Annotated in this window: 48 protein-coding genes and 7 pseudogenes (2 of these 55 cut by a window edge); 52 read left to right on the forward strand and 3 right to left on the reverse strand. The window is 41.9% G+C overall.

Translation table 11 applies throughout. The features are described 5' to 3' along the window. The 23 genes and pseudogenes from LC065_RS08245 to LC065_RS08360 form a co-directional block, all read left to right on the forward strand. Positions 1–436, forward strand: partial view of an acyltransferase gene (locus tag LC065_RS08245; RefSeq protein ID WP_226592307.1) — the 3' portion only. It extends 185 nt beyond the left edge of the window; 436 of the gene's 621 nt are visible here — the last part of the coding sequence; its start codon lies off the left edge, out of view; it ends in the stop codon at positions 434–436. Next, entirely contained in the window at positions 433–1668 is a 1236-nt protein-coding gene (locus LC065_RS08250; protein ID WP_226592305.1) for a glycosyltransferase, read from the forward strand. Before LC065_RS08245 ends, LC065_RS08250 begins: the two co-directional genes overlap by 4 nt. 18 nt (positions 1669–1686) lie before the next feature. Next, complete coding sequence (locus tag LC065_RS08255) at positions 1687–2718, forward strand: glycosyltransferase family 2 protein (RefSeq protein WP_226592303.1); 1032 nt, start codon at positions 1687–1689, stop codon at positions 2716–2718. Between the two features lie 11 nt (positions 2719–2729). After that, entirely contained in the window at positions 2730–3896 is a 1167-nt protein-coding gene (locus LC065_RS08260) for a polysaccharide pyruvyl transferase family protein (RefSeq protein ID WP_226592301.1), read from the forward strand. A 10-nt stretch (positions 3897–3906) separates the two neighbouring features. Beyond that, positions 3907–5100: a glycosyltransferase gene (locus LC065_RS08265; RefSeq protein ID WP_226592299.1), complete on the forward strand. Its 1194-nt coding sequence runs from the start codon at positions 3907–3909 to the stop codon at positions 5098–5100. Between the two features lie 8 nt (positions 5101–5108). Next, positions 5109–6305 (forward strand): glycosyltransferase, encoded by a 1197-nt coding sequence (locus tag LC065_RS08270; RefSeq protein ID WP_226592297.1) that lies wholly within the window; start codon positions 5109–5111, stop codon positions 6303–6305. A 59-nt stretch (positions 6306–6364) separates the two neighbouring features. Continuing rightward, positions 6365–7567: a glycoside hydrolase family 88 protein gene (locus LC065_RS08275; protein ID WP_226592295.1), complete on the forward strand. Its 1203-nt coding sequence runs from the start codon at positions 6365–6367 to the stop codon at positions 7565–7567. 203 nt (positions 7568–7770) lie between these two features. Next, entirely contained in the window at positions 7771–9318 is a 1548-nt protein-coding gene (locus tag LC065_RS20660; RefSeq protein WP_226592293.1) for a lipopolysaccharide biosynthesis protein, read from the forward strand. 210 nt (positions 9319–9528) lie between these two features. Then, a pseudogene (locus LC065_RS20465) lies at positions 9529–11473 on the forward strand (asparagine synthase-related protein). A 15-nt stretch (positions 11474–11488) separates the two neighbouring features. Next, on the forward strand, positions 11489–11632 hold the full coding sequence (locus tag LC065_RS08295; protein ID WP_226592289.1) for a paeninodin family lasso peptide: 144 nt from the start codon (positions 11489–11491) through the stop codon (positions 11630–11632). A gap of 91 nt (positions 11633–11723) precedes the next feature. Next, positions 11724–12656 carry an aldolase gene (locus LC065_RS08300; protein WP_226592287.1) on the forward strand — a complete coding sequence of 311 codons (933 nt, stop codon included), beginning with the start codon at positions 11724–11726 and terminating at the stop codon, positions 12654–12656. Next, the gene (locus LC065_RS08305; protein ID WP_264187839.1) at positions 12653–12940 is read left to right on the forward strand and encodes a lasso peptide biosynthesis PqqD family chaperone; all 288 of its coding nucleotides are present in this window, start codon (positions 12653–12655) and stop codon (positions 12938–12940) included. Before LC065_RS08300 ends, LC065_RS08305 begins: the two co-directional genes overlap by 4 nt. Positions 12941–12967: 27 nt before the next feature. Beyond that, on the forward strand, positions 12968–13468 hold the full coding sequence (locus LC065_RS08310) for a lasso peptide biosynthesis B2 protein (protein ID WP_226592814.1): 501 nt from the start codon (positions 12968–12970) through the stop codon (positions 13466–13468). Beyond that, on the forward strand, positions 13428–14606 hold the full coding sequence (locus tag LC065_RS08315) for a nucleotidyltransferase domain-containing protein (protein ID WP_226592286.1): 1179 nt from the start codon (positions 13428–13430) through the stop codon (positions 14604–14606). The genes LC065_RS08310 and LC065_RS08315 overlap by 41 nt, the downstream gene beginning before the upstream one ends. 14 nt (positions 14607–14620) lie before the next feature. Beyond that, positions 14621–16411, forward strand: coding sequence for an ABC transporter ATP-binding protein (locus LC065_RS08320; protein WP_226592284.1), 1791 nt, complete (start codon positions 14621–14623; stop codon positions 16409–16411). Positions 16412–16461: 50 nt separating this feature from the next. Beyond that, entirely contained in the window at positions 16462–16635 is a 174-nt protein-coding gene (locus LC065_RS08325; RefSeq protein WP_226592282.1) for a hypothetical protein, read from the forward strand. An 18-nt stretch (positions 16636–16653) separates the two neighbouring features. Continuing rightward, positions 16654–17418 carry a hypothetical protein gene (locus LC065_RS08330; RefSeq protein WP_226592280.1) on the forward strand — a complete coding sequence of 255 codons (765 nt, stop codon included), beginning with the start codon at positions 16654–16656 and terminating at the stop codon, positions 17416–17418. Beyond that, positions 17415–17684, forward strand: a complete 270-nt coding sequence (locus LC065_RS08335; protein WP_226592278.1) for a PqqD family protein — start codon at positions 17415–17417, stop codon at positions 17682–17684. The genes LC065_RS08330 and LC065_RS08335 overlap by 4 nt, the downstream gene beginning before the upstream one ends. After that, positions 17674–18120: a signal peptidase I gene (locus tag LC065_RS08340; RefSeq protein WP_226592812.1), complete on the forward strand. Its 447-nt coding sequence runs from the start codon at positions 17674–17676 to the stop codon at positions 18118–18120. Before LC065_RS08335 ends, LC065_RS08340 begins: the two co-directional genes overlap by 11 nt. A 130-nt stretch (positions 18121–18250) precedes the next feature. After that, positions 18251–19927, forward strand: a complete 1677-nt coding sequence (locus LC065_RS08345; protein ID WP_226592810.1) for an ABC transporter ATP-binding protein — start codon at positions 18251–18253, stop codon at positions 19925–19927. A gap of 14 nt (positions 19928–19941) precedes the next feature. After that, positions 19942–20583 carry a nucleotidyltransferase family protein gene (locus LC065_RS08350; protein WP_306163886.1) on the forward strand — a complete coding sequence of 214 codons (642 nt, stop codon included), beginning with the start codon at positions 19942–19944 and terminating at the stop codon, positions 20581–20583. 455 nt (positions 20584–21038) lie between these two features. Further along, positions 21039–22007, forward strand: coding sequence for a metallophosphoesterase (locus tag LC065_RS08355; RefSeq protein ID WP_226592808.1), 969 nt, complete (start codon positions 21039–21041; stop codon positions 22005–22007). A 63-nt stretch (positions 22008–22070) separates the two neighbouring features. Then, the gene (locus tag LC065_RS08360) at positions 22071–23012 is read left to right on the forward strand and encodes an LCP family glycopolymer transferase (RefSeq protein WP_226592273.1); all 942 of its coding nucleotides are present in this window, start codon (positions 22071–22073) and stop codon (positions 23010–23012) included. 344 nt (positions 23013–23356) lie between these two features. Here the strand turns inward: LC065_RS08360 and LC065_RS08365 are convergent, their stop codons facing one another. The 3 genes from LC065_RS08365 to LC065_RS08375 all read right to left on the reverse strand — a co-directional run bounded on the left by LC065_RS08365 (position 23357) and on the right by LC065_RS08375 (position 27027). Further along, positions 23357–24715, reverse strand: coding sequence for a GntP family permease (locus LC065_RS08365; protein ID WP_226592272.1), 1359 nt, complete (start codon positions 24713–24715; stop codon positions 23357–23359). A gap of 17 nt (positions 24716–24732) precedes the next feature. Continuing rightward, on the reverse strand, positions 24733–25857 hold the full coding sequence (locus tag LC065_RS08370) for a glycerate kinase (RefSeq protein WP_306163887.1): 1125 nt from the start codon (positions 25855–25857) through the stop codon (positions 24733–24735). A 123-nt stretch (positions 25858–25980) separates the two neighbouring features. Further along, positions 25981–27027, reverse strand: a complete 1047-nt coding sequence (locus tag LC065_RS08375) for a CdaR family transcriptional regulator (protein WP_226592268.1) — start codon at positions 27025–27027, stop codon at positions 25981–25983. Positions 27028–27345: 318 nt separating this feature from the next. On the opposite strand from LC065_RS08375, the pseudogene LC065_RS08380 reads away from it, so the two are divergent. From LC065_RS08380 to LC065_RS08525, 29 genes and pseudogenes are all read left to right on the forward strand, one after another. Then, positions 27346–28516: pseudogene (locus LC065_RS08380) on the forward strand (acyl-CoA dehydrogenase family protein). A 19-nt stretch (positions 28517–28535) separates the two neighbouring features. After that, a complete protein-coding gene (gene fabG / locus LC065_RS08385; protein ID WP_226592264.1) occupies positions 28536–29300 on the forward strand; it encodes a 3-oxoacyl-ACP reductase FabG in 765 nt (254 codons plus the stop codon). Positions 29301–29318: 18 nt separating this feature from the next. Then, positions 29319–29753: a MaoC family dehydratase N-terminal domain-containing protein gene (locus LC065_RS08390; RefSeq protein ID WP_226592261.1), complete on the forward strand. Its 435-nt coding sequence runs from the start codon at positions 29319–29321 to the stop codon at positions 29751–29753. Between the two features lie 7 nt (positions 29754–29760). Beyond that, positions 29761–30169, forward strand: a pseudogene (locus tag LC065_RS08395) (MaoC/PaaZ C-terminal domain-containing protein). Positions 30170–30184: 15 nt separating this feature from the next. Next, positions 30185–31414, forward strand: coding sequence for an acyl-CoA dehydrogenase family protein (locus LC065_RS08400; RefSeq protein WP_226592257.1), 1230 nt, complete (start codon positions 30185–30187; stop codon positions 31412–31414). Next, a complete protein-coding gene (locus LC065_RS08405; RefSeq protein ID WP_226592255.1) occupies positions 31404–32177 on the forward strand; it encodes an SDR family oxidoreductase in 774 nt (257 codons plus the stop codon). The genes LC065_RS08400 and LC065_RS08405 overlap by 11 nt, the downstream gene beginning before the upstream one ends. Before the next feature lie 21 nt (positions 32178–32198). Beyond that, positions 32199–33371, forward strand: coding sequence for a thiolase family protein (locus tag LC065_RS08410; RefSeq protein ID WP_306163888.1), 1173 nt, complete (start codon positions 32199–32201; stop codon positions 33369–33371). A gap of 74 nt (positions 33372–33445) precedes the next feature. Next, positions 33446–34015 (forward strand): TetR/AcrR family transcriptional regulator, encoded by a 570-nt coding sequence (locus LC065_RS08415; RefSeq protein WP_226592251.1) that lies wholly within the window; start codon positions 33446–33448, stop codon positions 34013–34015. A gap of 69 nt (positions 34016–34084) precedes the next feature. Then, a pseudogene (locus tag LC065_RS20470) lies at positions 34085–34507 on the forward strand (acyl-CoA thioesterase). A 1-nt stretch (position 34508) separates the two neighbouring features. Continuing rightward, a complete protein-coding gene (locus tag LC065_RS08430) occupies positions 34509–35276 on the forward strand; it encodes an SDR family NAD(P)-dependent oxidoreductase (protein WP_226592246.1) in 768 nt (255 codons plus the stop codon). Positions 35277–35334: 58 nt separating this feature from the next. After that, a pseudogene (locus LC065_RS08435) lies at positions 35335–37014 on the forward strand (long-chain fatty acid--CoA ligase). 66 nt (positions 37015–37080) lie between these two features. After that, positions 37081–37944, forward strand: a complete 864-nt coding sequence (locus LC065_RS08440) for a branched-chain amino acid ABC transporter permease (RefSeq protein WP_226592242.1) — start codon at positions 37081–37083, stop codon at positions 37942–37944. Beyond that, positions 37945–38973 carry a branched-chain amino acid ABC transporter permease gene (locus LC065_RS08445; protein ID WP_226592240.1) on the forward strand — a complete coding sequence of 343 codons (1029 nt, stop codon included), beginning with the start codon at positions 37945–37947 and terminating at the stop codon, positions 38971–38973. Next, positions 38970–39741 (forward strand): annotated as a pseudogene (locus LC065_RS08450) (ABC transporter ATP-binding protein). The gene LC065_RS08445 and the pseudogene LC065_RS08450 overlap by 4 nt, the downstream one beginning before the upstream one ends. Further along, positions 39734–40441, forward strand: coding sequence for an ABC transporter ATP-binding protein (locus tag LC065_RS08455; RefSeq protein WP_226592236.1), 708 nt, complete (start codon positions 39734–39736; stop codon positions 40439–40441). Before LC065_RS08450 ends, LC065_RS08455 begins: the two are co-directional and overlap by 8 nt. Positions 40442–40492: 51 nt before the next feature. Next, on the forward strand, positions 40493–41716 hold the full coding sequence (locus LC065_RS08460; RefSeq protein WP_226592234.1) for an ABC transporter substrate-binding protein: 1224 nt from the start codon (positions 40493–40495) through the stop codon (positions 41714–41716). A 355-nt stretch (positions 41717–42071) separates the two neighbouring features. After that, the gene (locus tag LC065_RS08465; protein ID WP_226592232.1) at positions 42072–43280 is read left to right on the forward strand and encodes an acyl-CoA dehydrogenase family protein; all 1209 of its coding nucleotides are present in this window, start codon (positions 42072–42074) and stop codon (positions 43278–43280) included. A 159-nt stretch (positions 43281–43439) separates the two neighbouring features. Next, positions 43440–44675 (forward strand): hypothetical protein, encoded by a 1236-nt coding sequence (locus LC065_RS08470; RefSeq protein WP_306163891.1) that lies wholly within the window; start codon positions 43440–43442, stop codon positions 44673–44675. Between the two features lie 26 nt (positions 44676–44701). After that, positions 44702–46378 carry a sigma-54 interaction domain-containing protein gene (locus tag LC065_RS08475; RefSeq protein ID WP_226592228.1) on the forward strand — a complete coding sequence of 559 codons (1677 nt, stop codon included), beginning with the start codon at positions 44702–44704 and terminating at the stop codon, positions 46376–46378. 2 nt (positions 46379–46380) lie between these two features. Then, the gene (locus LC065_RS08480) at positions 46381–47289 is read left to right on the forward strand and encodes a ketopantoate reductase family protein (RefSeq protein ID WP_226592226.1); all 909 of its coding nucleotides are present in this window, start codon (positions 46381–46383) and stop codon (positions 47287–47289) included. Positions 47290–47604: 315 nt separating this feature from the next. Continuing rightward, positions 47605–48753 carry an acyl-CoA dehydrogenase family protein gene (locus LC065_RS08485; protein ID WP_226592224.1) on the forward strand — a complete coding sequence of 383 codons (1149 nt, stop codon included), beginning with the start codon at positions 47605–47607 and terminating at the stop codon, positions 48751–48753. Positions 48754–48801: 48 nt separating this feature from the next. Continuing rightward, complete coding sequence (locus tag LC065_RS08490) at positions 48802–50766, forward strand: TRAP transporter permease (protein ID WP_226592223.1); 1965 nt, start codon at positions 48802–48804, stop codon at positions 50764–50766. Between the two features lie 21 nt (positions 50767–50787). Then, a complete protein-coding gene (locus LC065_RS08495) occupies positions 50788–51795 on the forward strand; it encodes a TAXI family TRAP transporter solute-binding subunit (RefSeq protein ID WP_226592221.1) in 1008 nt (335 codons plus the stop codon). A gap of 19 nt (positions 51796–51814) precedes the next feature. Continuing rightward, positions 51815–53458, forward strand: coding sequence for a long-chain-fatty-acid--CoA ligase (locus tag LC065_RS08500; protein WP_226592219.1), 1644 nt, complete (start codon positions 51815–51817; stop codon positions 53456–53458). Continuing rightward, positions 53433–54299, forward strand: a complete 867-nt coding sequence (locus LC065_RS08505) for a 3-hydroxyacyl-CoA dehydrogenase family protein (RefSeq protein ID WP_226592217.1) — start codon at positions 53433–53435, stop codon at positions 54297–54299. The genes LC065_RS08500 and LC065_RS08505 overlap by 26 nt, the downstream gene beginning before the upstream one ends. 14 nt (positions 54300–54313) lie before the next feature. Beyond that, the gene (locus tag LC065_RS08510) at positions 54314–55576 is read left to right on the forward strand and encodes an adenine nucleotide alpha hydrolase family protein (RefSeq protein ID WP_226592215.1); all 1263 of its coding nucleotides are present in this window, start codon (positions 54314–54316) and stop codon (positions 55574–55576) included. 5 nt (positions 55577–55581) lie between these two features. Continuing rightward, a complete protein-coding gene (locus LC065_RS08515) occupies positions 55582–56427 on the forward strand; it encodes a 3-hydroxyacyl-CoA dehydrogenase family protein (RefSeq protein WP_226592806.1) in 846 nt (281 codons plus the stop codon). A 17-nt stretch (positions 56428–56444) separates the two neighbouring features. Continuing rightward, a complete protein-coding gene (locus LC065_RS08520; RefSeq protein WP_226592213.1) occupies positions 56445–57596 on the forward strand; it encodes an acyl-CoA dehydrogenase family protein in 1152 nt (383 codons plus the stop codon). Positions 57597–57607: 11 nt separating this feature from the next. Beyond that, positions 57608–57671 (forward strand): annotated as a pseudogene (locus LC065_RS08525) (thiolase family protein); it runs 1122 nt beyond the window's last position.

The raw sequence follows: 57671 nt of genomic DNA on the forward strand, positions 1-57671 counted from the left end.
TAACAAAAAAGCTAAAATACAAATAGGGAAATTCGTTTTTATAAGGAAAAATGCAAGTTTACGTGTAGACCAAAAGGGTGAGTTATCTATAGGAGACAAAGTATTTCTCAATGATAATTGTAATATTAATTGTGTAAATAAAATAACCATTGGCGAAAAAACAAAAATAGCTTCCGGTGTTTCAATTAATGATCATGACCATAACTTTAAAACGGAAGGTAACCATCTTTTGGTTGGCGAAGTGCATATTGGAAAGAATGTCTGGATTGGTTCGAATGTTGTTATTTTAAAGGATACTTTCATTGGAGATCATTCAGTTATAGCGGCTGGGAGTGTTGTGAAAGGTCATGTTCCAGAAAATACGGTTTTTATAAATAAAAGAGAAAATGAATATAAAAATATTCATAAGTCAACAGGTATGCGTGACGCTTTATGAAAAAGAGTATATTGATTTCTGTGTACAATATGGAGATAGGTGGAATTGAACGTAGTCTGATTAATTTATTGGAAAGTTTCGACTATAATCGCTTTGAAGTTGATTTATTGGTATTTGAACATACTGGGGAATTTATGGATCTAATTCCAGAACAGGTTCGTATATTGCCTGAAATCAAGAGTTATTCCGTCTTTCGTAGACCGATAAAGGACTGTGTGATAGAAGGTCATTTGATCACGTCATTCATTAGGGTGGTAAGTAAGTTTCAGGCTTTTATAAAGGCTAGAAGAATGAAGTTAATTGAGGGATCAGGATACATTCAAATGCAGCTTGCAATAAAGAATGCTGTTCATTTTCTGCCTAAACTAAAGGCGAAATATGATGTAGCTATTAGTTACGCTTGGCCGCATGAAATTGTGGCAGAAAGGGTTCCAGCTGATTTGAAAATTGCCTGGATCCATACAGATTACAGCAAGTTGGAAATTGACCATAAACTTGATTTATTACAGTGGGCTAAATTTGATCACATCATATCCATATCTGAAGATGTGACAAGAACTTTTATAGATCAATATCCCAGTTTAGAAAAAAGAGTTCACTTGATGGAGAATATTTCATCCCCATCCTTTATCATGAAAAGAGCTGAGGCCACCATAAATGAATGGGACTCAGGTAATTTTAGTGTTCTATCAGTAGGAAGATTATCATTCGTGAAAGGCTACGATCGAGCAGTGAAAGCCTTGAAAATACTTCACGACAGAGGTTACACAACAATTAAATGGTATGTTGTTGGCTATGGAGGATATCGGAAAGAACTGGTGAACCTTATAAAGAAACATAACCTAGAAGATCATTTTGTTTTGTTAGATAAAAAAATAAACCCTTATCCTTATATGAAACTTTGCGATTTATACGTTCAACCATCCAGATACGAAGGGAAAGCAGTAACGGTTACGGAAGCTATGATTTTGCAAAAACCTATCCTCCTTACTAATTATCCTACAGCCACCAGTCAAGTAAGAGATGGTTACAATGGAATCATTTGCGGTCAAAATCCTGAAGAAATTGCATATAACATACAACTTTTATTCGAAAATGACCAATTAAGAATGAGGTTAAAGAATAATATAGATCCTATTAATTTGGGAAATACCAATGAAGTTGAAAAGTTGTACTCAATTATAGAAGGTAAAGCTTTAAATCGACACGATTTATTGACGATGAAATGTTAAAATAAGGCAGGTGATAAAATGACTGTTAAGGTGAGTGTAGTAATTCCCGTTTATAATTCGGAAAATTATATTGAACGCTGTATCCAATCCCTGCTGAATCAACAACTTAATCATTGCGAATTTATCTTTATTAACGATGGGTCAACCGACAGAAGTAAACAAATAATAGAGAGATATAAGAAACTGGATTCGAGAATATTATTGATTAACCAAAGCAATAAGGGGGTAAGTGCAGCAAGAAACGCAGGCTTATCCTTATGTAGAGGTGATTATATTGGGTTTGTAGACGCTGATGACGAAGTTAAAGGTAGCATGTTTGAAATTCTATATAATAAAGCTGCGGCTGGAGACATTGATTTACTAATATCAAATTTTGAAAGTGGGAAAAATCTAAGCAATCCAACGAAATACGTGAAATATGCATTTCCTGAGTCCGTTCCGTTAAGTAAAAATATGATTGTTTCCTATTTATTGGAAAAAGAAGATTGCAACTCTGTGTGTAACAAATTATATAAACGTAGCCTCCTCAAAAAATACAATATCAAATTCCCAAGTCATCTTTCACACGGAGAAGATGGCTTTTTTAATTTGAATGTTTCCCTCAATTCTGTGGCTATTGAATATATAAACTTTTCTGGATACCTTTACAGAGATGTTCCAGGAAGTGCAACGAGAAACATGGTTCACAATGATTATTTCAAGAAAGCATTATCCATATATCACCATGCGGTCCCAGAGAAGTGTTTTCATACCATTAGTAAATCACAGGTAGAATTACTTCAATCGAAAAAGTTGATTAAAAACGTAATTTCCTATACTTATCTCTATTATTCTTTCTTTAAGACTGATGGATTTAAACAGAAAAATAGGTATGTATATCAAATGATTACCCATCCAGAGGTTAGAAAAGCATTAGCGACGAGCTTTCCTTCCTATTTTAAAGAAGTCAGTAAATATGAAAAAGCATTACTAATAATGATTAAAATTAAATCAATAATAGGGATTTACGTATTAATGACCTATAGCCTAAAGAAAAACAACCAAATGTAGGAGGATTACTTATGAAATGTTTACTTTTTTTTCATGGAGGAAGTCGTAATCGCGGTTGTGAAGCAATCGTCAGAACGACAAAAGACATCATTAAAGATACGATTCATGATGCATCGGTTTATCTTGTATCGAAAGAACCTGAGACAGACAAGGTAATTGAGGGATTGGATGCTATATATGATGGATCCAATCGTTTGATAAATAAATATTCTTATAAATGGTTTATTTCTTCTTTTAAAGTGAAGTTAATGAATGATGAATCCTATGCCTATCAAAAAATTCATGGCAATATTATTAAGCATATCAAAGATGTCGATGTCTGCTTATCCATCGGGGGAGATAATTATTGCTATGGTGAACAACCGGGAATTTATGAAGTGGATAAAGTTATTAAATCTGAAGGAAAGAAACTCGTTCTTTGGGGATGTTCCATTGGTGAAGAAGACTTATCAGAAGAAAAACTGCAAGATTTAGAGAGATTCGATTTGATCCTGGCAAGGGAATCTATCACTTATGATCTTTTGAGGAAGCAAGGGTTGGAGAACGTAGAAATGTGCGCAGATCCTGCTTTTACTTTAGAGAAGAAAAAGTTGCCTTTACCTGAAGGTTGGAAAATTGGTGATACGATTGGATTGAATTTTAGTCCTTTGGTGTTAGGGAGGAATAAGGATTCTATGAGTTCAATTCATGAACTCGTTTCTCATATTTTAAGAACTACAGATAGCTCCATTGCACTTACTCCCCATGTAATCGCGAATGGAAACAATGACTATGAAGTATTAAAAGAGATTTATAATACATTTCAAGATACTGGAAGGGTTCTGCTGCTCCCCGACAACTTGAATGCTACGGAATATAAAGGGTATATCTCCAGAATGAGATTTTTTATTGGGGCTAGAACACATGCAACCATTGCTGCCTATTCCAGTAAAGTTCCCACAATGGTACTGGGTTACAGCGTGAAATCAAAGGGGATATCAAAAGACATCTTTGGAAATCAAGATTTCATTATGGATATACAAGATTTATCTAACTCAGCTAAATTAAAAAGCACATTCGATCATTTGGTAGAACAGGAGTATTGGATTACAAGTACACTTAACCAAAGAATTCCAGAAGTGAAAAAAATGTCATATCAAGCGGCAGAACATTTGAAAAATATGTTCGCTCTAGTTTAGGTGGGATAAAATGAAGAAACGCTTACTTTTTATTATGCCAAGTTTAGCTGCTGGAGGCGGAGAAAAAAGCTTAATTAATTTATTGTCCCAAATGGATTATGAAAAATATGAGATAGATTTATTTTTGTTCAACCATGAGGGGATTTTTCTTGAACTTGTCCCAGAAAAAGTTAACATTTTGCCAATCAATGATACGTTGGAAAAATTCAGCCTACCTTTGTTTCAATCGCTAAGTACTTTAAGTATTAACAAGAATTACTCTTTATTGTACAACAGATTTAAATATGCCTTAAAGAACAGAGGTCACAAGAACACTTCTGTGAAAGAGCAAATGAATTGGAGACATCTATCAGAATCCATCCCTGTCTTGGATAAAGAGTATGATGTAGCCATAGGTTTTTTGGAAAAGACTTCCACATATTTTTGTGTGGATAAAGTAAAGTCAAAGAAAAAGATAGGTTGGATTCATATCGATTATGACCATTTAGGAATGGATCCTGATTTTGATAAGGGTTATTTTGATAGTTTAGATCATATTGTTACAGTCTCAGAAGAATGTGCTGCTATTTTAAAGAGAAGGTTTCCTACTCATAAAAGTAAAATCGAAGTTATATATAATATCGTTTCCCCAAACCTTATTACTAAAATGGCGGACATGGAACAGGATGTAATAGAAAAGGGAAGGTCTAAACAAATGAACATCTTGTCTGTAGGGCGGCTACATTATCAAAAAGGGTTTGATTTATCTATAAAAGCCTGCAGGATATTAGTGGACAAAGGTTATCCAATCATTTGGCACATAATTGGAGAGGGGGAAGAAAGAGCAAGATTAACGGATTTAATACATGAAAATAATTTAGAAGATCACTTCAAGTTGTTAGGACTGAAACCCAATCCATACCCTTATATGAAGCAAGCGGATATTTATGTTCAAACATCTATGTTTGAGGGGAAGTCAATAGCGATAGATGAAGCAAAGATCTTAAATAAACCGATTTTAGTAACTGATTTCAGTACTGCCAAGGATCAAATTGAAAATGGTGTGACTGGAATAATCGTTCCCAAAAAACCTGTAGATATTTCAAGCGGAATTGAAAAACTTTTGACTAATGAAGAGCTGACCAGAAGATTGCGATATAATTTATCAAATGAAAGCCTTGGGACCGAATCGGAAATAAATAAAATTTATGCCATATGTGATTAGGTGATAAAATGAAAAGTAAACTATTGTTTGTCATGCCATCAATGCATTGTGGTGGAGCAGAAAAGTCATTAATTTCATTGTTGGAAAGTCTGGATTACTCAAGGTATGATGTGGATTTACTATTATTTAAACGTGAAGGGATCTTTTTAAGTAAGGTACCTAGCGAAATAAATATATTGGAAGCACCACAAGATTACACCTATTTTGATATGCCAATAAAAAGAGCGTTACAAAGTTTCTTGAAGGAGAATAAATTCCACCTTATATTTCCTAGAATCCAAGCGGGATACTTGTTTAAAACAGAGAAAAATCGTGCTAGATGTGACCAGAAAGTTTGGCCCCACTTATCAAAGGCTTTAGGTACATTGGATAAAGAGTATGATGCAGCTATTGGTTATTTAGAACGTTCACCTATTTATTTTATTATTGAAAAGGTGAAGGCTCATAAAAAAATTGGGTGGATCCATACCCATTATTCTAATTCTGGAATGGATGAAATGATTGATCGTCCGTACTTCAAGGAATTAGACCAAATTGTCACTGTTTCCGATGAGTGCAAGAATTCATTAGCTTTACAGTTTAATCCATTATTATCTAAGATAACCGTTATTAACAACATTGTTTCCCCGGATATTATAAAAAAGATGGCAAGCGGATCATTTAAGGATTTGCAAATTAATAAATCAGCTCTAAATATAGTGACTGTAGCAAGACTTTGTCATGTTAAGGGTATTGATTTAGCTATAGATGCTTGTAAACGGTTAGTGGAAAAGGGGATCAGTGTCAAGTGGCACGTTATCGGTATAGGGTCTACTGAGGAAAATGAAGAGTATGAAAAGATGGTAAAGGATTTGAGTCTTGAGGACTCCTTTGTTTTTTTAGGAATAAAAGAAAATCCGTATCCATACTTAAGAATGGCTGATATTTATGTTCAACCTTCAAGGTATGAAGGGAAATCTATTGCTATTGAGGAAGCTAAAATATTAGCAAAGCCTATTATTATAACCAATTTTAACTCTTCCAGAGACCAAATTAAAAATGGTTATAATGGGATGGTGGTGGATATGACAGGAAATGACATCGCTCAGGGGATATATAAATTGTTCAAAGATGAACAGTTAAGAGAAGAGTATATCAAGAATCTTAAAAAAGAGAGTTTAGGTAACGAACGAGAAGTTGATAAATTATATCGAATATTAGCATGAGGGAAGGGCTTAAATATTTATTAAGCCTTTCCCTTTTCTTTTACAGAAAGGAGTTTTATATGATTGTTCAATATGTAATGGCTTCATTTATGTTATTGATTATCACAATTGTTTTTATTGACATAATTCCAAAGTGTAGTGACTGGTATAAAAGGATTCATATGGGGCGATGTGAAACACAAGTTCAGTGGAACCAATTAATTATCCGTAAAAGTCTTCATTGGATGAAAAAGACACCAAAAATCAAAGTTACGGACAATACTAGATTGATTTTCTTGGATATGCTTAGAGGGAATTATTCAAAGGATAATATTCAATATTGGCAGGAGGCTTCTCTTTTATTAGGTGTAGGTGAGTATATAAAAAATAGCAATGATCAAATTGCGAAAAAGAGTGTGGAAGATTTCCTAAAGTATAAATTTGATGATCAGGGACAATGGAGGAAAAAACCACAAAATATTGATGCAGCTATTTTGGCATACGCTCTCATGAAGTTAGACTTTATTGATTTTACACAATATAAGTCTGCTCTGGACTATATCGATAGCTTAATTAAACATCATATTGGTGAAGACGGAACAGTGAAATACAGAAAGAATATGGAGCAGTACCGGTACGTGGATACGTTAGGTTTTATTTGTCCTTTCCTCGTAAAGTATGGAGCAGAATTTAATAAACCTGAATGTATTGAACTTTCTATAAAGCAGATTGAACATTACGAACAATATGGAATGCTTCATAAAACCATGATTCCATTTCATGCCTATAACATAAAAACGAAGTTACCACTGGGTTTATGGGGCTGGGGAAGAGGAGCAGGGTGGTTTGCAATTGGTGTCATTGATACTTGGGCTGAATTACCAAAGGGAAATGAATACAAATCGAGTTTAGAAGAAATTATCCTAAGGTTCGCTGATTCAATCTTACATTATCAACAAAACAATGGGAGCTGGAAGTGGTCTTTATTAAGAAGTGAAGCCACATCAGATTCTTCAACAACCGCTACCCTTGCTTGGTTTTTGAAGAGTGCCTCAAATATTAACGGGGCTTCCGTAGATTATGTACGTGCAGCGAATAAGGCCATGAAATATTTAAAGTTAGTAACCAGAAGAAATGGGGAGATCGACTTTTCTCAAGGGGATACAAAGGATTTGGGAGTCTATTCTAATCAATTTAATATCCTTCCCTTCACCCAAGGTTTCTGTGTTAGAACTTTGAATAAAGAAAAAGAGGTGAATGTTCATGTTGAAAAAGCTATATAACTTTTCTGTCCCAAGGTTAAGAAAAGCTCTTTTTCAAGAACTCTGGTTGGAAGGTTATAAAAAATGGGGTTGAAGGTAGGTGAGAATGTGAAAGGTACTATAAGAGTTCATAAAGCTGCAAGTTTACTGGGAATTAAATCCCTTACCTTGTTACTAGCAGTTGGGATCTTTCAAACTAAAAACTATGTTTTGGCGAGGATAAAATGAGAATAAAACATTCACTTCTCAATATAGGGGCTGGAATAGGGAACCAATTTATTATCACACTATTGAGCTTTGTTTCTAGAACCGTTTTTATCACATACCTTGGGGTCGAGTATTTAGGCTTAAATGGTTTATTCACTAGTATCTTGGCTATGCTCTCACTAGCAGAAGCGGGCATTGGTGCCAGTATCATGTATAGCTTATATAAACCTGTCGCTGAAGATGACAAAAATAAAATGAATGCCCTAATGAGGTTGTACCGTAATGCCTATCTAATCATAGCCGGAGTAGTAATGGTATTAGGTTTGTCATTATTACCTTTTCTTCCATTTATTGTTAGTGATACAAGTATAGATCATGTGCACATCATCTACCTTATTTTCCTGCTAAATACAGTTGCTCCATACCTTTATATGCACAAGAATTCATTTTTAAACGTTTGTCAAAAAGGATATATAGTAACCGGGATTTATTCTGTATCTTCTATATTAACAACAATATTGAAAATTGCTATTTTATATTACACTCAAAACTTTATTCTTTATTTACTCATTGAAAGCAGTATTACAATCATTACCAGCATTGTATTAGCGTTAGTTGTTAATAAAATGTATCCATTTTTAAAAGATAAACCCGATACAGATCTTGATCCTGAAACGAAAAAAGGTATTTTCAAAAATGTGAAAGCGATTGTTCTACAGAATATTGGTGCCTACTTAGTTTTAGGGACTGATAATATTATTATTTCGTCATTTATAGGTCTTGTAGCTGTTGGCATTTACTCTAATTATAAAATGCTGATAGATATTAGCCGGACTTTTATAAACCAAATTTTTAACAATATCTATCATAGTGTAGGAAATTTAGTAGCCAATGAAAATAAAGAAAAAATTTACTCGATTTACAAAGTGTACAGACTCATTAATTTCTGGATTTATTCTACATTCACAATCGCCATTTATATTATGTTGGAACCATTTATCACTCTTTGGATAGGGAGTGATTTCATTATGGATAAATCCGTTTTGCTTTTATTAATGTTATTGTTTTACGAGAAAGGGATAAGAAATGCGATTACAACGGTAAAGACAACCTCAGGTATATTTCATCCGGATCGTTATGCTCCACTAATTCAAGCCGCTATAAATTTGACGTTGTCTATTACATTTGTTCAATTTTTGGGTATTGCCGGTGTGTTTCTGGGAACCTTAATAAGTTCTCTAGCCGTTCCTTTTTGGACAACCCCTTATTTGGTCTATAAGAAAGTTTTCAATCTTCATATCCTTAAATATTATTATGTGTATGGACTGTATATTCTTATTGGTACAGGAGTCTACTTTATAACAAAATATTCTACAAGTCCTATTTTAGCTGATAGTTACTTCTCGTTATTACTTAAAGGGTTACTTTGTATTATTATACCGAGCCTAATTTACACGGTGATTTTTTATAGGTCTGATGAGTTTAAGTATATATTTTCTATAAGTAAAAGGGTTTTCTATAAATTTAGAACAATTAAAGTTTCTCATACTACAAACCGTTTATGATAAGAAATTCCTTGAGATAAAAACTCAAATATCTACAAATAGTACAAACGAATCTTCTTAAAATTATAAAATATCCTTGCAATAAGTAGATAAATGTAGTACGTTCTATATAGAGAACGAAACGGGCAGGAAAAAATAAAATTTAAGGATAGTTATATTTTTTATCCTTTTGTTCTTTATTAAGAATATAAGTGGGGCGGGGTGATAACCATAAGTGCTATAGCAGGGATTTATCAACTGGATAGTTATCATGATGAACAAACACACTTTACTAATATGATGAAGAGTTTTGAAAAGTACCCGGCTGATGACATCGGTGTCTGGAAGAATACTAATGTTTTATTGGGTACTCACGCGCAGTGGATCACACCTGAATCAATAAATGAACCTTTACCTTTTTATGACTCTGAAAAGCAACTTACCATAACTGCTGATGCGATTATTGATAACCGGAAAGAACTTTTTGATCAATTACAAGTAGCAAAGAAAAATAGAAAAGGTATTCCAGATAGTCAGTTGATTCTGATGGCTTATAGTAAATGGGGAGAAGAATCCCCGAAGTATTTAGTCGGTGAATTTGCTTATATGGTATGGGATGAGAGAAATAATAAGTTATTTGGGGCTCGAGATTTTTCAGGAAGCCGCACTCTTTATTACTATAAGAACCATTGTATATTTTCCTTCTCTACAACTATACAGTCTCTTCTAACCTTACCTTATGTAGAAAGAAGATTAGATGAGAAATGGCTGGCTGAATACTTAGCGATACCAGGAATGAATGAGGCTGTGGATATGTCAATCACCCCATTTCATGAAATCTGTCAACTTCCTCCATCTCATAAGGTTTCAGTCTCAAAAAATAAAGTGAAAACAACTAGATATTGTACGATAACACCAGGCAGAACCATTAATTATAAATCTGATCAAGATTATATAGAAGCATTCCAAAGTGTATTTGAGAGGGCTGTGAACGATCGTTTAAGAACCCATAAAAATATTGGAGCTCACTTAAGTGGAGGATTAGATTCAGGGGCCGTGGCAAGTTTTGCCTCTCACTCTTTGAAAAAAAAAGTCTAGTAAGTTGTACACCTTCAGTCATGTACCTCCTAAGGACTTTGAAGATTGGACACCTATAAACAGAGTGGCAGATGAGAGGCCTTACATTCAATCGACTGTAAACCATCTTGGAAATGTTTCTGATTACTACTTAGATTTTGGTAGTGTCTCTCCGCTTGATGAAATTGATGAATGGTTAGACATAATGGAAATGCCTTACAAATTTTTCGGAACCTCCAATTGGATTAAAGGGATATATGAAGAAGCTCACTCAAGAGATATAGGAATCTTATTAAACGGTGGAAGAGGCAATTTAAGCGTTTCATGGGGGACAACCATTAATTATTACGCCTCATTATTAAGAAAAATGAAGTTATTAAAATTACTTTCAGAGTTGGATGCTTACAGTAAAATTACACATGGAAATAGAATGAGATTGTTACCATTATTAAGTCGAATAGCTTTTCCGGCTATAAATAAAGTTTTCTATTCAGAACAACCATATAACTTCCCTCAATTAATAAGTCCTGATTTAGCCAGAAAAACAAGTGTCTATCAAACTTTAAATAAACATGGTATTAAAACAACAAAAAGCAAATACGACTTGACAGACCTGAAAGTGAGAAACCGACATTTTAAGGAAATATTCCCTTGGAATGCTACAGGTACTTTGGGTACTAAACTTTCTCTTCGGCATTCGCTTTGGAAAAGAGATCCTACAAATGACTTACGCGTAATCGAATTTTGCTTATCGTTGCCGGAAGATCAATATGTGAGAAATGGTATGGATAGGTCCTTAATTAGAAATGGTACAAAACATTATTTACCAGATAAGGTAAGGTTGAATAATCGTGTTAGAGGAGCACAAGGGGTAGAGTTTATTCATAGAATCCAACCTCATTGGGATTCTTTTCTCGAAGAGATTACAAAAATCTCAAGAGACTCTCTATCACCCTCTTTTTTTAATATTCCACAACTGGAAGAATCAATTCTATCCATTAAAAATCAAGGACCAAAACCTGAATTAGCTTTAGATCCTGATTTCTGGATTCTAATGAGGAGTATCATATCTTATAGATTTATCAAGAATTTCAATTGAAAGGGGGTGAATCATATGAAGAAGGAATGGAGTACACCAGAGTTGTTAACTTTGGATGTTCATCAAACAATGGCTAGTGGTGCATTTGGTGAGTTTGATGAAGGTTACAACGATGACTTACCGCACGATGGTCAGACTGGCTATCATCACGTCTCCTAATAAAGTACTTAGAAAGAGTCTAAAATTCCTTGTTTAGGAATTTTAGACTCTAATATATTCTAAGATTCATTCACTGGTGAAGAGGTGGAGTATGAGAAAAACACTCAAAAAAGGTTACCATGTTTTTGGCTTACATGTAAGTAGTGAGATGTCATTACCTGAAGTTCCTCAAGCAAACTTGTCTAATACTTATGCTGATGTAACTATTAGACAAATAAACTTAGAAGATCAATGGGAAAAGGTATCTGGCAATGGCAAGTCCTTTTATATAGAAGAGAATTTATGCATGTTTAAAGTTACAGAAGTGTGTGTTTGCCTCATTAGAAATGGCAATGAAATATTATTCACTCCTCTTCCGGGTTCTGTTAGAAGCCATGTTCGGTTGTATATTTTAGGAAGTTGCATGGGCATCATCCTTATGCAAAGGAAAATCCTCCCCTTACACGGCAGCGCCATTTCCATCGACGGAAATGCCTATGCCATCGTTGGAGACTCAGGAGCAGGAAAATCAACCTTAGCCTCAGCATTCCTAAAGCGCGGATATAAATTATTAAGCGATGATGTCATCCCCGTCTCATTTTCCGATGAACGAGTTCCGATGGTTACACCAGCCTATCCGCAACAAAAGTTATGGCAGGAAAGTATGGATCATTTTGGTTTTGAATCCGGAGAATATGAGCCGATTATCGATCGTGAAACAAAATTCAAAGTTCCAGTCGGCGATCAATTCGAAGAACGTCAGTTACCTTTAGCGGGCATCATTGAATTAACAAAAACAGATGACGAACAGGTTCATATCGAACCAATACAGGATTTATATCGTTTCAGCACTTTATTCAAGCATACGTATCGGAATTTTATTATTCGACGTGCCGGGCTGATGGATTGGCATTTTAATACTTCAACAAAGATCTTGCCCCATGTGGATATGTTTCACATGAGGAGACCAGTTTCACAATTTACAGCTAATGAATTAGTAGACAAGGTTCTACAGGCCATTGGTAAGGAGGAATCTGTAGTATGAGTCAATCGGTAGCTTTAGTACAAATGGTTCAGCAAAAAGAAGGAAATATTGTGAGTGATATGGATGGGGAGCGTGTGATGCTCAGTATTGAAAATGGGAAGTATTACAATTTAGGAGAGCTTGGCGGGGAGATATGGGATAAGATCGAAAACCCGAAACCTGTAAGTGAATTGATTGATGAGTTGCTTGAGGTCTATGAAGTGGAACGGGGTGTTTGTGAAGAGCAAGTTCAAGCGTTTCTTAAGCACCTTCGTGATGAGAATTTAATAGAAGTGAAGAAATAGACTTCAAAAGAACAGTCTTGGAAAGGAATTAAGCTCATGAGGAAGTTGATGACTTTTTTGACCTTGAGTAGGGAATCGAAAAGATTGTTGTTGGAGTCTTTTTTTTATTTGGGTTGGGCGAGAATCCAAAAGCGCCGTCCTTTTTCTAATTTAGCTCCTTCATTAGGGAAACATATGCAGGAAACAGGGATGGACGATGAGTGTACAGATCGTAGAACACTAGCGAAAGTTTCTCAAGCTATTCAAATCATGAGTAAATACACTTTTTGGGAAAGTCGTTGCCTTGTCCAAGCTCTTGCTGCAAAGAAGATGCTTGAAAAACGAGGTGTCGGAAATACTCTTTACTTGGGGACGGCAAAAGAAGACAACGGAGAGATGGTTGCTCATGCCTGGTTGAGAAGCGGTCCTTATATTGTCACAGGAGCGAAGGGAATGGAGCGGTTTACTATTGTCAGTACCTTTGCGGGTCCTGTAGGAGGTGAATCACATGAGCAAAGCTACAAACCTTCAATTAGCGAACGTACCTAAAGAGGTTCACTTGATTCTTCAGTTGCTGAAGTCAGATAAACAACAAGATATTGATGCACTTTCAAGAAGTTCGTTTGAGGACATCGACTGGAATTTGTTTATCAAACAATCGTTACATCACCGTGTTTACCCGTTACTCTACTCCAAAGTAAAAATGGTTGAAAGCGGACGTATACCAGAGTTTGTCGAAGAAAAACTTTGCTTTGAATATAAGCGTAATACCTTTCAAATGTTGCAATTGAGTGGAGAGATGGAACGGATGAGTCGTTTGTTTTCCTCTAATGAAATTCGGTTGCTTTTTTTGAAAGGCCCTATGCTATCACATGAACTATACGGGGATGTTTCATTGAGAACTTCGGGTGATTTGGATGTGATGATTTCGATTGAAGATCTTCAGAAAGCTGAACATCTACTAGCAAGTCACGGATATCAAAAAGATGATTACATCGAAACCGTGTTAGAAGATTGGAAGTGGAGGCATCATCATGTGACCTACTATCATCCCCGGAAGAAAGTGAAAATCGAGCTGCATTGGCGTTTGAATCCCGGTCCGTGCAAAGAGCCAGGATTTGAACACTTATGGAAGCGAAAAGAGGTTAGCTCGATTTCAAAAACCCCTATCTACATTCTGGGGAAAGAGGAATTATTTTTGTTCTTAGCTGCACATGGAGCGAGGCACGGGTGGTCCAGGTTACGGTGGTTGGTAGATATAGACCGTTTGGTGGATCAGTCCATTGATTGGAAGAACCTTAAGCGATTATTGATTCACAATCACTTCCACCTCGCTGGAGCTCAAGCTCTTTACTTATCTTCCGTCCTTTTGGAAACTCCTGTTCCATTGGAAATGCCAGTTAATAAAAGGTCACGTGTTTTGGCACAACAAGCGATATTCTATTTAGAGTCTATGATCAACCTCCACTCAGAGCCTTTGCCGCAGGAGGTTGCAGACTATCATAAGCGTCATTTATTTTCTCTAATGTCATGGAATCAAAAGTTCTTTTTTATCCTGAGCTTTTTGTATCCTTATCCCGAGGATGCCGAGCTTTTGCCATTGCCTAAAAGACTTCACTTTTTATATTTTCCTCTACGCCCTTTTCTGTGGGGGTGGAGAAAGACTAGAAAGCACGCAATCACATAGGGGGACGCGAAATTATGAAGCATGTCCTTTATTTTTTGAATGAGATTCATAGTTATTCAGGAAAAGTCTTGTATATCAATTTGTTTGCTATGACCGTAATCGGGCTCCTGGAAGGCATCGGAATCCTATTGCTTGTCCCTTTGATTAGCTTAAGTGGAATCGTGGATTTAGGCACCCAGGGTTTACCTTTTATGGAAGCTTTTCAGTTTGTGGAGAAAATTCCGCCTGAAATCGGGCTTCCAACAATTCTTCTATTTTATGTAGGAATTGTTATTACTCAAAATTTACTTCAACGGAGGATTACTGTAAGAAATGCAGTGATTCATCAGGGATTTATGAGGCATTTACGAATGAAAACGTATGATTCACTCCTTCATGCGAAGTGGCAGTTTTATTTGAACAAGAGAAAGTCAGATTTAGTAAATATTATGACTGGGGAAATTGCCCGTGCAGCCAGCGGTACACAGTCTTTCTTACAGTTTGCAGCATCATTAGTGTTCACTTTGATCCAGATTTGTCTCGCTTTTGCTCTATCACCAAACATTACGACCTTCGTCATTACATGCGGATTTATTCTCATCCTTTTTAACCGGAAGTTCTTAAAGAGGTCGCTTGAGTTAGGCAATCGCAGTTATAGTCTGAATCGACGGTATCTTTCTGGGGTAACGGATCAGATGAATGGAATGAAAGACTTAAAAAGCAATACACTGGAAGAATCCAGAGGCCATTGGCATGCCACGATTACAAAAGGGATGCAGGATGAGCAGGTTGAATACACAAAATTGAAAGCTACATCAAGGCTCTATTACAAAATTGCTTCGTCAATTCTGATTGCTGCTTTTATATTCATTGCCATTCAGTTATTCAATGCTCAATCAGGTCAATTGATGCTGGTCATTGTCATCTTTTCTCGGTTGTGGCCGCGAGTGACAGGCATTCAAGCGTCTATGGAACAAATTGCAAAAGTAATACCTTCTTTAGAGGCTGTGAACAGAGTAAGGCATGAAAGTGAACAGGATCGTGAGTTTATGGAGGAAAGTCAACGGAATGAGCCCTTGAAGGTTAATGAAGCCATCGAATGTCGGAATCTTTCTTTTCAATATAAAAAGGAAAGTCGTTATGCTCTGAAGAATATTAATATTACTATTCCTTCTCAGCAGATGACGGCTGTTGTCGGTCGCTCCGGGGCAGGGAAGAGTACATTGATTGATATGTTAATGGGATTAAATTATCCAGACCAGGGAGAAGTTCTTGTTGATGGTGATTCCATATCCGACGAGAAGATTAGGTCTCTGCGTAAAGCGATCAGTTATGTTCCTCAAGATCCTTTTCTTTTCAATGAGAGCATTCGTGACAATTTAATGTTAGTGGATCCTGAAGCGAATGAAGAAGCAATTTGGGAAGCCTTGGAATTTTCATCGGCAGCAGAATTTGTTCGAGAGCTCCCTCAAGGACTTGATACGCTTATTGGTGACCGGGGAATTAAGTTATCTGGAGGAGAAAGGCAGCGTTTAGTGTTAGCCCGCGCCATCTTAAGGAAACCTCCCATTCTCATCTTGGATGAAGCTACGAGTGCGTTGGATTCAGAAAATGAGAAAAAAATACAAGAAGCGATTGAGCAGTTGAAAGGTAGAATGACCATTATAGTCATTGCGCACCGGTTGTCGACGATTCGAAATGCGGATCAGGTTATTGTTTTGGAAGAAGGAGAAGTGGTTCAAAAAGGGGATTTTCATCAACTGGCTAATGATAAGAAAAATGTCTTCAGCCATTTGTTGAGCCACCAGATGAAAGTTGTTCGTTAAAAAATTTTTACACTCATGTTCTCTATTAAGAATTATAAGGAGGAAGAAAAATGAAAAAAGTCTATGAAGCACCGGAAGTTCTTGATCACCGTCCGATTAAATTTGAAACATCTCAAAGTTGGAACAAAGGACATGGTCCTGTATCCGGAGATGACGGCAACAGTAATGGCCAAAACTACCCCCATGATCCATATCAACCTAAAAAGCCACACACGCATAAGTGAGAGATATGGATGGAGAGTATGCTTACTAAGGTTGGCGAACATACATTTGAATTCTATGGAGATATGGAGACGGTAGAAAAGCTATATGGGGCGTTCATCCATAAAAAATCACAAACAAGAGACATGGGTGTTTTTTTAGAGTCTGGTTTTGGTAAATCCTTTGATAGTTATGAAGTCACCCATTTCATGGGAAATGGGTGGAATTATCTTAAGCGGACAGATTTTCTCATAGAGTTCAGTCTGAAGTTAAAAACAGCTAAAATTCAATACTTCGATGAATTAGCTTTGAAGCATGCTTTTATGACATTATACAGCACATTTATAACAGAAATAGAATGGGGATTATTGGTTCATTCTTCGTGTATGACGGAGGGGGAGGTGGCTCACTTATTTGCAGGGGAGTCGGGGGCAGGGAAATCAACGGTTGCTCATTTATCATCTCCCAGAGTACTGCTTTCAGATGAAGCTGCGATTCTAAAGGTAGAGGATACAGGAATCAAAGTCTTTGATTCACCGTTCAGAAGTGATCAGGCATCGTTTGGTGTGGACAAATCTTTCCCATTAGCAAGTATTGATTTTTTGAATCAGGCTCAATTGAATCAAAGGGAACCACTCAAAGATAGAGAGTCATTAATAGAAATGATGGATAAGGTTTTTTCATGGTATCCTGGTCCATTATATACTTTGAAGTTGATCAAACTTATCAAGTTAACTGTAAAGCAAGTCCCAGTGTACAATCTTTACTTTAAAAAAGATCCTACGTTTTGGGAGTTGATCTCATGAGACCTTTATTAAAACGAAAAAAACAGCATGAAATAGTGGAAATGGACAAAGAGTGGATGGTTTTAGATTTAGAAGCATATACCATTACGACTCTAAATGAAGTAGGAAGCTTTTGTTGGTCTATACTCCATGAGGATAAATCATTAGAAGATATTGTGAATATTGTTGCCGATGAGTATCAGATGGAACCAAGAGATGTAGAACATGATGTAACCCTCTTTATATACAAAATGGAGGATGTTGGATTGATTGAACATGTCTGTTGATTCTCCAAGCCGATTAGTTATTGCGAAGGTGCTTATATCAAAAGGAAGGATCGATCTGCCTGCTACGGGTACCAGCATGTATCCGTTAATCCGTGAAGGGGATATATGCCGTTTTGTCTCCTTGGATTATGAAAATCTTAAGAAAGGAGATATTCTGCTGTATCAATCGGATCACGGGCAGTTGATTGCTCATCGCTTGATTTATAAGTCAGGAGATTCTTATCTTTGTAAAGGAGATTCTAACCTTGGCAATGATGATTGGGTGTATTCAGATCAGCTTATAGGAAAAATGTTGTACGTCAGTAAAAATCATAAGATCTTTTACCTCAACGGTCTATTAGGAAAAACATGGACTTGGTCTATCCTTACGTTTCCTTCGGTTTCTAAACTATGGAGAAGGTTCTTAGCATTCCAAGAGAGTCAAATCAGATCATGAAGCGGTGAGTATATTGAATTTTACGGATTGTAAAAACTACTTTTCATTATATGAAATCAAGCGGACGTTTTCCTTATTAGCTCCTTATATTAAAAGGCATAAAATTCCTTATCTGGGGTTATTTATTTTGATGTTTGTAGACATTGCGCTTGTCATTGCATTCGCCTGGTTCTTCGGGAATATCATAGACGCTGCGGTTCAGAGTGATTTTGATCGCCTTCAAAAAATGATTGTAGCGGGGATTGGAATATCAGTAGTAAGTATGAGTGTGAACTTTATCGATACTTTATTGGAAACGAAAGCCTTGAATGCTGTGAAAAGAGATTTGAATGTGGATCTTTACAGCCATGTCTTGAAAATAAATGGAAAGGACTTTTCTCATTATCATTCGGGTGAGTTAATGTCTCATTTTACGAATGACCTTCACCAGATTGACGGTGTTATAGGGAGGGGGTTAATCAATTTAGTTCGACTCCCTTTAATTGCCTGTGCTGCTCTTATATATCTTATTCATATTAACTGGACCCTATCTCTGCTCGTTCTTTTAGTAGCGCCTTTGGCTGTCATAGGAGGTGCTTTATTCGGCTTCTTATTAAAAAATAACAGCCGCAAAATCCATGAATTAATTGGTGGAATCACAAAAAACTTGAACGAAACGTTTCAAGGAATCACGGTTATTCGCTCGTTTACTTTGGAACAACTCTTTTTGAAAAATTATAAGAAAAAGAATGATGATTTGTATGAGCTTGAAATGAAAGATGCAAAATTACGAGGGTGGTTTTATACGGGAGGAGAAGCTGTAGGGACCATTACATTCTTGATCAGCGTACTTGTAGGGGCTTTTTTTGTGACGGATCAAGTCTTGACGGTGGGTGCATTGCTCACATTCATCAATTTGGTGAACCATTTAGTTTATCCGTTGACAGGGCTTGCCGGCCAGTGGGCTGGTTATCAACGCTCTGCTTCAGCATTGGAACGAATCCTTCACCTGCTTGATCGGGCACAAGAAACTTCAGGAACGGCCATACCTTTCATAAACCATTCAACCCAATATCCTATTTCTTTTCATAACGTTAACTTCAGTTATGACGGGAAGTCGAACGTAATTAGAGATATGGATCTTGATTTACCTACAGGAAAAATGACGGCGATTGTCGGACCAAGCGGAGCGGGTAAGTCCACGATGTTTCAGCTTCTACAAGGATTTTATCAACCGACTTCAGGGTCCATAATTTTCAACGGACAACCGATTGATCAAATGAATTTATCAGAATGGAGACAAATGATCGCCTATGTTCCCCAGGAATCTTTCCTATTTAGTGGTTCTTTAAAGAAGAATCTAATATATGCCCGTCCCGATGTAACACAAACGGAAATGATCCAGGCGGCTAAAAATGCGAATATCCATGATTTTATAGAGTCATTACCCGATGGTTATGATACAGAAATAGGAGAGCGGGGAATTAAACTCTCTGGTGGACAAAAACAGAGAGTAGCCATTGCCCGAGCTTTCTTGAAGGATTCCCCTATTCTTCTGTTAGATGAAGCTACTTCGTCCTTGGACCATGAAACAGAGTTTATGGTTAAAGAAGCTCTTGATCGTTTAATGGTCGGGAGAACAACTTTAGTCATTGCCCACCGATTGTCTACGATAAGACATGCTGATCATATGGTTGTTTTGGACAAAGGAGAAATCGTACAGCAGGGAAATCATGAGCACTTGATTGCAAAAGACGGGTTGTATAAGGATTTGTATCAGAAACAGTATTTCATTAAAGAGGGACATGCATGGAAGGCTCATGCATAAGGAGGAACAGGGGTATGATTCACACATTTATCAATCATCTTTATTCAAAGGATTCTCTTAGTGTGTTGAATTATCAAACCTTGATTGAAGAGGTAGAGAAGGACGGAGTAGCTCCGCAAATTTATGGGATATTGGTTCACCAGGGGAGGCTGGAAGAGACCCCACTTTTCTTTCAAGTGCGTTTACTGGAGAAGGTGAATCATAACAGGTATTCATCTGTTTTTATTAAATGTGAAACAGACCGAATCCTTAACCACTGTGAAAAACTTCAATATGAGCTTATTCCATTGAAGGGTGTTTATTTCGCGGAAGAATATTTTGGCAATTTCACACACCGAACCACCAGTGATATTGACATTTTGGTAAGAAAAGAAAGGGTGGATGATCTCATTCAGTTAGTGAAAGAGTTAGGATTTGTAGAGGAAGAATCCTATATAGCCGGTCATTTCCATCGCTCTTTCAGTAAACCTTTGCCCCATTCAGATATACCTTTGACGGTAGAAATCCACTGGGAACTGATGAGACCTGATACTTCTTCTGTCGATACAGAGCTTTTATGGTCTCACGCTGTACCATTTAAAAACTACGCCAGTATAAAAAAAGCTCTCTCCTACACACACTTTTTATTTTATGTGCCTTCATGCCTGGAGACATAATCTTGACTCAATAAAACATGACCTGGATGTTATTCAGACTATGAACCATATGCCGGTGAATGTAGCAGAGGTATTACATCTAGCCAGACGTCATCAGACCTATAAACGCATAACCCGGACGTTAGCCATTTTATATGAACGATATCCTATACTTCGTGAAAAATATCCTTCTCCCCAGGTTAAAGGTCTTTGGTTCAATAAAATTGAAAAATTCAGTTGGAGTAAACCAGTGATTTTTTTTTGATTATCAAGTGTTGAGTTATGATACGTGTAAACATCGAGTGAAAGAAACAGGAAGGTTGTTTCTCTCACCTGAAAGCAATCAATATGTTCAATGGAAACTAAAAGTCATCAAGAATAGATTGTTCGATCTATATGTATGGCATAAGCAGCAGGTACTCAATATGATTAAGATCATTAAGTTATAGTTTCGGAGGGAATGACGGGTGAAAAAAATGATCCTCTTATTTATGATAGCCACTACTCTTTTAATCATTTTAGTCATTCCTTATACCATTTGGGATAACAAGAGGGTAAAAATAGTTAATGAAGCAATCGCTGTAGAAGGATTACCAGATGCGCTTCAGGGTTTTAAAATATTACAGGTGTCTGACCTTCACGAGAAGACCTTTGGTAAGAATCAGGAAAAACTAATTAGTACAATAAATTCTTTGGATTATGATCTGATCCTCTTTACTGGAGACATGATGGATGGGGTAAACAGTGAAAACACAGCGCCTTTTTTTAATCTGATCGATGGAATTAATAATAAACAACATGCCTACTATGTCGCTGGTAATACAGACCCGGCCAATTATGATATAGAGGAAGGCACTTTGGTTAAAAGTCATTTTATTCAGGAAACAGAAAAACGAGGGGTGAAACTCCTTGAATCTATTGAAGTCATTGAGCACCAAGGGGAACAACTTAACCTCCTTGACTTCGAACTTTCTATTCTGAAACCTGAGAATGGATTTGTTGTTGCAAATGGGAGAGTGAAACCCAAGTATTCTAAAACAGAGCCTTATATCCAATACCATAATCAATTATTGCAAGAAATAAATCAAATGAATGATGAAGGGATTACAATAGCGCTCAATCACTATCCCGTTTCTGATCCACGAATCGATCAAATCAATAAGACTTCTTATTATAATTTTGGGGAATACGATTTAATTATTGCTGGCCACTATCATGGCGGGCAAATCCGCTTACCTTTTTTGGGTGCGCTTTTTATTCCGGAGCCTTTTTATGAGAATGGAGGGTTTATGCCCCCTAGAAATCGTGTGAAAGGACTTTGGGAATACAGAGGAACAAAACAATATGTAAGTGCGGGCTTAGGAAGTAGTGATGCTATAAATCTCCTGAACTTTCGTCTGTTAAACACTCCAGAAATCAATAGGATTACCTTGAAAAAAGATTAGTAATCTAAGTTTCAAAATTATATAATAGGTATAGATTGCTATAAAGATGGAGTGAATTGGAAGATGAGTCGTTCTAAAAAACACGAGAAGAAAAAAGGTCGATGGTGGAAGGTATCCCTTGTTTTATTAGTGTTGTTGTTATTACCAGTAGGTGTTTATGCTTACTCTGTATATAGCGGGGCTAAAAATACGGTGGATTCGAAAATGCATCAACAAGTTGCATCCATTGATCATGAATTGACAGAGAAAAAGCGAAAAGAAAAAGAACCGCTCAACATTTTGCTGATGGGCGTTGATGAAAGAGCTGGAGATTCCGGGCGTTCTGACGCTTTAATGGTGTTGTCTGTTGATCCAAACGAGAATCGCAGCCAAATCATCAGTATCCCTCGTGATACACGCACGGAGATGGTCGGCGATTCTTCTCAAGCGGGAAATCTAGATAAAATCAATCATGCTTACGCTTTCGGTGGAGCAGATATGGCCATTCAAACGGTTGAGAATTTTCTTGATATCGATCTCGACTACTATGTTCAAGTGAACATGGAAGGTTTGGAAGAAATGGTGGATGCTGTTGGTGGAATTACCATCCAGAACGATATTGAATGGTATGGGAAGGATAACTTCCATTATAAAAAAGGTGAACTGACCATGGATGGGGAAGAAGCTTTAGGCTATGTTCGTATGCGTTATGACGATCCTAAGGGTGACCTTGGGCGTAACGAACGCCAACGTAAAGTCATCCAAGGAATTGTAGATAAAGGGATGAATGTCGGATCCATTAATAAAATTGGTAATGTCATGGACGTTCTTGGTAAGAATGTTGCTACCAATATGGATTTTAGTACGATGCAGGATTTGATGAAGAACTATAGTGGGGCGAGAGAAAATCTTTCCACTTATCAGATGACGGGGACAGGCACTAAGATTAATGGAATTTATTATTTGGAAGTTCCGAATCAGGAAGTAGAAGATGTACGAGAAATGATACTTGATTTTAATTCGTAAGCTACTCTTTTATAGGGGAGCTTTTTTTTTGCGGAATTTGATGGGAAGTGGCGAGATTGTATTATTACCTGGGAAATATACGTCGGATTTTGTGAAATAATTTAAGGTAAGTTCATCTATGGAAATGTCCATACTGTTTGCTAAAGGGGTGATGGTATGGAGGAACATGAAGGTAACTTTTTCAAAGGACTTTTATGGGCTAGTCTTCTTTCTCTTCCAATTTGGGGAATCATTGTTATAGTTGCTTATTTCATTTGGTAAAAGAAACCTCTCCAATTAAACTTCACAAGAGCAATCATAAGATAAAAAAGGGGAAACCTCCAATATGAAGGCCTCCCTTAGATTTATACCAGTATAAACCATAGAAATGAAGTGACAATGATCGCCGTAAGTCCTTGAAGCAACGTTCCCATCGTTTGAGCTTTGTAGGCTTGCGTGATGGACATTCCGCTGAATTCTTTTACGACCCAGAAATAGCTGTCGTTGACGTGGGAGACGACCATAGCGCCTGCACCGACGGCCATGACGACGAGTGCCAGCGGGACAGCTCCTTCGATTCCGATTTGCGGAAGAAGGGGAGCAATTAATGTTGATGTGATGACAATGGCTGCTGTAGACGATCCTTGAGCACTCTTCAAGGCGGCTGCGATGATGAATGGAATGAAGATGAATACAGCTCCAACCGCTACTTCATTCCCAGCGATTCCTTTAATGAGATCAGCGATGCTTGTGGAGCTGATGACAGACCCAAACGCTCCACCTGCTCCTGTAATCAACAGGATAGGAGCGGCCTCTTTAATCCCGATTCCGACCCATTGGGTCAGCGTTTCTTCATCATATTTTGGAAGAAGAGCGAAGGCGAATAACACACCAACGAGAAGAGCGACAACAGGCGAACCTAGGAATAGGAAGAATGAAAATAGCGGACTTTCCCATCCAGCGAAAGTGATGACAGAGCTGAATCCGATCAAAAGAATCGGAACTAAAATAGGAGCGAATGATTTAGTGGCTGAAGGCATATCGCCAAAACTGCTGACGACCTCGTCGTAATCATAGAGAGCGTCCTCTTCACTTTGGTCAATATGAATTTTAGTGCCGGCTTTGACCGCCCAAAGGTATCCAACCAGGATAGCAGGAATGGCAACGATGATACCGAATAAAATGACCGTTCCTAAATAATTTTGGGCACCGATATTTCCTGCGGCTGCGATAGGTCCAGGAGTAGGTGGCACTAAGGTGTGCGTGGCGAACAGACCTGTGGATAAGGCAATCGCCATAGAGGCGACTGTAACTTTTGTTTTATTTGCAAGCGCTTTCTTTAATGAGGATAAAATAACATACCCTGAATCACAGAAAACGGGGATACTGACGATACTTCCGATGGCGCTCATCGCGAGCTGTGGTCTTTTTTCCCCGACGATTCTTAAGACGACTTCAGCCATACGTAAGGCAGCGCCTGATTTTTCTAAAATGACACCGATGATTGTACCGAATACGATGACGAGTCCTATACCTCCCATCAATCCTCCGAACCCGCTATTGACAGCCTCTACGACATCTCCAAGTGGCATACCAGATAATATTCCGATAGCAAAAGCAGAAATCAAAAGGGAAAGGAAAGGGTGGAGGTTGAATTTTGCCGTGGCTAAAATGACGAATAAAACACCGAGTAAAATAATAAGTACAAGTCCGAAACCTTCCATATACTTCTCACTCCTTTTTATTGTTTGGTGATGATTAACCTTGCGATTTGTCTTGTTGTCTCAAATAAATATTCTTCTGCGTTCTTCAGGCAGTTCTCCAACGACACAGGACCTGGAGCTATGGAGTAACAACTCGTGAATCTCTCATTTAATGCTCCATAGTTTGTACCTAAACTCCCTGATAGGAGAATGACGGGCGTATGGTTATCTTTTGCCAGTTCAGCTACATACCCTGGCGCTTTTCCATAAAGAGTCTGTTCATCACTTTGTCCTTCTCCAGTAATGACATAATCAGCATCACGGATGGCGTCGTGGAGCTTGATGGCTTCGCCAACTAACTTTGCACCTGATTCAAGAAGCGCACCAATGGTAAGAAAAGCAAAACCAAGGCCGCCGGCTGCGCCAGCGCCCGGCGTGTTCATGATGTTCTTGCCAAGCACTTCTTCAATGAGTTTTCCATAATGGTCTAAAGCATGATCATAAGCATATACTTGCTGCTCGGTCGCTCTTTTTTGTGGGCCATAGATATGACTTGCTCCACGGTTCCCAGTCAGTGGATTGTCTACATCAGAAGCAACACGGATGGTAACGTCTTTGAGACGAGAGTCCAGTTTAGAAAAGTCCACCCGTTTCACGGCATGCAGGTCCTTTCCGTACATCCCTGTCTCCTGGTTATTTTCATCATAGGTCTTCATCCCAAGTGCCTGTAACATTCCGAGCCCACCATCATTCGTTGAGCTTCCCCCAATAGCTACGATCAAGTTCGTGCATCCCTCGTCTAACGCATGATGGATGGCCTGCCCGATGCCATAGCTTGTTGTGTGATCAGGATTGCGTTTTTCTGTTGGGACCAGTGGTAAGCCGGCAATCTCTGCTCCTTCAATCACCGCCAGACCATCCTCCAGTTTTACATACCAGCTTTCCCGCTCTTCCCCTAACGGCCCTTTGCATGAAAAATGAACTTTTTCGTGCGGCACAGAAGTAGAAAATACTTCTAACGTGCCTTCTCCACCATCGGCCATTGGTTTCATGATATTTTCTGAATCCGGGATGACTGAATGCCAAGCCTTTTTCATGATTTCAGCGACTTGAATGGAAGACAAACTCCCTTTGTAAGAATCAGGGGCAAAAACGACCTTCATCATTCCCCCTCCTTTTCTAAAAGTGGTTACTTTCTATTCAACAGGAAATAAGAAGCGATAACAATTGATGAGATATACAAAATATCAGAAAACTGTAAGCGTATTCTTGTGCAGTTGCACAAATCAATGGTTTATTAGAATGGCTTGCAGGATGATCGCATCTTTGAAATTCCGTGCATCCAGTCCTACTTTTTTATGGACTTGATCCAGCCGGTAATGAAGCGTATTTCGATGGACATGCAAATCATCAGCTGTCCGACTCATTTTCAAATCGTTATTGAAAAAAGTATGGAGCGTTTCCAAATAGGGTGTTTCTAATCGATCCAGACGGATGGCATAAGGTTCTGTGATTTCTATGTACGTGTCCTTTGTAATGCTTGAAAGAAGCCGTTCCACCTTAAGTGTCCCACTGTGAATGATTTCTCCGGCTTTTCCTGCAATGTCGATCGTCTGCGCTGCTTGTTGGAAAGATGTATAAATCCCTTTTGCACTATACCCTGGTTCACCAACAGCGGCAGGTCCATCTGTTTTGATTGGTGGGGTCTGCTCTTGAAATGGAAGAGGCATGACCACTAAATTCTCGTGAAAAGGAAGAATGAAAAGCGGTTTGAGTTGCAGCTGTTCTGACTGTGTGCGCAGTCGCTCGACGAAATCAAAAGGTGCGTTTGTTTGGAAAACGAAGACCTGCCATGCCTTCTTAAGGTCTGCACGTAAAGAATAGCGGGCTTCTTTCTCCAGGTCTTCGGTTTCTTCGTCTGAAATGAGCCGATGAAACCAGTGGTTCCACTGTCTTTCCTGATAAAAACTCTGCTTCTGGATATAGAGTTGTTCGAGCGCAATTTCGACCGATCCTTGAGTCATACCTGCTGCTTGATACACTTGATCTGGGTCTCCTGTTAAACCGACGACACCTGCGAGTTCGCCTTTATGAAAAATGGGAAGGTTGACTCCGGGTTTGGTGTTTGAAAATTGGTCCACCATTTTGCTTGTAATTTGTTGGGCTTTCAGTGTTTTTATCACCTGTTGAGCTCCACCGTGTGTTTGGTAAATGCGCTCGGGATCGGTGCTGGCGACAATTTTTCCGGTAGGGTCCATGAGGTTGATCGGCACGTCGATGTATTGAGAGAGACGGTAAATAATTTCCTTTCCTAACTGAGCGGTGAGTTCCACGGGTATCCATTCCTCCTTTTTGTATTATTTTATCAAATTCTGACTTAGTAGAAATTAAATGATTGGTGATAGATATAAGACCACTTCATTTTCTTCGAGGGCCAACGTGAGAGCCGTTGAGGTGCGGAGTTAATAAAACCATTTCCTATCAAACGGACGAATTCTTCCTCCTTATTCAAAGGAAGATCTTTTTCTTTTCCTTAAATTATCCAATAATTTATCAAAAAGTGTTGTATTTTTTGAATATTTAAAATAATATAAAATAAAACATACCTACCGGTTGGTATGTTGATATAATACAGAAATGAGGATGATTGTATGCACTTGCGTTTGACCGATGAACAGGAAATGGTAAGAAAAACGATTCGGAAATTCGTTGAGAAAGAATTGATTCCTCTTGAAAATGAGGTCTTGCGTAATGAAAGGGAGGGAAGGCCGAGTCTCCCCGAAGGAAAGATGGAAGAACTTCAGCAGAAGGCGAAAGACGCAGGCTTTTGGGGCATCAATACACCGGAAGAATACGGCGGAGCGGATCTTGGGCAAATGATGCTTGCCATCGTCCAAATGGAAGTGGCTCGTACCTTTGTCCCCTTCAAATTTGGAGGATCAGCTGACAATATTTTGTATTACGGAAATGAGGAGCAAAAGGAAAAATACCTATTGCCGACCATTAATGGCGAAAAGAAATCGTGTTTTTGCTATGACAGAACCTGGGGCTGGTTCTGATACGAGGAACTTGAAAATGACAGCAGTCAAGGATGGCAATGACTGGGTGCTCAACGGGGAGAAGACGTTCATCACCGGTGGAAACGAAGCCGATTTTGTGATGGTCATTGCCATTACTGACAGAGAGCTTCATCAATCTTCTAGTGGCAGAAAAGGAGTCACATGCTTTATCGCCGATCGTTCTATGGGATGGAAGTCTGAATACATCCACACCATGGGAGAGTGGGGACCAGCGGCTCTCATATTCGATAACGTCCGCGTGCCGGAAGAAAACATTCTCGGGGAAATCAATCATGGATATGATTTAGGGCTTGAATGGATTGGTTTTGCTCGTTGGATTGTCGGGGCTCGTGCTGTAGGAGCAGCTGAGAGGCTGCTGAATATGGCGATCGATTACGCAAATGAACGGGAAACCTTTGGAAAGCCAATTGCGACCCGTCAAGCTATTCAGTGGCAGATCGCTGATTCAGCCGTAGAGATTGAAGCAGCGAAGTGGCTTGTTCTTAATGCTGCTTTTACGCTCGATCATGGGGAAGATAACCGCCACTATGCATCCATGGCGAAGTTGTATGGGGCGAACATGGGTAATAACGTCATCGACCGTGTTCTGCAAATTCATGGTGGCATGGGATATACGAAAGAGTTACCTATCGAGCGCTGGTACCGTGAGGCAAGACTTTGGAGAATCTATGATGGAACCGATGAAATTCAGCGCTTGATTATTTCCCGTAATCTATTAAAAGGGCATGTGAAAATCGGTTAGGACAAGAGGAGGAATGGAAATGAGTGGTAGATTTGAAAACCGATCCGCTTTTGTAACAGGCGGAAGTCGTGGAATAGGAAAAGGAATTGCGCTGCGTTTGGCAGATGAGGGCGCCAAAATCGGCATCATTGATGTCAATGAAGAGGCCCTCAAGGAAGTGGAATCAGAATTCAGGGAAAAAGGGTATGAAATCTTCTGTCAGGTGGCGGATGTCGTCGATTATGAACAAGTGGATACAGCCATGCAGGAGGCCTTCAACCGATTCGGATCTCTGGATATTCTCGTCAACAATGCAGGAGTCATCCGTGATAATATGCTGTTCAAGATGACGGATGAAGACTGGGATACCGTCATGAATGTTCATCTGAAGGGTTCATTTAATGCCGCCCGTGCTGCGCAACGAATCATGGTTGAGAATAAATACGGGCGTATCATTAACATCTCTTCCACATCTGCGTTAGGGAACCGTGGTCAAGCGAATTATGCCACGGCGAAAGCAGGGCTGCAGGGCTTTACCAAGACGCTGGCCATCGAGTTAGGGAAATTTGGAATCACTGCCAATGCGGTCGCACCGGGCTTTATCGAAACGGAAATGACGAAAGAAACGGCAGCACGCATCGGCATATCATTCGAAGACCTTGTCGAGGCAAGCATCAATAAAATCCCTGTCGGCAGGAGTGGGAAGCCGGAAGACATCGCCAATGCCGTCGCATTTTTTGCAGATGAACGTTCTTCTTTTGTAAATGGTCAGGTGATTTATGTCGCAGGTGGTCCTAAAAATTGACGATAAAGGAGCGGCTATATGTTTGAACAATCGATTGGAAAAAGATCAAAAACAGTGAAGAACATGGTCGAGCGGGGAGCCGTGAAAAAGTTTGCAGAAGCGATTGGTGATCCTCATCCCATATTCATTGATAATGAATCGTACTCCCGTAACATGGCTCCTCCCACTTTTCCCAGAGTGTTCGATTATGGAGTCATCGAGGGACTCGATCTTCCTAAAAAAGGGTTGATCCATGGAGAGCAAAACTATCATTATGAACGCCCTCTATACGTTGGAGAAGAAATTCTCTGCTATGCGGAAGTGGAAGATTATTACGAAAGAAGTGGAAAAAGCGGCGACATGGGATTTCTCAAGGTGAAGCGTTACGGGGAAGACCTGGAAGGGCAGCTGATTTTCTCTGAAGAACAAGTCGTTATTATTACGGAAGCTGTAAGAAGGGGGATGCGTGTATGAGTCCTTTATATGGTGTTCAGCCGGCGATAAATTAAAAGCGGTTACTTTATCCCCGGTAACCAGACTGGATTTGATTAAGTACGCAGGTGCCTCTGGGGATTACAATCCTATTCATACGATTGACGAAGAAGCGGAAAAAGCAGGTCTGCCTGGAGTTATTGCTCATGGGATGTGGACGATGGGGAACTTGGCCAAATTATTTACCCCGTTTTATGAAGAAGGGTTTATCCAGAATTACTCGATTCGATTCCGAGGGATGGTATTTCTGGAGGATGTCATCACTCTTCATGCGGAAGTGGAAGGGGAAAGATCAAGAAACCATCACTTTCAATGTCCATGCTAAAAACCAGAATGAAGAAGATGTCATTAAAGGGCAAGTGGTGTTCCGGAAGACAGAAACAAGAATTGCTACATAAATAGGGAGGAACTTTATGCACTTTGAACATTCTCAAAAAGTGAAAGATCTGCAGGATCAATTGACGAGGTTCATGGAGGAGCATATCTACCCGAATGAAGATTTGTATGAAGAACAATTGAATGAAGAGAACCGTTTTGCAGACATCCCGCCGATTATGGATGAGTTGAAAAACAAAGCGAAAGATGCGGGACTGTGGAATTTATTCCTTCCTGACAGTGCGTATGGCGCAGGGCTTACGAACATGGAATACGCCCCCTTGTGTGAAATCATGGGGCGATCGTTCATTGCGCCGGAAGTTTTCAATTGTGCAGCCCCCGATACGGGGAACATGGAGGTCCTCGTCCGGTATGGATCCGAAGAGCAAAAAAAGCAATGGCTGGAGCCGCTGCTTAAAGGCGAAATTCGTTCCTGCTTTTCAATGACAGAACCCGATGTCGCGTCTTCCGATGCTACAAATATCCAAACGAGTATTACGAGAATCGGCGATGAGTATGTCATCAACGGGACGAAGTGGTGGTCTTCCGGGGCTGGAGATCCAAGGTGTAAGATCAGCATCGTCATGGGGAAAAATGATCCGGATGCAGCGAGACATGAGCAGCAGTCGATGATTCTCGTACCGCTGGATACGAAAGGGGTAACCATCAAACGGCTGCTGCCTGTATTCGGCTATGACCATGCCCCTCATGGGCATGCGGAAATTGAGTTCAACGATGTTCGTGTACCTGCCTCCCACTTGATCTGGGATGAGGGGAAAGGATTCGCCATCGCTCAAGGGCGTTTAGGACCGGGGCGGATTCATCACTGTATGCGAACGATCGGGGCAGCGGAACGGGCACTTGAAGATATGTGCGCAAGGGTTAACGACAGACAGGCGTTTGGTAAAAAGCTCGCCGATCAGGGAGTGATCCGCGAATGGATTGCTGACTCCCGTATCGAAATTGAGCAGGCACGCCTCCTCACGTTGAAAGCCGCTTATATGATGGATACCGTTGGCAACAAAGAAGCGAAATCTGAAATTGCTATGATTAAAGTGGTCGCGCCGAATATGGCATTAAAAGTGATTGACCGGGCCATTCAAGCTTTTGGAGCATCCGGGGTCAGTGATGATCAACGATTAGCTGCAAAGTGGGCGAATATAAGAACTTTACGTTTAGCGGACGGACCCGATGAGGTACACCGCCGGGCGATTGCGAAATATGAACTGGCCAAAGTCTCGGAAAGGAGCGGAATGTATGCACGCTAAAGATCTCTTTCGTTTAGAAGATCAAGTGGCGGTTGTTACGGGAGGCGGCAGAGGTCTTGGCAAACAGATTGCAGAAGGGCTGGCCGAATGCGGGGCTCATGTCGTGGTGTGTTCAAGGAAGCTGGAGGCCTGCGCGGAAGTGAGCGAGCAGCTGGGAAATCTTGGCGTTGATTCTCTCGCTTTTGAATGTGATGTCACAAACCCGGACTCGATGCAAAAAGTGGTGGATCAGACCGTCGATCATTTTGGACGCATTGACATTCTCGTCAATAATAGTGGCGCTACATGGGGAGCTCCGGTAGAAGATATGCCTCTTGAGGCCTGGCAGAAAGTTTTCAATGTAAACGTCACTGGAACGTTCCTCATGTCTCAAATGGCAGGAAAAGTCATGCTTGAGCAAGGTTCAGGAAAAATCATCAATATTTCTTCGGTGGCTGGGATGAAGGGATCGGATCCCAAGTATATGGATACCATCGGATACAATTCGAGTAAAGGGGCGGTACTCACTTTTACAAAGGACTTAGCGGTGAAGTGGGGACCGAGAGGCATACGCGTGAATGCGATTGCCCCTGGATTTTTCCCGACGAAGATGTCGAAGGTTTTAATGGATAAAGGGGAAGAGGCTTTCCTGCACAGTACTCCGTTACGGAAATTCGGAGGAGAAGATGATTTGAAGGGGGCAGTGATTTTCTTAAGTTCTAAGGCCTCTGATCATATTACAGGTGATGTAATCATCGTCGATGGCGGCACACATGCCACGTAATCATAGAAAAGGAGTGAAAGGATGTCACATAGAGATGCGGTTATAGTATCCGCTGTCCGAACAGCGATCGGTAAACAAGGCGGGACGCTTGCCGGGGTTCCAGCCCATGTGTTGGGATCTGCAGTCATTAAAGAAGCGGTCCAGCGTGCGGGGATCGAACCTGATGCAATTGAAGATGTGATTTTTGGAAATGTGTTGAGTGGTGGGGGAAATGTCGCTCGTTTATCTGCCTTAGAGACAGGGCTTTCTCTCAAGCTTCATGGTATGACGGTGGATCGTCAATGCGGGTCAGGCTTGAATGCCATCCACTTAGCTGCTCAGGCGATTCAAGCAGGGAATGGAGAGGTGTATGTAGCGGGAGGAACGGAAAGTATGAGTCGCGCTCCTTATTTGATGGACCGGCCAGATCGCTCCTACAGTCCAGTCCCGCCTAAGTTCAGAAAATCCCAGCTGTCACCAAAAGAAATCGGAGATCCCCCAATGGGAATAACGGCAGAAAACTTAGCAGAAAAATACCAGATCTCAAGAGAAGAACAGGATCGTTTTGCTCAGAACAGTCAAGAGAGAATGGCTCAGGCTATGGAAGAAGGGCGTTTTGAGGAACAAATCGTACCTTTGAATATTCCGGTAAGAAAAAGGGATCCAATCATTTTCAAAACCGATGAACATCCACGTCCTTCTTCTACGATGGAAGGGATGGCAAAACTTCCTCCTGCTTTTCTCGAAAATGGGACGGTGACAGCGGCAAACAGCTCAGGGTTAAATGATGCTGCTTCAGCCCTGACTCTGATGTCGCGTGAGAAAGCGGAAGCACTCGGGGTGGAACCGTTGGCCAAGGTTGTGGCCTGTACGGTCGCAGGTGTGGACCCAAACATTATGGGCATCGGACCTGTACCAGCTGTACATAAGGTTCTGGAGCAGACAAGGCTATCATTGGATGACATGGATCTGATCGAAATCAATGAGGCCTTCGCCGCTCAAGTGCTTGCCTGTCAGGCTGAGTTGAATATGGACATGGATAAGGTGAATGTAAACGGAGGTGCCATCGCTCATGGCCATCCGCTGGGAGCAACAGGTGCCATTCTTGCTACCAAAGCGATCTATGAACTTAAGCATAGGGAAGGCAGGTATGCACTGATTACCGCCTGTATCGGCGGAGGTCAGGGGATAGCAATGATTCTTGAGCGCGGCTGATCTTACGGACTCTTTCGCAGATTTTAGGGATGTTATAATGGGATATCATCCTTAAAAGAGAGGACCATGTATCTATGAAACAAGAAATCATCCAAACAAGTATTCATTTAATTGATAAAAAGGGATTCACAGAAACATCTCTACAAGAAATTGTAGAAGAACTAGGAGTAACGAAAGGGACCTTTTATTATTATTTTAAAAACAAGCAGGAGCTTCTGACTGTTATCCATTTGGAATTCATTGAGTTTCTGCTTCACAATCAGCGGGAGATTTTGAATGATCATTCCAAAGACAGTAAAGAGAAGCTTCGTTCCATGATTTATATGGTCATTCACAGCATTAAAGACCGAAAGAAAAGTGCGAGGATATTCTTTAGGGAAATGCGGAACCTTGGCCCCGATTACCTGGAACAGACTGTTCAAAAGAGAGACCAGTTCCGTGTTCATGTCCAGGCCGTCGTCGAAGAAGGCATCGAGAATGGAGAGTTCCAAACCGATTTGGATCCTAATATGGTGACAAGAGGGATTCTTGGAATGACGAACTGGAGCTACTATTGGTTTGATCCTGAGGGAGATGTCTCAGCAGAAGAACTCACATCCATTTATTTGAACATCATTTTAAACGGAATCAACTCCAAAGATTAAACCTCACCAGCCTTTCCTGATAAAGGCTTTGTCCACAACATACTGACTGGTTGGAATGGAGGGTATGGCATGAAACATGAAAGCAGACTAAGAGTCAGGTTTTGCGAGACAGATATGGCAGGGCACATCAATAATACGAGCTATTTCATTTACTTGGAAGAAGCGAGGGGGAAGTTTTTTCAAGAAGTCCTGCCAGCACATGTGAATTCTGTCGGACGTTTTATTATTGCATCAACTACATGTGATTTTGTAAGCTAGGCATACTTTGGAAACCCTTTGATCATTCGTTCCTGGATTTCACGCATAGGTCGCAGCAGTGTTACTTTTACTCATCAGATTCTGGTTGAAGGCTCAGAAGAACGGGTCGCACAGGCGGATGCTGTCATCGTTCATTTCAATTATGAGAAACAGCAGAGTGAGCCGGTTAGTGATGAGCTGCGTGTGTGTTTAGAAGCTTACTTGGAAACAGAGACGGCAGAAAGGAGTGTATGAGGTGGGTAGATTTGAGCAAAGCATTGCAGTCATTACAGGAGCAGGAAGCGGAATTGGTGAACAAACCGCTGTAAAACTTGCGAATGAAGGAGCGAAAGTGATCCTTGTCGGAAGGACGAAAAGTAAACTGGAAAGAGTGGCCGCACAGATTAATGAAGGTTTAGAGGAACCGGCCGCAAATGTTTATCAAGCGGATGTCACTCAGGAAGACCAGTTGAACCAGTTCGCCGGTTTCGTGAAAAATGAGTATGGTGACCTGCACGTTTTGGTGAACAATGCAGGCATATCGGGCAAATCTTCCATCCTTGATATGGAAGCAGAGGAGTGGGACCGCATCCAGGATACGAACCTGAAGAGTGTGTTTCTTGTCTCTAAAGCGCTTGGACGTTTGATGATGGAAGGGGAGACACAGGAGGATCGTTCCATCGTTAATGTGGCTTCCCTGTCTGGTCACAAAGCCGGGGCGAAAATTCCTCACTACAGCTCCTCGAAAGCCGCAGTGATCAATTTCACTAAAGCACTGGCGTTGGAATTCTCAGCTTCCGGTATCCGTGTGAATTCCGTATCGCCGGGATTCGCGGAAACGCCTTTGACGGAAGAGGGGTTGAAGAACAAGCGGTTTGAGGAGGCAATCCAAAGAAATACAGCCTTAGGCCGGGTAGGGAGACCAGAAGAAGTAGCTAATGTCATCTGTTTTGCTGCCTCTAAAGAAGCTTCCTATATGACAGGTTCCGATCTACTGGTGGACGGTGGCTGGCTGATTAAGTGAACTGTAAAATGATAACGCTTACAAATTTGATGGAAATTATTAATAAGGAGTGGTCTTCTTGCGAACGAAACATTATGAATTTTGGCCTAAGTTGACGAAGTCCTTAACCGTTCCGGAAACGTCCATTTATGACAACCTCAGGGTTTCCGCTACACGGTATCCTGAACACGAAGCCATTTATTATTATGGTGCTGGATTGACTTACCGGGAGCTGTTGGAACAGGTCGATGCACTGGCAGGATACATGCAGCTTTATATGCAGGTGGAGAAAGGAGATAAAGTTCTGCTTCTTATGCAGAACTCTCCTCAGTTCATCATTGGTTACTATGCCATGCTAAGAGTAGGGGCTGTGGTCGTACCAATTAACCCGATGTTAAAAACGGAAGAGCTTGAATTTTACGTGAAAGATGGAGGGATCAAGCACGCGGTCATCGGCTAGGAGCTGATGGATGTCGTTCAACCACTAGTCGAAACGACGACTTTACACAACATTGTTGTGGCTGCCTATTCGGATTATACAGGGAAAATGAACGAGGAACGGCTTCCCGTTGAAGTTTTTGCTCCACGAAATGTTTTTGAAGATGATGCAGTACACATTTGGTCAGAAGCCTTGGCGTTAAAAGCCCGGCCGAAAGACAGTGAAGTCCATGCCGATGATCTGGCTGTGCTTCCATACACTTCAGGTACAACCGGGCTGCCTAAAGGCTGCATGCATACAAACCGGACGGTGCAGGCCAATATCCTTGGGGCCTTTTACTGGTCTCGTGCCACCATGGATTCAAGATCCTTGGCAACACTGCCTTATTTCCATGTCACCGGCATGGTTCACAGTATGCACATGCCTATTTTCAGTGGAAACAAAATTGTCATTATGACGCGCTGGGACCGGGAAACGGCCCGGCAGTTGATTCGTGATCAGCAGTGTACCCATTGGGTGACGATCAGCACCATGCTCGTTGATTTTCTTGCAAACCCTGAAGTGAAAGCGGAAGACTTACGTTCTTTATATGCGATATCAGGTGGGGGCGCGGCATTTCCGAAAGCCTTAGGAGAGAAGCTTTATCAACTGACCGGCCTTGAGTTCGTTGAAGGGTATGGTCTTTCCGAAACGATAGCCCAGACCCACTTTAATCCGCCGGATCGTCCGAAAATGCAGTGTCTTGGTATTCCTTCCTTTGATGTGGATGCGAGAATCATTGATCCGGCCACGATGGAGGAAATAGGGACCGGTGAAATTGGTGAGATTGTCGTGAACGGGCCGCAGGTGATGATCGGCTACTATAATCGGGCAGACGAAAATGAGAGTGCTTTTGTCGAGATTGACGGGAAATCTTTTTTCCGAACGGGCGATATCGGCCGCTTTGATGAGGAAGGATATTTCTTCATTGTCGATCGATTGAAGCGGATGATCAACGCTTCCGGATACAATGTATGGCCGACAGAAGTGGAGTCTTCTTTATATGATCACCCGGCTGTTCAGCAAGCGTGTGTCGTCGGTGTCCCAGATCCAAGAAAAGGAGAGAACATCAAGGCCTTTGTCATCCTGAACGACAACGCCAAAGGTGAAGTCACTGAAGAGGAGATTGTTGCGTGGTCGAAAGAAAAAATGGCGGCGTATAAGTATCCGAGGATTGTTGAGTTCATTGAAGCGTTCCCGATGACTAACAGTGGAAAAATCCTCTGGAGGAAGCTCCAGGAGGAAGAAAGACAGAAAATGAATGCCGATCAGAAGTCCTGAACACCTGTGCCTTGGAGAGGATCCAAGGCACAACCGCATCAAAATTGATGGTAAAGGAGAAGTTGAATGGACATTTTAACTCAGCAGCTTTTCAACGGATTGACGATCGGCAGTGTCTACAGCTTAGTCGCTCTTGGATTGACCCTGGTCTACGGCATCTTGCATATCCCTAACTTTGCCCATGGAGCATTATATATGCTTGGTGCGTACATTACGCTGACGATGATGCTCCTCTGGGGAGTTCATTATTGGATGGCGATGGCCGTCTCTGTTTTAGTTGTCGGATTACTTGGTGTGTTGATGGACAGGCTTGTTTTCCACCCGCTTCGGAATGCTCCTCCGATTCATGATAAGATCGCAGCCATTGGAATTCTGCTGTTCTTAGAAGCTTTTGCCCAGCTGATCTGGGGGGCTGATTATCGTACGATGGAGACTCCTTACGGGCAGGTCATTGACATCTTCGGCATGACCGCAACAACGCAACGGGTGCTCATAAACATTGGAGCCATAGCTGTCATGATCCTCCTGTATTTGTTCCTGAAGAAAACTTACATCGGATCCACCATTATTGCGATGGCACAGAACCGGGAAGGAGCTCACTTGGTCGGCATTAACACGAACAAAGTAGCCATGTTGACCTTCATGATTTCCGGTGGGCTCGCTGCTATTGCCGCATCACTTTCTGCACCGATCAACCTCGTATTTCCCGGGATGGGACATCTGGTCATATTGAAAGCTTTCGTCATCATTATTCTCGGCGGCATGGGCAGTGTACCTGGTGCTATTTTAGGCGGTTACATTCTTGGATTTACAGAAAGCCTTGGAGCTACTTATATTTCCAATGACTATAAAGACATCATCGCCTTCGTTCTGCTCATCGTCATTCTATCCATTAAGCCAAAAGGGCTGTTCTCGAGGGAGGGTTTTTAATTGGGGTCACTACTGAAAAACAGGGGATGGGTGATTGGCGCTCTGACTGTTGCGATCCTATTTCCATTTGTTCTTCCGAATGCCTACTTCCTTCACATACTAACCCTTGCTTTTATATGGATGATCGCCGTGTACGGCTTAAACCTGTTAGCTGGTTATACGGGGTACCTTTCCCTTGCACACGCTGGCTTTTTTGCAATCGGAGCCTACGCTTTAGGATTACTAACTGTCAAAACTGAAATCAACTACTGGCTCGCACTCGTTGCCGCTTGTTTGATTACCAGTGCGATCGGAGCGGTTGTGGGATTGGTCGCTTTAAGGACGAGGGAGCACTTTTTTGCCATCTATACGTTATGTGTCGGTTACATCATTTATCTGGTTATTGATAAATGGGATGGCTTGACGGGTGGTGTACGAGGGTTGATCGGAATTCCGGTTCCTTCAAATATCGGCCCCTTGTCTTTTGAAACCCCTCTTTCCCAGTACTATCTTGTATTGTTTTTCCTGATCTTCACGGTGCTTGTTATGTACCGAATCGTCCATTCTCTTACAGGGCGTACGTTTATCGCTATTCGTAATAGTGAAGATTTAGCTCAAACCATTGGCATTTCCACAATGAAAAACAAACTGTTGGTTTTTGTCCTCTCCACTTTCTTTGCAGGCTTAGCCGGTGCGTTATATGCGTCGTTCATCCGCTTCATCGGTCCTGACATCGGCTACATCACCATCATTTTCGACCTTCTAACCTATTTGTTAGTCGGCGGTATCGGCACCCTTGCAGGACCGATCGTTGGTACGTTCCTCATCGTTGCTGTTTCCCAGTCCCTTCAATTTCTGCAGGATTACCGTATGCTCATCTTTGGCCCACTGCTCACTTTGCTGATCATTTTCTATCCGCGTGGCATTGTTGGTGCTTATTATGATTGGCGGATGAAACATTCAGCGAAAAAAGTGAAACGGACCAGGAAAGAACAGAGCTATTTTGAATCCGAAACCGTAGACTCTGAGAAAAAGGTCAAGGAGGGATGAGTGTGCTCATTGAAACGAAAAAACTGACGAAAAGATTTGGAGGGAATGTTGCGGTCAATGAGGTGGATTTCACTATTGAAGAGGGGAAGATCAATGCGATCATCGGTCCGAACGGCGCTGGGAAATCCACTTTCTTCAACCTCCTCAGTGGCTCTTATACACCATCGGCAGGTCAGGTTATCTACAAAGGAAAAGACATTACCAAGTTACCCCCCTGACCGCATCGCCAAACTTGGGGTGGCCCGAACGTTTCAGACGACGAACCTGTTTGAACAATCCACGGTTCTTGATAACGTCATTGTCGGCCACCGCCTGCGGACCAAATCGAATCTGTGGGATGCGGTTCTACGGACGAAACGATTTGCAAAAGAAGAAAAAAAGTGCCGGGACAAGGCGATGGAAGTGCTTGATTTCGTTGATTTAACGCATGTGATGAACCAGCAGGCAGGGAGCATCACCCAGGAAGAGAAGAAGCGGGTGGCGTTTGCTCTCGCTCTTGCCACAGATCCCGAGGTCGTTTTCCTTGATGAACCAACGGCAGGCATCAATCCAGGGGAAACAGAGGGATTGGCGTACTTGATGGAAAAGATGGTCAAAAGAAAAATTACGGTCTGCCTGATTGAACACAAAATGAAGATGATCATGAAGCTTGCTGATAAGATCATGGTTCTGAATTACGGGGAGAAAATCGCCGAAGGTACGTCGGAACAAATCATGAATGATCCAGCTGTCATTGAAGCGTATCTAGGAGGGGATGCGAGTGCTTGAGTTATCCAACGTTTCCGTAAAGTACGGAGGGTTTTCGGCTGTTGAGAATATTGATATTCATGTTGAAAAAGGGGAGCTGGTCGTCCTGTTAGGGTCGAATGGTGCCGGGAAAAGTACAACGTTCAATGCTATCAGTGGTCTTCAAAAACCGAGTACCGGAACGATCACCTTTGAAGGTTCTTCCATCCATGGAAAAGCTCCGGATAAAATCGTGCAATCAGGCATTGTGCAGTGCGCCGAGGATCGGAAGCTGTTTCCTCAGATGACCGTCAAGGAAAATTTAATCATGGGAGGGTATGTACACAGGAGAAAGCGCAAGCAGGTCAACCGGTCCTTGGAAGAAGCCTTTGAACTGTTTCCCATCCTATATGAAAAGAAAGATGATGCGGCTGGTTCCTTAAGTGGAGGGCAGCAGCAAATGCTTGCCATTGGAAGAGCACTGATGTCAAAACCGAAGCTGATGCTGCTTGATGAACCTTCCATAGGGCTTGCACCCTTGATTGTGGAGCAGATGTTTGAAGTCATTCAAAAGATTAATAAAGATGGAACCACTGTCCTTCTGGCTGAACAAAATGCCTTTGCCGCTTTAAAAATTGCTGACAGAGGCTATGTATATGAGAGTGGATCCATTGTTGTCAAAGGATCATCGGATGAACTGCTCGCTAATGATACGGTTCGGAAAGCTTATATTGGTGCTTAAAGAGTGTGGGGACGTTTTACAAGAAAACACCAAACCATGGGAGGATCTCAAATGAACTATTTAAAAGTGTCGGCTTTTTTAATGGTACTGGCTGTTTTACTGGTAATGAGCGGTTGTATCGATAATCCATCGAATCAAGCTTCCAGTGAAGGTGAAAATCAAACGGAATCAGAAGCTCCTGAAGTGGAAGAAGGCGAAGAAGTGGTAAATATCGGCTATAGTGGTCCTTTAAGCGGTCCGGCGGCTTACTACGGAGAAAGGACGTTAAACGGACTTACAATGGCGGTGGAAGAAATCAATACCAATGGTGGGTTCGAAATAGATGGACAAACCTATAAATACAACCTGGTTTCTTTGGACGACAAATATCTGCCGAATGAAACGGCGGCCAATGCCAAGCGTTTATTACAGGAAAACGACACGCCCATCATTTTCTCGCCTCACAGTGGAGGCATTAAGGCGATGCAGGTGTTCAATGAACAGGAGAATTTTTTAATCGCCGCTTATACGAGTGAACCAGCAGTAACAGAAGAAGGGAACGCATTGACGGTCCGTATTCCACCAAGCTATGCCGGTTATTTGGACCCATTCACCAGCTATGCGATGGAAAACCACGGTACGAAACTAGCCGCACTACCTACAGCTTCTCAGTATGGAAAAGACTGGACGGAAGCACTAGTTCCATATTGGGAAGAACAAGGTGGGGAAGTCGTTTATAACTCTTCCATCGATTTTTCCAAAGATACCGACTTCTTTACTCTCGTCACCAATGCCCTGAAGGAAGATCCAGACGTGCTGTTTATCGGAGGCCCCTCAGAACCGACAGCGAAAGTGGCGAAGCAGGCAAGAGAGCTAGGGTTTGAAGGTGGATTCATCGTTATGGATCAGGCGAAGCTTGATGAAATGCAAAGTGTCACGGGATCTTATGAACAGTTGGAAGGGTCTGTAGGTGTAACGCCTCTTATTCATTCCGAGTACCCAGGTACCGATCAATTTATTGAAAAGTATAAGGAGAAATATGGCGAAAATCCTGGATCTGAAGCAGGTTATCACTACGTAGCTATGAATGCCTTTATGGAAGCGATGAAAGCAGCAGGAACGGTTGATGACCCTGAAGCCATCCGTTCCCATATGCAGGACGGTCTCGATGCTCTGCCGGAAGAAAAACAAGTGTACACGATAGAGGAAATCGGGGAAAATGGAGGTTTTTCCACTGCTCTGCGTATCGCAGCCGTCGAGGGTGGAGAAGTCGTTACGATTGATGTTGAAGAGTAAAAGGTTCAAAAGTCTGATTAGACAGAAAATTATAAAAAGTATATAATAATAGAAGAACATTCACATCTAGAAAGATGGACTCTTTCATGACCCGTGAATGACGCCGATGGCATGATCATGAACTTTAAATAACTGAGAATCTATGCCCCCGCATAAGCAGTGAGGGATATACGTAGATCAGAGCCAGTTATATCAAGATTTCTTTGATATGGCTGGCTTTTGTTTTGGGAATACAAGCGAAAAGTTGATAGAAGACAGCAGATTCCTTTTAGATGACATAGGGAAGCTCTTAGGCTTATGGGAAAACAAACCTAAACGTTCAAAGAATGATAGAAATTAATTGGAGGGGTGCAAATTGAACTTTGAATTGTCACAAGAACAGGAAATGGTCAGGCAAGTGGTGCGGAAATTCGTAGATCGGGAGATTCAGCCGTATATTCAGGAATGGGACGAACAAGGCCACTTTGAATCTTCTATTATGAAACGGTTGGCGGACCTTGATTTAATGGGCGTCTGTATTCCAGAGCAGTACGGCGGGAGCGGCATGGATTATAATACGCTGGCAATCGTTTGTGAGGAGCTTGAACGTGGGGACACGGCCTTTCGGACGGCTGTTTCCGTCCATACAGGTTTAAACAGCATGACGCTTCTACAATGGGGAAATGAAGCTCAAAAACAAAAATACCTCATTCCTCAGGCAAAAGGAGAAAAGGTGGGAGCCTTTGGTCTGACAGAACCCGGGGCAGGCTCTGATGTTGCTTCACTAAAGACCACCGCTGTCAAAGAAGGGGATCATTATATTTTAAATGGTCAGAAAACGTGGATTTCCCTTTGTGATCATGCCGATTACTTTCTCGTTTTTGCCTACACGGATAAAAGTGCTGAACATAAAGGTATTTCTGCTTTTATCGTGGAACGCACCATGCCCGGGTTTACATCGAAAGCCATCAAAGGGAAATTAGGAATCCGTGCTGGAAATACCGGGGAGCTGTTCTTTGATCAGGTGAAGGTTCCTGAAGAAAACCTGCTGGGAGAAGAGGGGGAAGGCTTCAAAATTGCGATGTCGGCTCTGGATAATGGACGCTTTACAGTAGCGGCCGGGGCCTGTGGTCAAATCCTCGCCTGCTTGGAAGAAAGCGTCAAGTACTGCCATGAAAGGGAAACGTTTGGAAAAGAAATAGGAAAGCATCAGTTGGTTAAGCAGATGATTGCAAAGATGGAAGCCGGGTACCAAATGTCGCGTCTTCTTGTCTTTAAGGCAGGGGAGTTGAAGAATCAAGGAAAGAGAAACACAAGGGAAACATCCCTTGCCAAGTGGCAGGCATGTGATTTTGCCAATGAGGCTGCCAATGATGCCGTTCAAATTCACGGCGCTTATGGGTACTCCGATGAGTACCCGGTTGAAAGATTCCTGAGAAATTCGAAGGCGCCTGTCATTTATGAAGGTACAAGGGAAATTCACACGGTTATGCAGGCGGATTATGTTCTTGGATATCGGTCCGATAAACCTTTATCCAAGGGACTACCGGCATGGCCCTATGCGCAGCTGAAGGAAGAAGTGTAACGATTTCAGATGAGGAGCGGCTTTTGGAAACCAAGTTTGATCCTTGCCATGTGCGGCACATACCTGTTCTACTTTTTTATTCCTTTCCCTCCCGTATTTATCTTATTGTCTGTTTTCTGTATGCTGGTTTATTTTTTTAGTGTTCTGGAAGTAAAAGGAATGGCGAAGGTAGTTACGTTGACCTTGTTCGTCTTAGCTTTAGTGATTAATGGTATGACCAAACCTCAGCCAGTAATCACAAGTCTTGAAGGCATTCAACAGAACCTGCCTCTCTTAGCTTTGATTTTGCTTGTTCCACTGCTTTCCATCCCACTAAGAGCGGGAGGATACTTTCATTCTATTAAATTTTTCATGGAAAAATGGGAAGACCGACCGAGACTTGCTTTTTTTGGTCTATCCAGTTCGCTGGCGTTGATCAGTCCTATTTTGAATATGGGTTCTGTGAAAATTGTTCACGAAATGGTAGAAGAGCTTAAGATCAACCCTGTCATTCTTGGTAAATCCTACTTGATAGGATTTACCTCTTCCATGCTCTGGTCTCCGTACTTCGCGTCTGTAGCCATCGTCCTATATGAGGTAGGGGGGCAATTCAATCAATATATCGCTCTGGGTTTGACGGCAGCTCTCATACAGTTGGTGATAGGAAATTTGTTGTTCAGGCATTCATCGAAGAAGATGGAACATGGTAAGGAGATATTGGATAAAGGAGTAAAAGCAGGCGAGAAAGATGATAGGGAAGAAAAAGCTCATTATAAAAATTTGTGGAAAATATTTTTAATGATTCTCAGCATGATTGTCTGCCTCCTCCTCTTAGAATATGTAACGCACATCTCTATGCTGACGCTGGTCAGCCTGATTGCTGTGATCGTGCCGATTGCCTGGGCTATACTCTTTCATAACTGGGGGCGGCTCCAGCAAGAGTTTAAAGGATACCTTGAAAAAATCGCAGTCATGAACCACGAAATCACATTGTTTTTAAGTGCTGGTTTATTCGGATTAGCCATTAGAAATACAGCTTTTTCCGCTTACCTGCAATCCTTTTTGCTGTGGAATGCGGAACAATCGTTGTTATTTTTTGTCCTCGTCATATTTATAGTGGTTCTGCTCTTTGCACTGATGGGAATCCACCAAATTGTGGTGATTCCGATTTTAGCCAGTCAGGTGTCTGGTATTGATTTAGGTTTCTCTCCAGAATTTCTTGCGCTTATTTTCATTATGTCCTGGTCCCTCTCCGCGGTGTTGAGTCCGTTAAATGCAATTAATATTATTGTCAGTCACTGTTTACAAAGAAGTGGTTTAACCATCGGATTCCGCTGGAACGGGACGTATATTATCAGTATCATCAGTGTGCTGATCGCGGTCATAGCCTTTTATGGGCTGACAGGTCACTTATAGTTGAAAAAAAAAGAGGCGGTGAACCAATGATTCTCATAGATTTAGTCGATCAAATCCCCTTTCCTGCAATGATTCTTGACAGGGAAGAACGTGTGCTGTCTTTTAATGAGAAAATTAAAGCTGGGATGTCCAGAGGATCTCATGTGAAGGAAATCTTTCCTTCGTGGGACATGAAAGCAGATTCAAAACTAGTATCAGCGGAAAATGGAGATAGGCGTTATGTCTTTATGAAAAGTCCAATGGAAGAAGAATGCGATCTATTCATTGGAACAGAAACATCCGAGATCTCTGCCTTGAAAAATGAAAATGAGGACTTAAAGAAGTTGACCCGTGAACTTGATGCGATCATAGAAAATTCCTATGATGGCATCTATATCACGGATCATAAAGGAATCACCTGGAAAACCAACTCAGCTATTGAACGAATCACCGGCATTCCGAAGGAGTATTACATAGGCAAGAATGTAGATGCCCTGATCAATCGGGGCATTCTGAAAAGTTCCGTCACCCATCGTGTGGTCAAACAGAAGAGAACCGTCTCACTCGTTCAAGAGAATTATGAAGGAAAGGAAACATTGATTACAGGGGCGCCTGTGTTCAATGACAACGGAGAAGTGGAGAAAGTCGTTACGAATATCAGGGACCTTTCTGATTTGAATGAACTGCAGACAAAGCTGAGCAGAATGAATCAGTTGAACGACAAATACAAAAAAGAGTTGGACCTGCTAAAAAATCGGAATTCAAAGATGGACGGTGTGGTGGTCAACAGTGAATCCATGAGAATGATCTATGATACCGCTGAACGGATTGCTCATGTCAACGCCACGGTATTGATTCTGGGAGAAACAGGGGTAGGAAAAGATATCCTTGCCAAATATATTTACTCGGAAAGTGCTCGTTCCAAAGAAGGGGACTTTATCAAGATCAACTGTGGGGCTATTCCTGGAGATCTGCTCGAATCTGAGCTCTTCGGTTATGAACAGGGGGCTTTTACGGGTGCCAATCGTCAGGGGAAGGCTGGAATGTTTGAATTGGCAGATAAGGGTGTTCTTTTTCTGGATGAGGTCGGAGAACTGCCGTTAATGCTCCAAGTTAAACTTTTAAGAGCTTTGCAGGAGAATGAAATTCAACGTATTGGAGGAACAAAGCCGAGGAAAGTCGATGTGAGAATCATAGCTGCCACCAACCGTGATTTAAAAGAGATGGTCCGGGAAGGTGAATTCCGTGAGGATCTGTACTATCGCCTGAATGTGCTTCCGATCTCCATTCCACCCTTAAAAGATCGACGTGATGACATTCTTCCACTGATTGATTTGTTTCTCAAACAAGTGAATAACCGATACGGGATGAACAAGCGGGTGGATTCCAATCTGCACGATTTCTTTTTCTCTTATGACTGGCCGGGAAATATACGGGAGCTCTCCAATTTAATTGAACGACTGGTCGTGACCACACCAGAGGATTTGCTGAAGGCCGAACATCTGCCTCCGGAATATCAGGAGACAAAGCACACAGCGATCGCACCGAATTCTGTTGTCCCCTTAAAAGAAGCTGTGGAGCTTACAGAATCAAGAGTCTTGGAACTAGCTGCCTTTAAGTATAAAAACACCTATGAAATAGCGAAAGCATTAGAGACGAGTCAACCTACAATCGTCCGAAAACTGAAGAAATATAACATACAAGTATCTAGAGGAGAGGAATAGTTATGAACATAGCGGTTGCAGGAGCTGGTGCTGTTGGGTGCTACTTTGGAGGCAGGCTTGCGAAAACGGGTTATGATGTGACGTTTTTAGCGAGAGGGGGACATTTGGATGCTATGCAAGAGAATGGACTCAGGATTAAAGAAGAGGCTGAGGAGTATATCATCGAGGGCCGGTTTACGGACGATATCCATGATCTTTCGGAAGCGGACCTCGTATTGTTTTGTGTGAAATCTAATGATACAAAGAGGATGGCCGATGCGTTACAACCCATTCTGAAAGAAACAGCGGCTGTCATGACCTTGCAGAATGGTGTAGAAAACGAAGAAATCCTCGAAGAAGTATTTGGTGCAGCGCGTGTTCTATCAGCTGTCACCTATGTCCAGTCATCGGTTGTGTCTCCAGGTGAAATAAAACAACAAGGAAGAGTTAAATTAGTCATTGGTTCTCTCTCATCACAGACAGACCTTTCTCCTATCATCGACCTTTTACAAGAAGCAGGCGTGGACTGTGGAGAATCAAGTCATATTATGAGTAGAAAATGGAATAAGTTGATGTGGAATGCAACGTTCAATCCACTCTCTGCGGTTTCTGGTGCACGTGTGGGAGAGATTCTTGAAGATGAACAGCTGTATAAAACAGCAAGAAAGATCTGTGAGGAAGTGGTAGAGGTTGGGATTCATAAAGGACTTCCGATTGATCCTGAAACGACCATATCCAAAATTTTCTCCCATGCTGAATTTGCAAAGCAACACCAGACGTCGATGCTGCAAGATCGCCTTAGTGGAAAGCCTATGGAAGTAGAGGCGATGTGTGGTTACATAAAAAGGCAGGGAGAGATTCTCGGGGTTGAAACGCCTGCGAATCAATCGATCTATAGTGTGTTGAATTATATGAATCAAAAACTGATGTGAAGCTTGAGGATCTTCCTCCATATAGTTCACAGGGTCTGTGCTGTGTTTGATTCAAGAATGAATCGCTCCATACAAATACGAATCAACAGATTCCAACAAAACTCCCGATTGATTCATTTGTGAATCAAAAGCTATAAAACAAGGTTTATACATTTTTACATTTTGTTACCCCATATAAAAAATATTAAACGAATGAATCCCCTGAGAGTCTGCTTTTGCAGACTTTTTTTATTGGAATTTTATTATGATCGATAGAATTGGCATGGAAATTGCGTGTATATAAGTGTAGACCAAATCATGAAAGGGTGTTTTGAAATGAGCGTAACGATTGCAGATGAAATAGAACAAATGAAAGTGATGATCCGAAATTTTGTGGAAAACGAGGTAGAGCCATACGCTCAACAAATCGAAGACGAAGATGCCATTCCTCCTCACCTGGTAGACAAAGCTAAAGAATTGGGATTGTTTGGAATGAGCATTCCGGAAGAATATGGCGGAATCGGTTTAAATACAGTCGGAAAAGCCGTTGTATTAGAGCAATTAGGCAGAACACACAATGGATTTGTCTCTTTAATCAGCGCACACACAGGGATTGGGAGCACAGGTTTGGTTAAGCTTGCTTCAGAATCTTTGAAGCAAAAGTATTTGCCTGAGATGGCCACCGGAGAAAAAATTGCAGCTTTTGCCTTGTCCGAACCGGGGGCAGGATCAGATGCAACGAATTTGGCGACACAGGCAGAGAAGAAAGGAGATCATTGGGTCGTCAATGGGACGAAACACTTCATTACGAACGCACCTGTAGCAGACGTATTCACTGTTTTTGCTCTAACGGACCGTGAAAAAGGAGCCAAAGGGGGCATTACAGCCTTCTTGATCGAGAAGGACTTTCCGGGACTGATTGTAGGAAAGAAAGATAAAAAAATGGGGCTGAGAGGTTCCTATACGGCTCAAGTCATCTTTGAAAACTGCATCGTTCCAGAAGAGAACGTCATCGGGGAAGTAGGGATGGGATACATTAATGCCTTGAGAATTTTAGGAGAGGGACGGATTGGACTTGCTGCAAGAGCGGTAGGATCCTGTGACAAGCTGATTGAATTATCAGCGGGTTATGCCAAGGAACGCATCCAGTTTGGAAAGCCGATTGCAGATAACCAGGCTATTCAATGGATGTTAGCCGATATGGCTACGGAAACAGAAGCGGCCCGAACGCTAACGATGATGGCTGCAGAAAAAGTGGACGCCGGTAAAAAAGTCATCAAGGAAGCCTCGATGACCAAGCTGTTCGCTTCTGAAGTCTTCAATAAAGTTGCAGATAAGGCTGTACAGATCCATGGTGGGATCGGCTATATAGGGGAATACCCTGTAGAACGTTTTTACAGAGATGCCAGAATCACAAAAATATACGAAGGAACAAATGAAATCCAACGACTTCTCGTAGCTAGAAAAGTGTTGGAAGAAAATTAAACCCCTTTTTGTAAGCCTTTTCAATAAAGGGAGTTGGAGGTGAACGTTATGAATCGCCAATCAATAAAGACTGAAAAACTGGACACAACCATTACAGAAAAGCCCGCTTACGTGGAAACACTGTGGCAGGAGCGGAAGGAACAGTGGAATGCTCCGAGGTTTTTCATTCTGATTATCAGTCTGCTTGCCATCGGCTTGTCCATTTTCCATGTGTACACAGCAGGTTTCGGTACATTGCCATCCTGGCAGCAGCGGAGTGTTCACGTCTTATGGGCATTGCTTCTGATCTTTATGTTGTTCCCTTTTAGAAAAGGGAAGAAGTTCGGGGTGATGGACGTTTTGGTTGTTCTGATCACTTTAGTCACCGCTTATTACATGATTTCAGGAGCGGAGATGATTCAAAGCCGGCAAGGCAATATCAATCAGAGTGACGTCATTTTCGGAACTATTTTTATTGCTCTTGTCCTGGAAGCCACACGAAGGACCAATGGGATTCTGATGTCCCTGATCGGCTTGTTCTTCATTGCCTACATCTTCTTAGGCCGGTATTTCCCAGGAGCTCTTGCTCATCCTGGCGTGCGCTATGAGAAGATGGTGGATCATATGTTCAATGGGACCTTGGGAATATTCAGTGCTCCTATATATGTCAGTTCCACTGTGCTCATTTTGTTTGTCATTTTCGGTTCCTTTCTAATGAAGTCAGGGGGCGGCCAGTTTTTTACAGATTTTGCTTTTGGATTGTTCGGTAATAAAACTGGTGGTCCTGCGCTTTCGGCTGTAGGTTCCAGTGCGCTGGTCGCTACCATTACAGGAAATGGAGCGGCAAACGCAGCGATTACAGGTTCCTTTACGATTCCTTTAATGAAAAAACTCGGCTACAGCAAAAGGTTTTCAGCAGCAGTTGAAGCCGTGGCGTCACAGGGAGGGCAGATCATGCCGCCGATCATGGGGGCTTCTGTCTTCATCATGGCTGAGACGATTGGAATTCCTTATATCCAGATTGCCCTCTATGCACTCATCCCGGCGGTCGTCTACTTTTTTATTGCTGGCATGGTCGTGTACTTTCATGCCAAACGTTTAAAGATGGAAGGTATTCCTAAAGAACAGTTGCCTGATCTTAAAGCTGTTCTATTGAAGCAAAGCTATTTGTTTCTACCGATTCTATTAATCATCGGTCTGATGATTTATGGATACAGTCCAATGAAATCCGGGTTCTATGCCATTTTAGCCACTGTTCTGCTGAGTTGGATTCGGAGTGCTACTCGAATGAGCCTGCTCGATATCCTGGCAGCGCTTGAAAATGGAGCGAGAAACGCCCTTGTCGTAATCGCTGCCTGTGCAACTGCCGGAATTATTGTGGGTGCTGTTTCTTTAACGGGGCTTGGCATCACGTTTTCGAGGTTTGTCATTGATGTCGCAGGTGGATCTCTGATTTTACTGCTCGTTTTGGTAGCAGGGGCCTCCATCATCATGGGTATGGGCATGCCGACCGTCTCTGCCTACGTCATTCTTGCTGTTTTGGGAGCACCGGCGTTAATGGATTTAGGGGTGAACGTCGTCGCTGCGCATATGTTCGTGTTCTACTTTGGCGTGTTATCCGGATTGACTCCACCTGTGGCTATTACGGCTTATACGACAGCTGGCATAGCCGGATCAAACCCTACAAAGACCGCACTCTATGCGATAAAAATCGGATTGGGTGGATTTTTTATTCCTTTCCTCTTCGTCTATAATCCTGAGTTACTTCTACAAGGGGGAGATACCACACGGATTGTCATTGCTGTTTCAAGTGCGTTCTTAAGTTGTTTGTTTTTCGCAGGGGCACTGGAAAATTATTTTCTCGGCTCGTTACACTCCTTGAAAAGGCTGTTGTTGTTTGCGAGCGCTATCTTGTTAGTGATGCCAGGTTTAATGGGTGACTTGATCGGTCTTGCCCTCGTCATCTTTCTAATCATCTGGCAGAAAAGAACCACATCCTATGTGGCTGAAAACTCGAAGCAAATGAGTGGATAACTCAAGAAGGGTGGATATTGAATGAAGAAATATATGGGATTTCTATTGATCGTATTGTCTTTCGCCTTAGTCGCGTGTGGGAGCAGTGATGAAACGTCTGGTGATTCCTCTGATCAACCATCTGCACCGGACAAATTTTTGAAGATTGGAAGCGGTCCAATGGGGTCTGGATGGTATCCGATTACGACCGTTATGTTGGATGTTTACATGGATGGGTTTTCTGGACTGAATGTCTCTCAGGTGGAAGGTGGTTCAACGGCGAATCTGAAGTCTCTGGAAGTCGGAGATATTCAATTAGGTCTGAACTATACTTCTGATTTCACTGCCGCCTTAGATGGCAGCGGGGGTTTTGATGAACCGTTGAGCCAGCCGGCTGCCGTAGGGGCTTTGTATCCGGTTTATCAAACGATTGCCACGACGACTGATCATGAGGATATCAATAAAATTGAAGATATTGTTGATCAGCACATTTTTCTTGGTCCAAAAGGAGGCGGGGGACCCGTTGCGTTCTGGAACATGATGGCGGAGTACGGAATCAATGAAGAAACCATCAATGAAGCAGGAGGGGAGATCTCTTACGGAAACTATTCGGATGGAGCTTCGATGCTAAAAGATAACAATGTGGATGTTTTTGTTGGAGGTGGTGCTCCATTCATTCCAGCCCTGCAGGAAATAGAAATCACCAAACCTATTAAAGTCCTTCCTATTGATGAAGACAAGCTGAAAAGCATTGAGGAAAAGGGAATCGGGATTTCTTCGGGCGACATTCCAGCAGATACTTACAAAGACTTGAGTGAACCTGTTCCTACTTACACGATGGTTACGATGATGACAGCCCGGAAAGATCTGGATGAAGAGTATGTGTACAACATGACGAAAATGTTCTGGGATAACATCCCGGCCTTCGAAGATCAAATTCCGGGAAGAGCCGCCCACTTTACGGTGGATACGGCATTGGATGGGATTGATCCGGAATCCCTGCATCCAGGTGCTGAGAAATATTATAAAGAAGTCGGAGAACTAGAGTAATAAGGAGGGAGGAGTCAGATTGAAATCTTTTGAGAATCGGAAATGGTACGAGTTTTATAATCCTGAAATGAAAAGAGAGTTGACCTTTCCCGAAGTTCCTTTGTATAAGCTATTGGATCAAACCGCGGCCCAATATGGAAAACGAACGGCCGTTATATTTGAAGACCATGAAATGACTTATGAGGAATTAAAAGATCAAGTGGACCGGTTAGCTGGGGCGTGGGATGTCCTGGGGTTTGCTAAAGGCGAGCGTATTGGCCTGATGCTCTCCAACCATCCTGAATATATCATCGCTTATTATGCTGCTCAAAAGCTTGGGTTGATCGTGGTGCAAATTAATCCCCGGTACACGGCAAGGGAACTTTTGCAAATCATGGATGACTCTGAGATGAGTTATTTAATTACAGAGAAAGAACAATTCCCGATGGTTGAAGAACTCAAAGAGATGAAAGAGTTGAAGCATTTATTAGTAGCTGGAGGGAGCAGCGATGATCAAAGGTCCTTGGCTCACTTGATCCAACGTGCCGCTCCTATAACAAGAGACGTGGAAATTTCTATGAAAGAGGATGTCGCGGTCATTCAGTACACAGGAGGCACGACAGGAAAGATGAAAGGGGCTATGCTTACTCACCATAATTTAGTCGCTAATGTCGTGCAAAGTTATGCCATGTATGGAGAGAAAATGGTGAGAGGCGAAGAAATGGTTTTAACAGCCACCCCTCTCTATCATGTTTACGCGATGACGAGTGCGATGAATCTGGGAATCTATATCGGCGCAACAAATCTATTAATACAAAAATTCCTCGTTGAAGATGTATTGGAAAAAATCAAGAAGTACCAGCCGACGTTTTTCCCTGGAGTTCCCGGGATGTATAACGCTTTCGTCAATCATCCGGACGTAGAAAAATACGGCTTGGACTGCTTGAAGTTTTGTTCCAGTGGTTCTGCTCCGCTCCCCATAGAGATTATTAAGCGGTTTGAAAGTTTAACAGGAGCTGTTATTGGAGAGGGGTTCGGTTTAACAGAAGCTTCCCCCTCCACGCATCGAAATCCTACCAGCGGGGTGAGGAAAGTGGGCAGTATCGGGATTCCACTTCCCGGGACCGATAGTAAAGTGGTGAACGAAGATAATCAGGAACTCCCGGAGAACAGTGTGGGGGAACTGGTCATCAAAGGCCCGCAGATTATGAAAGGGTATTGGAGGAAGGAAGACGAAACGAGCCATGCTCTCAGAAACGGTTGGCTTTACACGGGGGACTTAGCGATGACGGATGAAGACGGCTATTTCTATATTGTCGGTCGGAAAAAAGAAATGATCATCAATGGCGGTTTCAACATTTACCCGCAGGAAATTGAAAGCGTTTTATATGAACATCCAGATGTCAAAGAATCAGCGGTTATAGGGATACCCCATAAGGAAAAAGGGGAAATCGTTAAAGCTTATGTTGTAGCTAAGGAAGGACATGATCTTGATTTAGAAGAGTTAAAGGGTCACTGTTACCGCAACTTAACCCGCTATAAAGTACCGAAGGAATTTGTGGTTACCCATGAGCTGCCAAGAAACACGGTCGGGAAACTGCTGAAACGTAAGCTTGTGGAGGAAGAAAAAAGAAAACGATTGAAGGAGGAGACCACGGATGGAATCCAACAATCCTATTCATAAAGTGGCTGTGATCGGCGCCGGAGCGATGGGATCGCAGATTGCTATGGTCTGTGCTTTGCAAGGTCATCCTGTCTATTTGAATGACCTAGATCCTCAGCAATTAAAGCAGGCTGAAATTGAGCTTAAAAAAAGAATGGAGCGAAGCGTCGAAAAGAAACGGCTGACAGAGGAGCAAGTACACGAAGCTTTTCACCGACTGGAGCTTGGAACAGAACTTTCACACATCCACGATGCAGATCTGGTCATTGAAGCGGTCGTGGAGAAGCTGGAGGTGAAGAGGGACCTATTTAAGAAATTAGATGAAGTAACGGCTCCTCATGCCATTCTTGCAACGAACAGTTCGACGATCGTCAGTTCTAAGATTGCCGATGTGACCACGCGTCCTGAGCGGGTATGTAATCTCCATTTTTTCAACCCACCACTGATCATGGAACTTGTTGAAGTGGTGAAAGGGCCGCACACATCGGAAGAAACAGCCGAGAGAGCATTCCAGTTTATTGAAGGGATCGGTAAAACCCCGGTCATGCTTCAAAAAGAAATTTCCGGATTTATTGCGAATCGCATTCTTGGAAAGCTGATGGATGAAGCCGTCTACTTACTGGAGAATGGCTATGCCACACATGAAGAAATCGATAAAGTTTGTACAAAAGCATTGAACCATCCCATCGGACCTTTTTCATTGATGGATCTGACGGGCATCGATGTGAATTACTTTGTCCGTATGCAGCGTTATGAGGAGACCGGAAACGAGAACGATCGACCGGCAAAAATTGTGGAAGATAAAGTGAAAAAAGGAGAGCTTGGACGTAAAACTGGACAAGGCTTTTACCAATATACCTGAACAGGAGGATCATCATGAAGCAATTTGTCCTCATCGATTCTGTAGTAGATTCAAAAGATAACCTGACGACAAAAGAGAAAGGGCTTATGGGGGGCAGAGGGTCGAATACGCTTCATCCTGACGATGCGTACGCCGTTGAAGAAGCCGTTCGTTTAAAGACCAAACATGGTGGAAAAGTAACGGCCCTTTTTTTAGCTGAAGATGCCACAGAATATCCCATTCCCAAAGTGCGAGATTTGGGGGTGGATGAAACGGTTTGGTTGAAGAAAGAGACTTGGCATGAGGATGTATTTACAACCGCCTCCATGCTCTCCGAATATTTAAAAGAAGAAGAGGCGGATTTGATTCTTACAGGGTCCGATGTCTGGGGGACGATGATCGCTGAATTATTAGAAATTCCATCGGTTACGCGTGTGCTGGATATGGACATACGGAGAGGGGATGCTTTTTTAAAACGGAAAATAGAGGAGGAAGAGGAATGGATGAAAACTTCCTTCCCTCTCTTAATCACTCCTCCCCCTCAAGTTGGTGAAGCGGAAAGCACTTCTATAAAGAGATTGAAAACAGCCGTTCAAAACACAGAAGTTAAATTGGATCATCGTTTGAAAGGAGAACATTCTGTCCGTAGGGATGCTGGTGGAGTTTCCCGGGCTTCATATGGGAGTGATCAGACGTTACAGAATATTCTTATTGTCGGAGAAATCCAGAAAAATCAACGGGAGCAATGTTCGTGTGAAGCCATCGCTGCTGCTGAAAAAATGGTAGGAGACGGCGAGGTCACTGCTGTTTTGATGGGCGAGGACGTTCATGCTTTTTCAAAAGAGATGATGGCTTATGGTGCTGACGGTGTTTTGGAAATCAATCACCCGTTATTGGAGAACGGTACACCGGACAGTTATGCGCAGGCTCTTTTTAAGGTGTTGGATGATTACTCCTTTGATGGGATCGTTTTTCCTGATTCCCCGTTCGGCAGAGAGCTTGCCGCCCGGGCAGCTGTAAGGATGAGGTCTGAACCTATGACCGGGGTGACAGATATCGAGAGACTGGATGATGGTGTTGAATTTACGATTCTGTCTTCCCAACGAAAGAGTAAGGAAGAGAAAGTCAACGGTGAAGCATTGGGGGTTTTCACCATCCAATCGGGTTGTTTTACTCCTGGGATTAAGGAAGAACAGAAAGGGTGGAAGCGCTTGGTGAAGATGGAGATTGAAGATTTGAGAATGGAGAGGGTGGATGTTACAGACCTTTCCTTTGAGTATGAGAGGGCTGGTGTATAAAAATGATCCAGAATATCAGTGTCATTGGAGCAGGAACGATGGGCAGAGGGATCGCGTTTGCTTGTGCTCTTTCCGGTCTAGAGGTATCTGTCCAGGATAAATTCGAAGAAAGCATAGAAGGTTGCAAGGATTACATCACTAAACAATTCGATAAAAGTATAGAAAAAGGAAAGCTTTCGAGACAGGAAGCAGAGGAAAGGAAGGAGAAGATCCGGTATTTTCAGGAACTAGAGAGGGCTGTCCGTCAAGCCGATCTCGTCATTGAAGCTGTTACAGAGGTGATGGAATTAAAAGTGGACACCTTCAAGGAATTGGATCTCTATGCTCCTGCGGATGCGATTCTTGCTACTAATACATCCACGATGAGTCCTACTGAAATATCGGCTCAGACATCAAGGCCCGATCGCTGCATTGCCCTCCATTTTTTCAATCCTGTACCAAAAATGAAATTGATTGAGGTCATCTGTGGGTTGGAGACCTCTGAACGAACCATTGAAGAGTCGTTCCACTTTGGAGCATCGATTGGGAAAGAGTGCGTGAAAATCAATGAATTTCCAGGCTTTGCTGTCAGCCGCATGAACTGTCTGATCGGTAATGAAGCCATGAACATGGTTATGGAAGGTGTAGGGTCCGTTGAGGACATTGATAAAGCCATGAATCTCGGTCTGAATCACCCCATGGGTCCACTCGAATTGGCCGACTTAGTGGGGTTGGATACAAGACTTCGTAATATGGAATATCTCCATAAAACGCTGGGAGAAAAATACCGTCCATGTCCGATCTTAACGAAGTATGTGAAAGCAGGGCACTTGGGCAAGAAGACAGGTAAAGGATTTTATACGTATTCCTAATGAAGGGAGAGGAAGATATGAACTTTCAACTAGATGAAGAAATTGAATTCCTGAAAAAGAATGTGCGTGATTTTGTCCAGACAGAAGTAGAAGCGGCGGCGATGGATATTGAAAAAGAGGATAAAATCCCCGACCGGATCATTGAAATGTCCAAAGAGATGGGGCTGTTCGGACTTAGTATTCCAGAAGAGTATGGGGGCCTTGGGATCGGGATGGTCGGCAAGTGTGCTCTATATGAAGAAATCGGTGCCACTCATAATGGATTTACCACTTTGATTGGTGCTCATACGGGAATAGGCACCGTCGGAATTGTGGAACTCGGAAATGAACAACAGCAGCAAAAATATCTGCCTGCGCTTGCGCGTGGGGACTCGATCGGAGCTTTTGCCCTGACAGAGCCAAGTGCCGGATCTAATGCCACGAACCTCAAAACAACGGCAGAAAAAAGGGGCGGCACATACATTCTGAATGGAACGAAGCACTATATCACCAATGCAACAGTCGCTGACGTCTTTACAGTCATGGCTGTGACAGATGCCAGTAAAGGAGCGAAAGGCATCACCTCTTTTATTATTGAAAAAGATTTTCCGGGTTTCAAAGTGGGGGCGGTCGAGCCGAAGATGGGCTTGCATGGCTCTCACTCTGCTGAAATTATTTTAGAAGATTGCGAGGTTCCCGCTGAGAACGTATTGGGAGAAGAAGGACAGGGGTATGTGAACGCGCTTAAGATTCTCGCCAATGGAAGAGCTGGTTTAGCAGCAAGGAATCTGGGATCCTGCCAAAAGCTGCTTGATTTATCCATGCAGTACACGCAGGAACGTGAACAGTTCGGTGTTCCAATCATTGAACACCAGGCCGTCGCTCATATGGTTTCTGAAATGGCCGTCGAAACAGAAGCCCTAAGGTCGTTTACTTACCGCGTCGCCTGGATGGTCGATCAGGGGAAAAAGGTGATCAAAGAAGCGGCCATGCTCAAACTCTATGGCTCGGAAGTCTATAATCGGGTAGCGGATAAGGCCGTACAGGTCCACGGAGGAATCGGGTATATTTCCGACTATCCAATTGAACGTTTCTTCCGGGATGCCCGTATCACCCGAATTTATGAAGGTACATCTGAAATACAAAAAAATATCATATCCAGCCAACTGAAGAAAGAATACGCTCTTTAAGGAGGATGAGAATGAACGAAGAAATTGTCATTGTAAGCGCTGTACGTACACCCATCGGTCGTTATGGAGGTGCCC

The sequence above is a fragment of the Halobacillus litoralis genome, from assembly GCF_020524085.2.
GTDB classification, from domain to species: Bacteria; Bacillota; Bacilli; order Bacillales; family Halobacillaceae; genus Halobacillus; species Halobacillus litoralis_E.

Coding starts and splice junctions, on each gene's coding strand:
- LC065_RS08250 (WP_226592305.1), top strand. CDS start 433: ATGAAAAAGAGTATATTGATTTCTGTGTACAATATGGAGATAGGTGGA.
- LC065_RS08255 (WP_226592303.1), top strand. CDS start 1,687: ATGACTGTTAAGGTGAGTGTAGTAATTCCCGTTTATAATTCGGAAAAT.
- LC065_RS08260 (WP_226592301.1), top strand. CDS start 2,730: ATGAAATGTTTACTTTTTTTTCATGGAGGAAGTCGTAATCGCGGTTGT.
- LC065_RS08265 (WP_226592299.1), top strand. CDS start 3,907: ATGAAGAAACGCTTACTTTTTATTATGCCAAGTTTAGCTGCTGGAGGC.
- LC065_RS08270 (WP_226592297.1), top strand. CDS start 5,109: ATGAAAAGTAAACTATTGTTTGTCATGCCATCAATGCATTGTGGTGGA.
- LC065_RS08275 (WP_226592295.1), top strand. CDS start 6,365: ATGATTGTTCAATATGTAATGGCTTCATTTATGTTATTGATTATCACA.
- LC065_RS20660 (WP_226592293.1), top strand. CDS start 7,771: ATGAGAATAAAACATTCACTTCTCAATATAGGGGCTGGAATAGGGAAC.
- LC065_RS08295 (WP_226592289.1), top strand. CDS start 11,489: ATGAAGAAGGAATGGAGTACACCAGAGTTGTTAACTTTGGATGTTCAT.
- LC065_RS08300 (WP_226592287.1), top strand. CDS start 11,724: ATGAGAAAAACACTCAAAAAAGGTTACCATGTTTTTGGCTTACATGTA.
- LC065_RS08305 (WP_264187839.1), top strand. CDS start 12,653: ATGAGTCAATCGGTAGCTTTAGTACAAATGGTTCAGCAAAAAGAAGGA.
- LC065_RS08315 (WP_226592286.1), top strand. CDS start 13,428: ATGAGCAAAGCTACAAACCTTCAATTAGCGAACGTACCTAAAGAGGTT.
- LC065_RS08320 (WP_226592284.1), top strand. CDS start 14,621: ATGAAGCATGTCCTTTATTTTTTGAATGAGATTCATAGTTATTCAGGA.
- LC065_RS08325 (WP_226592282.1), top strand. CDS start 16,462: ATGAAAAAAGTCTATGAAGCACCGGAAGTTCTTGATCACCGTCCGATT.
- LC065_RS08330 (WP_226592280.1), top strand. CDS start 16,654: ATGCTTACTAAGGTTGGCGAACATACATTTGAATTCTATGGAGATATG.
- LC065_RS08335 (WP_226592278.1), top strand. CDS start 17,415: ATGAGACCTTTATTAAAACGAAAAAAACAGCATGAAATAGTGGAAATG.
- LC065_RS08340 (WP_226592812.1), top strand. CDS start 17,674: ATGTCTGTTGATTCTCCAAGCCGATTAGTTATTGCGAAGGTGCTTATA.
- LC065_RS08345 (WP_226592810.1), top strand. CDS start 18,251: ATGTTTGTAGACATTGCGCTTGTCATTGCATTCGCCTGGTTCTTCGGG.
- LC065_RS08350 (WP_306163886.1), top strand. CDS start 19,942: ATGATTCACACATTTATCAATCATCTTTATTCAAAGGATTCTCTTAGT.
- LC065_RS08355 (WP_226592808.1), top strand. CDS start 21,039: ATGATCCTCTTATTTATGATAGCCACTACTCTTTTAATCATTTTAGTC.
- LC065_RS08360 (WP_226592273.1), top strand. CDS start 22,071: ATGAGTCGTTCTAAAAAACACGAGAAGAAAAAAGGTCGATGGTGGAAG.
- LC065_RS08365 (WP_226592272.1), bottom strand. CDS start 24,715: ATGGAAGGTTTCGGACTTGTACTTATTATTTTACTCGGTGTTTTATTC.
- LC065_RS08370 (WP_306163887.1), bottom strand. CDS start 25,857: ATGAAGGTCGTTTTTGCCCCTGATTCTTACAAAGGGAGTTTGTCTTCC.
- fabG (WP_226592264.1), top strand. CDS start 28,536: ATGAGTGGTAGATTTGAAAACCGATCCGCTTTTGTAACAGGCGGAAGT.
- LC065_RS08390 (WP_226592261.1), top strand. CDS start 29,319: ATGTTTGAACAATCGATTGGAAAAAGATCAAAAACAGTGAAGAACATG.
- LC065_RS08400 (WP_226592257.1), top strand. CDS start 30,185: ATGCACTTTGAACATTCTCAAAAAGTGAAAGATCTGCAGGATCAATTG.
- LC065_RS08405 (WP_226592255.1), top strand. CDS start 31,404: ATGCACGCTAAAGATCTCTTTCGTTTAGAAGATCAAGTGGCGGTTGTT.
- LC065_RS08410 (WP_306163888.1), top strand. CDS start 32,199: ATGTCACATAGAGATGCGGTTATAGTATCCGCTGTCCGAACAGCGATC.
- LC065_RS08415 (WP_226592251.1), top strand. CDS start 33,446: ATGAAACAAGAAATCATCCAAACAAGTATTCATTTAATTGATAAAAAG.
- LC065_RS08440 (WP_226592242.1), top strand. CDS start 37,081: ATGGACATTTTAACTCAGCAGCTTTTCAACGGATTGACGATCGGCAGT.
- LC065_RS08460 (WP_226592234.1), top strand. CDS start 40,493: ATGAACTATTTAAAAGTGTCGGCTTTTTTAATGGTACTGGCTGTTTTA.
- LC065_RS08470 (WP_306163891.1), top strand. CDS start 43,440: ATGGCGAAGGTAGTTACGTTGACCTTGTTCGTCTTAGCTTTAGTGATT.
- LC065_RS08475 (WP_226592228.1), top strand. CDS start 44,702: ATGATTCTCATAGATTTAGTCGATCAAATCCCCTTTCCTGCAATGATT.
- LC065_RS08480 (WP_226592226.1), top strand. CDS start 46,381: ATGAACATAGCGGTTGCAGGAGCTGGTGCTGTTGGGTGCTACTTTGGA.
- LC065_RS08485 (WP_226592224.1), top strand. CDS start 47,605: ATGAGCGTAACGATTGCAGATGAAATAGAACAAATGAAAGTGATGATC.
- LC065_RS08490 (WP_226592223.1), top strand. CDS start 48,802: ATGAATCGCCAATCAATAAAGACTGAAAAACTGGACACAACCATTACA.
- LC065_RS08495 (WP_226592221.1), top strand. CDS start 50,788: ATGAAGAAATATATGGGATTTCTATTGATCGTATTGTCTTTCGCCTTA.
- LC065_RS08505 (WP_226592217.1), top strand. CDS start 53,433: ATGGAATCCAACAATCCTATTCATAAAGTGGCTGTGATCGGCGCCGGA.
- LC065_RS08510 (WP_226592215.1), top strand. CDS start 54,314: ATGAAGCAATTTGTCCTCATCGATTCTGTAGTAGATTCAAAAGATAAC.
- LC065_RS08520 (WP_226592213.1), top strand. CDS start 56,445: ATGAACTTTCAACTAGATGAAGAAATTGAATTCCTGAAAAAGAATGTG.